This window comes from Runella salmonicolor (assembly GCF_024158025.1).
In the GTDB taxonomy this organism is placed as follows: Bacteria; Bacteroidota; Bacteroidia; order Cytophagales; family Spirosomataceae; genus Runella; species Runella salmonicolor.
In genome coordinates, this window is record NZ_JAMZEL010000004.1 from 1 (window position 1) to 57,671 (window position 57,671).

Annotated in this window: 50 protein-coding genes (1 of these 50 running past the window's edge); 14 read left to right on the forward strand and 36 right to left on the reverse strand. The window is 43.7% G+C overall.

Features of this window, described 5'->3' with window-relative positions:
* Nucleotides 1–152 precede the first annotated feature (152 nt).
* Nucleotides 153–590, forward strand: coding sequence for a tail fiber domain-containing protein (locus NCI00_RS11525; protein WP_253527620.1), 438 nt, complete (start codon nt 153–155; stop codon nt 588–590).
* A 76-nt stretch (nt 591–666) separates the two neighbouring features.
* Here the strand turns inward: NCI00_RS11525 and NCI00_RS11530 are convergent, their stop codons facing one another.
* From NCI00_RS11530 to NCI00_RS11570, 9 genes are all read right to left on the reverse strand, one after another.
* Nucleotides 667–3,066: an ABC transporter permease gene (locus tag NCI00_RS11530; protein WP_253527623.1), complete on the reverse strand. Its 2,400-nt coding sequence runs from the start codon at nt 3,064–3,066 to the stop codon at nt 667–669.
* 100 nt (nt 3,067–3,166) lie between these two features.
* Entirely contained in the window at nt 3,167–5,536 is a 2,370-nt protein-coding gene (locus NCI00_RS11535) for an ABC transporter permease (protein ID WP_253527626.1), read from the reverse strand.
* A 75-nt stretch (nt 5,537–5,611) separates the two neighbouring features.
* Nucleotides 5,612–7,993, reverse strand: coding sequence for an ABC transporter permease (locus NCI00_RS11540; protein ID WP_253527629.1), 2,382 nt, complete (start codon nt 7,991–7,993; stop codon nt 5,612–5,614).
* A gap of 227 nt (nt 7,994–8,220) precedes the next feature.
* The gene (locus tag NCI00_RS11545) at nt 8,221–10,872 is read right to left on the reverse strand and encodes an ABC transporter permease (protein WP_253527631.1); all 2,652 of its coding nucleotides are present in this window, start codon (nt 10,870–10,872) and stop codon (nt 8,221–8,223) included.
* A complete protein-coding gene (locus NCI00_RS11550; RefSeq protein ID WP_253527633.1) occupies nt 10,869–11,207 on the reverse strand; it encodes a PadR family transcriptional regulator in 339 nt (112 codons plus the stop codon). The genes NCI00_RS11545 and NCI00_RS11550 overlap by 4 nt, the downstream gene beginning before the upstream one ends.
* Before the next feature lie 209 nt (nt 11,208–11,416).
* Complete coding sequence (locus NCI00_RS11555) at nt 11,417–13,798, reverse strand: ABC transporter permease (protein WP_253527635.1); 2,382 nt, start codon at nt 13,796–13,798, stop codon at nt 11,417–11,419.
* Nucleotides 13,799–13,899: 101 nt separating this feature from the next.
* The gene (locus tag NCI00_RS11560; protein ID WP_253527637.1) at nt 13,900–16,302 is read right to left on the reverse strand and encodes an ABC transporter permease; all 2,403 of its coding nucleotides are present in this window, start codon (nt 16,300–16,302) and stop codon (nt 13,900–13,902) included.
* A gap of 172 nt (nt 16,303–16,474) precedes the next feature.
* Nucleotides 16,475–18,832 carry an ABC transporter permease gene (locus tag NCI00_RS11565; protein ID WP_253527639.1) on the reverse strand — a complete coding sequence of 786 codons (2,358 nt, stop codon included), beginning with the start codon at nt 18,830–18,832 and terminating at the stop codon, nt 16,475–16,477.
* 86 nt (nt 18,833–18,918) lie between these two features.
* Nucleotides 18,919–19,596: an ABC transporter ATP-binding protein gene (locus tag NCI00_RS11570; RefSeq protein WP_013927702.1), complete on the reverse strand. Its 678-nt coding sequence runs from the start codon at nt 19,594–19,596 to the stop codon at nt 18,919–18,921.
* Between the two features lie 87 nt (nt 19,597–19,683).
* Between NCI00_RS11570 and NCI00_RS11575 the strand changes: the two genes are divergently transcribed.
* Complete coding sequence (locus NCI00_RS11575) at nt 19,684–20,046, forward strand: four helix bundle protein (RefSeq protein WP_253527641.1); 363 nt, start codon at nt 19,684–19,686, stop codon at nt 20,044–20,046.
* A gap of 57 nt (nt 20,047–20,103) precedes the next feature.
* Here the strand turns inward: NCI00_RS11575 and NCI00_RS11580 are convergent, their stop codons facing one another.
* Complete coding sequence (locus NCI00_RS11580) at nt 20,104–21,354, reverse strand: efflux RND transporter periplasmic adaptor subunit (RefSeq protein ID WP_166558810.1); 1,251 nt, start codon at nt 21,352–21,354, stop codon at nt 20,104–20,106.
* 416 nt (nt 21,355–21,770) lie between these two features.
* Here NCI00_RS11580 and NCI00_RS11585 point away from each other — a divergent pair, with 416 nt between their 5' ends.
* Entirely contained in the window at nt 21,771–23,141 is a 1,371-nt protein-coding gene (locus NCI00_RS11585) for a sigma-54-dependent transcriptional regulator (RefSeq protein ID WP_253527644.1), read from the forward strand.
* Nucleotides 23,138–24,466: a sensor histidine kinase gene (locus NCI00_RS11590; protein WP_253527647.1), complete on the forward strand. Its 1,329-nt coding sequence runs from the start codon at nt 23,138–23,140 to the stop codon at nt 24,464–24,466. Before NCI00_RS11585 ends, NCI00_RS11590 begins: the two co-directional genes overlap by 4 nt.
* 17 nt (nt 24,467–24,483) lie before the next feature.
* Here NCI00_RS11590 and NCI00_RS11595 read toward each other — a convergent pair whose 3' ends face one another.
* The 5 genes from NCI00_RS11595 to clpX form a co-directional block, all read right to left on the reverse strand.
* Entirely contained in the window at nt 24,484–24,798 is a 315-nt protein-coding gene (locus NCI00_RS11595) for a DUF952 domain-containing protein (RefSeq protein ID WP_253527649.1), read from the reverse strand.
* The gene (locus NCI00_RS11600; RefSeq protein ID WP_253527650.1) at nt 24,798–25,871 is read right to left on the reverse strand and encodes a TerC/Alx family metal homeostasis membrane protein; all 1,074 of its coding nucleotides are present in this window, start codon (nt 25,869–25,871) and stop codon (nt 24,798–24,800) included. The genes NCI00_RS11595 and NCI00_RS11600 overlap by 1 nt, the downstream gene beginning before the upstream one ends.
* Nucleotides 25,872–25,968: 97 nt before the next feature.
* Complete coding sequence (locus NCI00_RS11605; RefSeq protein ID WP_253527651.1) at nt 25,969–26,496, reverse strand: hypothetical protein; 528 nt, start codon at nt 26,494–26,496, stop codon at nt 25,969–25,971.
* A 156-nt stretch (nt 26,497–26,652) separates the two neighbouring features.
* Nucleotides 26,653–27,369 (reverse strand): alpha/beta fold hydrolase, encoded by a 717-nt coding sequence (locus tag NCI00_RS11610; RefSeq protein WP_253527652.1) that lies wholly within the window; start codon nt 27,367–27,369, stop codon nt 26,653–26,655.
* A gap of 93 nt (nt 27,370–27,462) precedes the next feature.
* Nucleotides 27,463–28,701, reverse strand: a complete 1,239-nt coding sequence (gene clpX / locus NCI00_RS11615) for an ATP-dependent Clp protease ATP-binding subunit ClpX (protein ID WP_114068411.1) — start codon at nt 28,699–28,701, stop codon at nt 27,463–27,465.
* A gap of 298 nt (nt 28,702–28,999) precedes the next feature.
* Here clpX and NCI00_RS11620 point away from each other — a divergent pair, with 298 nt between their 5' ends.
* Entirely contained in the window at nt 29,000–29,692 is a 693-nt protein-coding gene (locus NCI00_RS11620; protein ID WP_253527653.1) for a hypothetical protein, read from the forward strand.
* A 14-nt stretch (nt 29,693–29,706) separates the two neighbouring features.
* Here NCI00_RS11620 and NCI00_RS11625 read toward each other — a convergent pair whose 3' ends face one another.
* The 10 genes from NCI00_RS11625 to NCI00_RS11670 form a co-directional block, all read right to left on the reverse strand.
* Nucleotides 29,707–30,993, reverse strand: a complete 1,287-nt coding sequence (locus NCI00_RS11625) for an HlyD family secretion protein (RefSeq protein WP_253527654.1) — start codon at nt 30,991–30,993, stop codon at nt 29,707–29,709.
* A gap of 2 nt (nt 30,994–30,995) precedes the next feature.
* The gene (locus NCI00_RS11630) at nt 30,996–33,278 is read right to left on the reverse strand and encodes a peptidase domain-containing ABC transporter (protein ID WP_253527656.1); all 2,283 of its coding nucleotides are present in this window, start codon (nt 33,276–33,278) and stop codon (nt 30,996–30,998) included.
* Entirely contained in the window at nt 33,275–34,312 is a 1,038-nt protein-coding gene (gwsS, locus tag NCI00_RS11635; RefSeq protein WP_253527658.1) for a grasp-with-spasm system SPASM domain peptide maturase, read from the reverse strand. Before gwsS ends, NCI00_RS11630 begins: the two co-directional genes overlap by 4 nt.
* Nucleotides 34,302–34,511 (reverse strand): hypothetical protein, encoded by a 210-nt coding sequence (locus tag NCI00_RS11640; protein WP_253527661.1) that lies wholly within the window; start codon nt 34,509–34,511, stop codon nt 34,302–34,304. Before NCI00_RS11640 ends, gwsS begins: the two co-directional genes overlap by 11 nt.
* Nucleotides 34,504–35,505, reverse strand: a complete 1,002-nt coding sequence (gene gwsG / locus NCI00_RS11645; protein ID WP_253527664.1) for a grasp-with-spasm system ATP-grasp peptide maturase — start codon at nt 35,503–35,505, stop codon at nt 34,504–34,506. Before gwsG ends, NCI00_RS11640 begins: the two co-directional genes overlap by 8 nt.
* 78 nt (nt 35,506–35,583) lie before the next feature.
* Entirely contained in the window at nt 35,584–35,778 is a 195-nt protein-coding gene (locus tag NCI00_RS11650; protein WP_253527667.1) for a hypothetical protein, read from the reverse strand.
* A 65-nt stretch (nt 35,779–35,843) separates the two neighbouring features.
* A complete protein-coding gene (locus tag NCI00_RS11655; RefSeq protein ID WP_253527669.1) occupies nt 35,844–36,038 on the reverse strand; it encodes a hypothetical protein in 195 nt (64 codons plus the stop codon).
* A gap of 59 nt (nt 36,039–36,097) precedes the next feature.
* Entirely contained in the window at nt 36,098–37,066 is a 969-nt protein-coding gene (locus tag NCI00_RS11660) for a DUF6624 domain-containing protein (protein WP_253527671.1), read from the reverse strand.
* A 4-nt stretch (nt 37,067–37,070) separates the two neighbouring features.
* Entirely contained in the window at nt 37,071–37,541 is a 471-nt protein-coding gene (locus NCI00_RS11665; RefSeq protein WP_253527673.1) for a cysteine peptidase family C39 domain-containing protein, read from the reverse strand.
* 49 nt (nt 37,542–37,590) lie between these two features.
* Nucleotides 37,591–38,928 carry a glycosyltransferase gene (locus tag NCI00_RS11670; RefSeq protein ID WP_253527675.1) on the reverse strand — a complete coding sequence of 446 codons (1,338 nt, stop codon included), beginning with the start codon at nt 38,926–38,928 and terminating at the stop codon, nt 37,591–37,593.
* Between the two features lie 586 nt (nt 38,929–39,514).
* Here NCI00_RS11670 and NCI00_RS11675 point away from each other — a divergent pair.
* Nucleotides 39,515–39,901, forward strand: a complete 387-nt coding sequence (locus NCI00_RS11675; RefSeq protein ID WP_253527677.1) for a helix-turn-helix transcriptional regulator — start codon at nt 39,515–39,517, stop codon at nt 39,899–39,901.
* A gap of 197 nt (nt 39,902–40,098) precedes the next feature.
* Here NCI00_RS11675 and NCI00_RS11680 read toward each other — a convergent pair whose 3' ends face one another.
* The 4 genes from NCI00_RS11680 to glgB all read right to left on the reverse strand — a co-directional run bounded on the left by NCI00_RS11680 (nt 40,099) and on the right by glgB (nt 43,780).
* Complete coding sequence (locus NCI00_RS11680) at nt 40,099–40,701, reverse strand: superoxide dismutase (protein ID WP_253527679.1); 603 nt, start codon at nt 40,699–40,701, stop codon at nt 40,099–40,101.
* A gap of 58 nt (nt 40,702–40,759) precedes the next feature.
* Nucleotides 40,760–41,206, reverse strand: coding sequence for a nucleoside deaminase (locus NCI00_RS11685; RefSeq protein ID WP_253527681.1), 447 nt, complete (start codon nt 41,204–41,206; stop codon nt 40,760–40,762).
* A gap of 110 nt (nt 41,207–41,316) precedes the next feature.
* Entirely contained in the window at nt 41,317–41,559 is a 243-nt protein-coding gene (locus NCI00_RS11690; protein ID WP_114461692.1) for an acyl carrier protein, read from the reverse strand.
* Nucleotides 41,560–41,746: 187 nt separating this feature from the next.
* Nucleotides 41,747–43,780, reverse strand: a complete 2,034-nt coding sequence (gene glgB, locus NCI00_RS11695; RefSeq protein ID WP_253527684.1) for a 1,4-alpha-glucan branching protein GlgB — start codon at nt 43,778–43,780, stop codon at nt 41,747–41,749.
* A gap of 139 nt (nt 43,781–43,919) precedes the next feature.
* On the opposite strand from glgB, the gene pnuC reads away from it, so the two are divergent.
* The 3 genes from pnuC (at nt 43,920) to NCI00_RS11710 (ending at nt 46,082) form a co-directional block, all read left to right on the forward strand.
* Nucleotides 43,920–44,579: a nicotinamide riboside transporter PnuC gene (gene pnuC, locus NCI00_RS11700; protein ID WP_253527686.1), complete on the forward strand. Its 660-nt coding sequence runs from the start codon at nt 43,920–43,922 to the stop codon at nt 44,577–44,579.
* On the forward strand, nt 44,576–45,547 hold the full coding sequence (locus NCI00_RS11705) for an AAA family ATPase (protein WP_253527688.1): 972 nt from the start codon (nt 44,576–44,578) through the stop codon (nt 45,545–45,547). Before pnuC ends, NCI00_RS11705 begins: the two co-directional genes overlap by 4 nt.
* Nucleotides 45,548–45,659: 112 nt before the next feature.
* A complete protein-coding gene (locus NCI00_RS11710; protein WP_253527690.1) occupies nt 45,660–46,082 on the forward strand; it encodes a hypothetical protein in 423 nt (140 codons plus the stop codon).
* Here NCI00_RS11710 and NCI00_RS11715 read toward each other — a convergent pair.
* From NCI00_RS11715 to thiL, 4 genes are all read right to left on the reverse strand, one after another.
* Nucleotides 46,064–47,272: a M28 family metallopeptidase gene (locus NCI00_RS11715; protein ID WP_253527692.1), complete on the reverse strand. Its 1,209-nt coding sequence runs from the start codon at nt 47,270–47,272 to the stop codon at nt 46,064–46,066. The two genes, NCI00_RS11710 and NCI00_RS11715, sit on opposite strands and share 19 nt — an antisense overlap.
* Nucleotides 47,257–48,003 (reverse strand): hypothetical protein, encoded by a 747-nt coding sequence (locus NCI00_RS11720; protein WP_253527694.1) that lies wholly within the window; start codon nt 48,001–48,003, stop codon nt 47,257–47,259. Before NCI00_RS11720 ends, NCI00_RS11715 begins: the two co-directional genes overlap by 16 nt.
* A 145-nt stretch (nt 48,004–48,148) precedes the next feature.
* Nucleotides 48,149–48,562, reverse strand: a complete 414-nt coding sequence (locus tag NCI00_RS11725; protein WP_114461686.1) for a cytochrome B — start codon at nt 48,560–48,562, stop codon at nt 48,149–48,151.
* 51 nt (nt 48,563–48,613) lie between these two features.
* Complete coding sequence (thiL, locus tag NCI00_RS11730) at nt 48,614–49,654, reverse strand: thiamine-phosphate kinase (protein ID WP_253527696.1); 1,041 nt, start codon at nt 49,652–49,654, stop codon at nt 48,614–48,616.
* 194 nt (nt 49,655–49,848) lie between these two features.
* On the opposite strand from thiL, the gene msrA reads away from it, so the two are divergent.
* From msrA to NCI00_RS11755, 5 genes are all read left to right on the forward strand, one after another.
* Nucleotides 49,849–50,502: a peptide-methionine (S)-S-oxide reductase MsrA gene (gene msrA, locus NCI00_RS11735; RefSeq protein ID WP_205319134.1), complete on the forward strand. Its 654-nt coding sequence runs from the start codon at nt 49,849–49,851 to the stop codon at nt 50,500–50,502.
* Nucleotides 50,503–50,856: 354 nt separating this feature from the next.
* On the forward strand, nt 50,857–51,522 hold the full coding sequence (locus NCI00_RS11740) for an ABC transporter ATP-binding protein (RefSeq protein ID WP_166558440.1): 666 nt from the start codon (nt 50,857–50,859) through the stop codon (nt 51,520–51,522).
* Nucleotides 51,523–51,551: 29 nt separating this feature from the next.
* Nucleotides 51,552–52,877: a TolC family protein gene (locus tag NCI00_RS11745; protein WP_253527698.1), complete on the forward strand. Its 1,326-nt coding sequence runs from the start codon at nt 51,552–51,554 to the stop codon at nt 52,875–52,877.
* A gap of 171 nt (nt 52,878–53,048) precedes the next feature.
* Nucleotides 53,049–53,912: a prolipoprotein diacylglyceryl transferase gene (gene lgt / locus NCI00_RS11750; protein WP_253527700.1), complete on the forward strand. Its 864-nt coding sequence runs from the start codon at nt 53,049–53,051 to the stop codon at nt 53,910–53,912.
* A 108-nt stretch (nt 53,913–54,020) separates the two neighbouring features.
* The gene (locus NCI00_RS11755; protein WP_166558443.1) at nt 54,021–54,629 is read left to right on the forward strand and encodes a transposase; all 609 of its coding nucleotides are present in this window, start codon (nt 54,021–54,023) and stop codon (nt 54,627–54,629) included.
* Between the two features lie 130 nt (nt 54,630–54,759).
* On the opposite strand, the gene kynU is transcribed toward NCI00_RS11755, so the two are convergent.
* The 3 genes from kynU to NCI00_RS11770 form a co-directional block, all read right to left on the reverse strand.
* The gene (gene kynU / locus NCI00_RS11760) at nt 54,760–56,064 is read right to left on the reverse strand and encodes a kynureninase (protein ID WP_253527703.1); all 1,305 of its coding nucleotides are present in this window, start codon (nt 56,062–56,064) and stop codon (nt 54,760–54,762) included.
* Between the two features lie 83 nt (nt 56,065–56,147).
* Nucleotides 56,148–56,594, reverse strand: a complete 447-nt coding sequence (locus NCI00_RS11765; RefSeq protein ID WP_114461646.1) for a thioredoxin family protein — start codon at nt 56,592–56,594, stop codon at nt 56,148–56,150.
* 83 nt (nt 56,595–56,677) lie between these two features.
* On the reverse strand, nt 56,678–57,671 hold the 3' portion of the coding sequence (locus NCI00_RS11770) for a 3-keto-alpha-glucoside-1,2-lyase-like domain-containing protein (RefSeq protein ID WP_253527705.1). 743 nt of this gene lie beyond the right edge of the window; 994 of the gene's 1,737 nt are visible here — the last part of the coding sequence; the start codon falls outside the window, past its right edge — the gene reads right to left on this strand; its stop codon occupies nt 56,678–56,680.

The window sequence follows — 57,671 nt, forward strand, 5'->3', positions numbered from 1 at the left end:
TTATCAAAGCCAGAGGCCACCCGGACCGACTGACTTCTTTACTGGATTACAGCGATTCTATGATCAATATCAAGGTTATTTACTCTCGAAAGAAATCACTAAAGATGTGTTGATACTTTAGGTATAGTACAGATAACGGAACTGACTGTCTGATGGCAAAATACAATGGTGCTACTAAAGGTTGGATGCGGCCTACTGATGGTGGGTGGTCGGATACAAGCGACCGCCGATTGAAAAAGAATATTCAAAATTTAGAAAGCGTGTTGGAGCAAGTCATGCGACTTAGGCCCGCCCGGTACCAGATGATAGACAGCAACCCAAATGCTACCGAATCCATTGGATTTATTGCCCAAGAATTAAAAGAGGTTTTCCCCGAAGTGGTAGATGTAAGATTAATGCCAACGACAAATGGTGCGGCGGGCGAAATTGCTGACCTGCACGGCGTAGATTATTCTCACTTGTCGGTTGTAGCCATTAAGGCCATTCAAGAGCAACAAGAGCTCATCCAAAAACTCCAAAAACAAAATGAAGAATTGGTACAATCCTATACACAATTGATGAAAGATGTGGAGACCTTGAAAAAGAAATGAGCCGACAGAAGAGAAAATAGTATTGAGAATGGGCAAAAGAGAATAAATCAGTTATTCCTTTTTGCCCATTACTTTTTTATTCTACCTTCAAACTCTTCACGGGGTTCATTAGCGCGGCTTTGATGCTTTGGAAACTCACCGTCAGGAGGGTGATAAAGATAGACAAGGTGCCTGCCAGCCCAATCATCCACCACTCAATTTGAATATGATACGCAAAATCCTGCAACCATTGGTTCATAGCATACCAAGCCAAGGGCGACGCAACTACGATGGCAGAGGCTACCAATTTGAGAAAGTCCGTGGAAAGCAGTGAAATAATACCCGCCACCGAAGCACCGAGAACTTTACGAATACCGATTTCTTTGGTGCGTTGTGTCATGGTAAACAACACTAATCCGTACAGGCCAAGGCAACTGATCAAAATGGCGATGCCCGCAAAAACGACGGACACCTGAAAAATCAACGTTTCGGTTTGGTAGAATTTAGCCAATTGCTCATCTAAATATTCGTAGGTAAATACCTCATTCGGATAGCTTTTTTGCCACGATTGCTCAATAAATCGCAGTATTTGTTCGGGATGATGCCCCACAATCTGAACGCCAACCTTTTTGTACCGGGCCGTTTGAGTGGCAATAAAACAGGGCTGAATCGTTTCGTGGAGCGAGCGCAGGTGAAAATCTTTAACCACACCGACAATTGGCAAAGCCACTGGCGACAGATAGGTTTCCATTTTACGGCCCAAAATCTGTTGCGGGTCTTTGATATTTAGCTTTTTGAGTAGTGCTTCATTGACCAAATATTCCCGAATGGTATCGCTCTCGGTGATATTTCGACCCGCAACTAAGTGTAAATCAAAAGTTTTCAGATAATCAGAATCAGCCAATCGTTCCCGAATTGGGAATGTCTCCCAAGTGCTCTTTCCCCCAAATTTGAACGACCCGCCGTTCATGACGGCCGCCGCGGGTGGTCGGTAACATGCGCTTATGGATTGTACATAAGGCGATTGTCGCAGGTCATTTTTGAATGCTGCCAAGGCCGTTTTGGACGGGTCGGGCAAATTGATAACTACAATATTGTTTTTACTAAAACCTAAATCAGAGTCCTGCAAATAACGAACTTGGTGGGTGACGACGAGGGTTCCCACCAAAAGTGCCTGACAAATTCCGAACTGAAACATAATCAGGAGTTTTCGCAACGATAAGTTTTTGCTAGACTTAATCAACTGGCCTTTTAGCGCTGCCCACGGACTAAAACCCGACAAAACAAAAGCAGGATAGCCGCCCGCCAATACCGTAACAAGCCCTACCAGCAACAGTAAAAACCCAATGGCTTGGGGAGTAAATTGAAACATCGGGCCATTGGGTAGCCATTGATTAAATATCGGAATACAAATCAAGACAAGAATCACTGCAAGTATAGCCGAGGTTAGCACAATGAGGGTGGTTTCGAGTAAAAATTGTCCTCTAATCTGACGTTTGGTACTACCGAGCGTTTTACGAATTCCGATTTCTTTGCCACGGCTGAGCGCTTGAGCCGTGGCCAGATTGATAAAATTAATACAGGCAATCAAGACCAAAAACAAGCCAATAGTGCCCAATGACCAAAGCAAAGAAGGCCTGACGGTTGGGTTTCCTCCGATGCGTTGTACATCAAAATGAACATCGGCCAATGGTTGTACATGGAATTGAAAAACGGAGGCATTTTCGCCAAAATGTTTTTTTGAAAGTGCAGGAAGTGCGGCTTCCAGTCTTGCGGCAGAAAGCGGATTTTTGAGGGTAAGATAAACTCGGTCTGTTGAATTCAACGACCACCAATCATTTACGTCAAAATCAGGAATAAGGCGCGGTAACGTAGCTGCGGAAATAAACAGTTGAATATCGGTGTTGGTCGTTTTGGGAGGGTCAGCCAAAACGCCAGTTATTTTGGCTTCGGCCAAATTGTTTAAATTGATGGTCCGACCCAGAGGGTCTAATGCGCCGAAATATTTTTTTGCCAACGATTGCGTAATCACCACTGTGTTGGGTTCGCGAAGCGCGGTTTTTGGGTTGCCTTTGAACCATTGATAATCCAAAATGTCAAACAATTCGCCTTCGACAAGGGCGGTGGTATTGAGTTCCAAAAAGCGTTTTGGGGCCGATTGATTGGGGAGTAGTACGCTGACCGTCAGTTCACGGTTCATTTTTAAGTAGGCGGCCTGCTCTATTTGCGGAAAATCGGCCCGAAAGGCCCTAGCCATAGGCAATGGTGCTTCGGGATAGTATTCTACCGAACCATCTTCCAGATGCAAGTCGGTGACGATTCGGTAGATACGGTCAAATTTTTGATGGTGTCGGTCGGTACTCACATGGTGACTTATAAACAAAAAAATAAGTAAACCACTTGCCATACCAACCGACAGACCAATGATATTCAGCGTTGTATATACCCGCTTGGCGCGGAGATTTCGCAGGGTGATTTTAAGGTAGTTCTTTAGCATTCCTCTGATTTGTAATGAATTGCGGCTACAAGGTACAGAAGAAAGAAAAGAATTGACGGTTAAAAAATGTTAAGATTTATTTAGTGGACGACCAGCGAGTTTATTCTATTTTCAAACTCTTCACGGGATTCATCAAGGCGGCTTTGATGCTTTGAAAACTCACCGTCAGGAGGGCAATTAAGATGGCTAAGGCGCCAGAGAGTGCGTAAACCCACCATTCTACCGTGGTTTTATACGCAAAATTTTGCAGCCACTTATCCATGAGCCATGAAGCCAACGGCGAAGCAATGACGATGGAAATGAGTACTAACTTGAGAAAATCTATGGACAGAAGTGCCGTAACATTCAGCACCGATGCCCCCAATACTTTACGAACCCCGATTTCTTTGGTGCGTTGTTCGGCCGTAAAGGTAGCGAGGCCAAACAGCCCGAGGCAGGAAATAAAAATGGCCAAAAAGGCAAAGTAATTTGTCAATGAGCCGATGGTCATTTCGCTGCGGTATAGATTCTGAAACTGCTGATCGGCAAACTGATACGTAAACGGAAATTTTGGATTCAGTTCACGCCACGTTTTTTCAATGCTTGCCAGCGCTTGTTTGGTCTGGCCCGGCTGAGTTCGAATAATGATATTTTTGTTGGATGCATCACGGCTGAGTTTCACAATCATCGGTTCGATGGCCACGTGCATTGAATTTTGATGAAAATCTTCCAGTACGCCCACGATGGTCCCTGGTTTGTTCCACAACGTTAGTGGCTTCCCGATGGGGTCTTTGTAGCCAATCCGGCGGGCAGCGGCCTCGTTAATCAAATAACTCACGGAATCCATGCCAAAGTCTTTCCCAAAATCGCGCCCTTTCAACTTTACATTCAAGGTTTTGGAAAAATCATAGTCAACGGTAGAAAACTGAAAGCTGACGCTGGAGTTGGGGTCTTTGGTGGGCCATTTTACATTATTAGTACTGCCAAAGGTATTGGTAGGGGTGCCATCCATGAAGGTAATGCTCTGAATACCTTGGCTTTGTAGGAGTTGTTGTTTAAATGTGTCATACTTTTTAGGTAAGTCTCCCTCCGACGATAAATAAATCAAATTCTCCCGGTTGTAGCCTAAATTTTTGGTTTGAATGAAGTCGAGTTGCCGATACACAACAATGGTTCCGATGATGAGCAACATTGATAGCACAAACTGAAACACCACCAACCCTTGACGGAATAACCGGGCCCCCTTCCCGAAGGTGACGGAGCCTTTGAGTACTCGGATGGGGTTTAGTGATGATAAAAACAGCGCGGGGTAGCTTCCTGCCACGATTCCAGTCAGCAAAACCAAACCAAGCAGTGTTCCCCAAAACGAGAGTTGGTGAAAAGGCAACTGAATATTTTTCTCGGTTAATGTATTAAAAGTAGGTAATAGGAGGCCCGATAAAGTGACCCCGACAATCAGCGCCATGGACGTCAGGAGCAATGCTTCGCCCACAAACTGACCAATCAATATCCCCCGTACGGCTCCCACTACTTTGCGTACGCCTACTTCGCGGGCGCGTTTGAGTGACCGGGCCGTGGCAAGGTTCATAAAATTAATACAGGCAATCAACAGGATAAAAACGGCCACAATGCCAAACAGCCGAACGTACTCAATACGCCCTCCATCCTGATACCCATCTTTGAAGTTTGAATAGAGATAGGCGTCTTGGTAAGGTTGAAGAAACAATTGAATATCAACGTTTTGTTTGCCTAAATTAGGGTTGTATTTCTTCAGAAATGACTTCATTTTGGCCTCTACTACCTCGGCTTTGGCATCGGGGCGTAGCTGGATTCGGGTGGCGGTGGCATTGTTGCCCCAGTCTTTCATCCATTCGTTTCGCCTGATAAAATCATCCCAAGAGAGCAGGAAATCATATTTTTCGGAGCTATGTTGGGGCAAATCTTCAAATACGGCCGTGACCAAATAATCGGCTTTGTTATCAATACGAATACTCTTGCCGACGGCTGCTTGCGGGCTTCCGAAATAATTCTGCGCCATTTTTCGCGAAATAGCAATGTTTGTCGGCCCTGTGAGGGCGGTTTGGGCCGAACCTTCAAGCAGGGGTAGACTAAATATCTTAAACCAATCTGCCCCCGCAAAACGCCCCTTTTCTTTGTTGAGTTTTTCACCGACCGAAAAAGTGTGGGTACTTTCCCACGATAACCCCGCTGCGTGGACGATTTCGGGAAACTGTTTCTTGAGTTCGTCGGCCAGTAAGGCGGGAGTACTGGGGGCGGCATCAACTTTGCCGTCGTAGTATTGGCGCTCCATTACGTGGTACAACTGCGGTCCATTGGCGTGGAAGGCATCCATTTTCAGTTCGTCCTGTACCCAAAGCAGTATGAGTAGACTACAGGCCATTCCTAGCGCAAGACCGAGAATGTTGATGGCTGAAAAAGTGCGGTTGTGGGCGATGTTCCGCCAGGCAATTTTAAAATAGTTACGTATCATGGCTGTGTGTTTTGTTGAAATACATTATAACTGAAATGAGAAAGAAAAACGGAGCGTACATTTGTAAACTAAATTTTATTCCGTTTTTAAACTTTCCACGGGATTGTTCAGGGCGGCTTTAATCGCTTGAAAACTGACCGAAAACAGTGCAATCCCCAGCGCCACAATGGCCGCTAATGCCAAATACCACCACTTGATTTCGGTACGATAAGCAAAGGTCTGAAGTAATTTGTGTCCTAGCCAGTACGAAATAGGCAGCCCGATAAGTAGCGCAAGACCGACGAGTTTTAAGAAATCTCCTGAAAGCATGGTGGCAATGCTACTGATGCTCGCCCCCAGTACTTTCCGGACCCCAATTTCTTTGGTACGCTGCTTGGCCACGAGCGAAATCAACCCAAAAATTCCCGCACACGCAATCAAAATGGCAAGAATCGTTACAAAACTGGTCATGCGCCAGATGTTGTCGATGGCTTGGTAAGATTTGGCCACTTCATCGCTGAGGTAAAAATGATTTAATGTTCGCCGTGAAGGAATCTTTTTAAAACGGGCTTCAAGATTGCTTATCAGGTCTTTACCTTTGGATTCGTCGGTGAGGCGTACGCTTAAAAAGCTACTGAGTTGCTGTTTGCCCGCGTACCAATGTAGGAGCGGCTCAACGTCATCTTTGAGACTTTGGTAATGAAAATTTTTGGTCACACCAATCACCGTATAAATCTGGTCGTTGTTGTTTTGACGCAAGCGTTTGCCCACGGCGCTCGTCCAACCGAAGGCTTTCATGGCCGCTTCGTTGATAACGACGGAGTGATTGACGGAATCGGCCGAATTGTCCAAAAATCCACGGCCTTCAATAAACGGAATCTTAAACGTTTCAAAGTAGCCAGCGGTACCGCTCACGTGACGTAAAATGACTTTTTTGGCCTCGTTGCCTTCGGGGAAATAGTTATTGAAGTTTTGCCAATACTGCACGGGCGTAAGTTCGGAAGCCGTAAACGACACCACGTGAGGGTTTTGGCGCAGTGCGTCCAATATCGCCCTCCCTTCCGAAAGCGCGGCATTTTCGTTGCGATAGGCCAAATCGGTGTTAAAAACCAGCACGTTGTTTTTGTCGTAACCAACATCGGCGGTTTTCATAAAATTGATTTGTTGCCGCAGCCCAATGGTTGCCACAATGAGCACGACGGCTAGGGCAAATTGCAAGACAATGAGGCTATTTTGGCGCAGGCGGCCCCGGCGCGGGTCAGCAGAAATTTTTCCTTTTACGGCCTCGGCTGTTTTCAAGGCCATGAGGTAATAAGCCGGATACGTGCCAGCAATGAAGGCAATCAACATGGAAATGCCGAAAACGGTTAAAATGGTGGGGTAATCATTGCCGAACGAAATATCCAATTGCATACGCCCGTCGCGGAGCTGATTGAAAGATGGAATCAGAAAATAAATGGCAAAAAGCATGGCTAAAAACGAGGAAATCAACATCACAATGCCCGATTCGGTCCAGAATTGATTGAAAATGATGCGTTTGCTCGCTCCTGCTACTTGCTTTACGGCCACCTCTTTTATACGGGGCAATGCCGATGCCATCGTGAGATTTATGAGGTTTATGCTGATGATTAACAACAGAAAAATCGCAATGGCAATGGCTCCATAAATCAGCCCTTTGAACGTAGGGTTTTGATCATGAATAAAGTTTTTGAACGCACTTAGTCGTAATACTTGTTTGCGGGATTCGGGCGCAAAATGGGTTTTTACCAATTGGGGCAACTTAGCCTCTAGCGCGTCTTTGTTGGCTCCTTTTCTGAGCAGCACAAACACGGGCGCAAAAGTATTGTACCAGTCGGCATTGCTCTTAAATCCGGGGAGGGAAGTAAGCGTGCTTGCGGGCATCAATACGTCAAACTGCTGCGAAGAATTGGCGGGGAGTTTGGCCAGTACGCCCGAAATTTTGAATTGAACGGTATCGTCGAGGGTAACGGTTTTGCCCACAGGGTCGATGTCGCCAAAAAGATTTTGGGCTATCTTTTCGCTTACTATCAGGGCGTTTGGGTCTTTGAGCGCGGTGGCGGCGTTGCCGTATTTGAGTGGAAAGCTAAACACCTGAAAGAAAGTCGAGTCTACAAAAACGGTGCTCTCTTGCACATCTTTGGTGCCGTAATGAATCCACGGCCGATACCACGTCTGAACGTGCGTGCCTGTTTCGATTTCAGGATAATCCTTCAGCAATTGCTCCAAAATCGGGTAGACGGTTTGTCCGTATTTTTGGCCGTTGGAAGATTCAGTTTGAACGTAATAAATACGGTCACTTTTTTCGTGAAATGTATCAAACGTGAGGCATTTTTGGGCAAAAAGCACCAAAACCACCACACAAGCCATGCCCACCGACATTCCCACGATGTTGATGCCCGTAAAGAGGCGATTTTTCCAAAGTGTGCGTAGCGCGATTTTTAGGTAATTACGTAGCATAAATCGAAAGGTTGATAATACGTACTTTCTTTACTTCACACTTCATGCCACGCAAAAATAGGCTTGATTTTGAGCAGGTTATAATTTTTTTGAGGGAGTCAATGTCCATTTTCGGACATTGACTGTTCGGAGATGAACACTTCCAAAAGCTATCTTACCCATTCCCGATAAATGAATAAGGAGAAAGAAATCCGTGTTCCATTCTCCTTGTACCCCTTTCTCCAATTTTACTCCGTCTTCAACGATTTCACCGGATTACCCAATGCGGCTCGAATGGATTGAAAACTAACGGTGAAAAAAGCAATCAGAATGGATAAGGCGGCAGCGATTGCAAACGTCCATGCGCTGATGTCAATGCGGTAAGGATAATTTTGCAACCATTCTTTGATGGCATAATAAGCCGCAGGAAAAGCGAAAATAAAGGAGAAACTGACGAGTTTCAGAAAGTCGGCCGAAAGCAATGTTGTGATGCTCGCCACCGAAGCGCCCAGTACTTTACGAATCCCGATTTCTTTGGTGCGCCGCTCGGCCGAAAGCGTAGCCAGTCCAAACAGACCGATGCAGGAAATAAAAATGGTCAGAATCGCGCCGAAAAGCATAATTTGCTTCCATTTGGCTTCCGCTTCGTACCGTTTGATGTTTTCTTCATCCATGAATTTATACTCATAAGGGTTGATGGGGAATAGCTTTTTATAGGTTTTTTCTACGTGTCCCAAACTGGCGGTCTCGGTACCAGGTTTAATTTTGATGAATACCTTGCCATATAGATTGCCGGGTTTCATGGTAAACAGCTGCGGTTTGATTTCGTCGTTCAATGACTCAAAATGGTGGTCTTTTACGACACCGATAACGGTATATTTTTCCCCTTCTCTGTACCAAAAATTGACCACTTGTCCTAACGGATTTTTCCAACCGACTTTTTTAGCAAACGTTTCATTAATCAAAATGGATTGGGTAGAGTCTGAAGGAAAATCAGCCGAAAAATTGCGCCCTTTGATGATGGGAATTTGTAAAAGTGAAAAATAGGTAGCATCGACAGTTTCATACGCAAAACTTTGCTGAGTTTCTCCGTTTACTTTCGCCACGGTTCCCCAACTACCGCCATTTTTTGGCGCTACATCCACAATATGCGGGCTTTTCAATAATTCTTCTTTTAACAGTTTTGCCTCGTTGCGACTCATTTGGGATTTTTCAATGGTGATCACGTTTTTGTCGTTATACCCCAAGTCTTTGTTGGTCAGATAGTTAAATTGTGAATAAATCGTCAAAGTGGCAATAATCAAAAACGAAGCCAGTGAAAATTGTAAAACGACCAACCCCTTTTGAAGGTAATTTTTGCCTGAAAGATTAAAGCGGCTGTAGAGGGTTTGCACTGGACTATAATTGGATAAAACCAACGCGGGATAAAAACCAGCCAATAAACCGGTGGCGATAAACAAGCCGATATAACCCAATACCAATTCGAAATCAAACAGATACGAAAACGAAAGTGCCTTGTTGGAAAGCTCGTTGAAGATTGGTAGTACCAGTTGCAGCAAGGCCAGAGCAAAGGCAAAAGCGGCAAAACACAGAATAAACGACTCACCCAAAAATTGCATAATCAACTGTCCTCGGCCGCCGCCCACTACCTTACGCACGCCAATTTCTTTGGCGCGTTTCAGCGAACGTGCCACGGTCAAATTCACGAAATTAATGCAGGCAATGATTAAAATGAAAAGCGCAATGCCGCTCAGGATGTACGAAAACATGGGATTGCTGCTGTCTTGTAAACCGTTTTGGGCTGGCAGGTCTTTGCTCAGGTGCATCTCGGTAAAAGGTTGCAACGCATAAACAACTTTGTTTTTATCCCCATACTTCTCGGCAATCATCTTAATGGCTTCCTTGGCGTCGGCCTGATAAATCCGGTTCATGGTTGCTTCAACCTTTTTTAGGTCGGCATTGGGTTGAAGCACAACAAAGGTGTTCTGGAAAATATTGAACCAGTTTTCGTTGCTCTCTATTTCTTCCTTACTCACCACGTTAGGAAAAAGCACATCAAATTTGATAGAAGAGTTTTGCGGGCAATTTTTTGAAACACCGGTTACGGTATAAGGCACAAATTCATTTCCGTCGCCATAAGAATTCTTTACGAGGAGGGTTTTTCCTAAAGCATCCTTTGTTCCGAAATGTTGCTCGGCCATTTTTTCCGAAATCACCACTGATTTAGGCGCTATGAGCGCCGTGGTGGGATTGCCGCTTAGCAGAGGGAACGAGAAAATGGAGAAGAAACTGCTGTCAGCCACAAAAGATTCATAGCTTTTGATTTCTGTTCCTTTCTTAATATCGCTGCGGTCGCCTTTATAACGTACAAAAGCGCGTATTTCGGGAACACCAGCGCCGAACTTGGGGCCTTGAAAGTGCCCAGTATTGCCAGTAAGACTTTCTACGCCCTCGGGCGTGATGGATTTGCTCGTTACCCGATAAATGTGAGGATTATTGGCGTGAAATTGGTCAAAACTGACCTCATCTTTGGTGTATAGCATAATCAGCATGGCGGCGGCCAAGCCGATACTCAAACCAATGACATTGATGGCTGAATACACCTTGTTGTGCGCCAAGGTGCGCAGGGTGATGGTTAGATAATTACGAAACATAGAGGGCTGAATTAATGATGGCTGATGGTATTCATTTTTGGGTTGACGTTGTTTTACAAAAGGGGGAAGCACCGAGACGACATTGAGCACATAGCGCCAAGTTGCCTGTCGTTTTCCCGCTCGCCGATACCAATAGGCGTATAGTTCATCCAAATCACCTTCGACTTCTTCGAGGGTTTCGGCGGGATGAAACCACCGCAAAACGCGTCGGGGCCAGTGGGGAGGATGGAGTTTATTTGCTTTCATATTCCAGTAAGCCTAAGTTTGGTGGGAGGCATCATTTGCCAGAGTTCGTGGCGGAGTTGTTGAATTTCTTGCAAAGCACGATTGCCTAAAGCGGTTGCCTGAAATATCCGTTTGCGCCTTCCGCCGCGCTCGTTGGTGGCCCCGCCGAGTTGAGAACTCACAAACCCTTTTTCTTCCAGTCGAATAAGCGTATTGTGTACCGTGCCAAAAGTTACAACCCGACCTGTATGCTCCTCCAACGCCTGACTGACTGTAACGCCGTAGGCTTCGCCGTCAAGGATGGCTACCATGAGCAAAACCATTTCTTCAAATTCACCTAAATAAGTGCGGCGCATACCTACAATGATTAGTTTCTATTTTATCGTACAAATAGTTTGCCAAGACATAAAAAACGCCTTCAGGGTCGATTGAAGGCGTTTTTTGTAAATTATATCAAGTATTATCTGTCCGTTTACGGACAAACATTGTCCCGCAGTGGACAAAGAGCAAAAGGTCAGACGATAGATAGTCAGACCCCGTCTAACTATCACCTCTAAACTCTCTTTTACTCCGTTTTTAAACTCTTCACTGGATTCATCAACGCCGCCTTAATGGCCTGAAAACTGACGGTCAGGAGTGTAATGACTAACGCCCCAAAACCTGCCACTGCAAAAATCCATCCTGAAATCTCAGTGCGATAGGTGTATTTTTGTAACCATTCTTGTAAAAAATAATAGGCAATGGGTGCGGAAATAACGCAAGAAATGATGACCAAAATAACAAAATCTTTGGAGAGCATTTGCCACAGATTGGTCACCGATGCACCCAATACTTTGCGAATACCGATTTCTTTGGTACGTTGTTCGGCGATAAACGAGGCCAGTCCAAAGATTCCCAAGCAACTGATAAAAATGGCAAGAATGGCAAAAAAAGTGACTAATTGGCCAATACGTTCTTCATTGTCGAATTTTTTGGCATATTCTTCATCCACAAACTGATATTCAAAGGGTTGGGAAGGATTAAATTTTTTGAAAACCGTTTCTACCTCGCTCAAGGCTTTGCCAGCACTTGACAAGGGGTTGATTTTTGCAATCATAACCCCGCCAGGCTCCGTGGTCAAATGATAAATTGAGGGTTTTACCTGTTGAAAAGGAGATTGTACAATCATGTCTTTCACCACGCCGATTACTTTGTTAGAAGTTCCGTACCACTTAATGGTTTCGCCTACTGGATTCTTCAAACCCATAAATTTTACGGCCGCTTCGTTCAAAATCAACCCCGAGGAGTCGGTAGAAAATTCTTTGGAGAAATCACGCCCTTCTTTGAACGACCAGCCGATGGTTCGGCCATAGTCAAACGAAATGGCTATTGTCTGAAAATCAACAGATAGATTCGGATCTTTGTCTTTCCATTCAATCGTACTGGTGCTTGAGTAATTCTCCGTGGGGGGGCTTCCAGCTTCGGCCATGTCGATAATTGCCCCTGATTTTGTCAATTCTTTTTTTACGGCGTCAAAATGGGTATGAATTTCGGAAGTGTACATGGGCAAAGTCACTAAACCATTGCTGTTGTAACCCATCGGGCGATTTTGGGCAAATTTTACCTGACGAAAAACAATGATGGTACCAATAATCAACGTCACCGAAACCGTAAATTGTATCGTTACTAGCACCTGACGTGGTAAAGCTGCCCAACGGCCTGCGCGGAAGGTGCCCTTTAAGATTTTTAGGGGCTGAAACGAAGACAAATAAAAAGCGGGATAGCTACCCGACACCAGTCCGCAAAGCAAACTGAAACCTAAGCCTACCATCCAGAATGATGGATTGCTCCATGGGAGCGCCATGGTTTTGTCGGCCACATTGTTGAAAAAAGGTAGCATGAGCTGCGCGAAAAGCAAGGCAAACCCAAAGGAAAAGAACACCATGAAGAGGGATTCAAAAAAGAACTGGTAGACAATTTGGGCACGAACCGAGCCTACTGCTTTTCGGATGCCTACTTCTTTGGCACGTTTTTCGGAGCGTGCCGTGCTCAAATTCATGAAATTGATGCAGGCTAACAACAGCACGAATAGCCCGCTGATGCCAAACAACCACACATATTGGATTTTCCCGCCAACGTTGACGCCATTCTTAAAGTCAGAATACAAATGCCATTTGCTCATGGGATGCAGAAAAACCTCTGGTTTCTTCTTGGCCAATTCTTTGCTGACTTTGTTGAGTTTGGCGTCTTTAATTTTGTGAGAAACGGTGGCTAAATCCGCGTTTGGAATGAGTTGAGCATAAATATGAAACGCATTGGGCCGCCATGGGTCGGCCATTGTTCTAACCCACTCATTGTTGTTATAATATAATTGCCACGGAGCTATAAATGTTATGTCATGAAATTCAGAATTATGAGGCAAATCTTCATAAACACCTGTAACTTTTACATCCGTTTGGTTATCCATTTTCATGATTTTATCCAAAGGGTCGGCTTCCCCAAAAAATGCCTTAGCTACAGATTCAGACAGCAGGATAGCGTTGGGGTTTTTGAGGCCGTTTCTCGTCCCTTTCAGCATTTTCAACGTTAGCATTTCGGTGACTTGAGGTTCAAAATAAGCACCTTTCTTACTGAATTTTTTCTCGCCGTATGACAAAATACTGTATGCATCTTTCGCCACCGTCACGTGCTTAAAGTCGCTCCCGTAACTTTTGCGGAGTTCTTCGGCCAAAGGAAGCGGTGTATTGGGCCACGTTTGCACTTCGCCGTTGTTGGTCACGTGTTGCATGACCCGCACAATTTTTTCGTAGTTTTGGTGATATTTGTTGTACGACAATTCATCCCACATCCAAAGCCCGATGAGTATTGCCACGGCCATCCCAGCCGATAATCCCACAATGTTGATGAAAGAATACACCTTGTTTTTAACAAGATTTCGGACAGCGATTTTTAGGTAGTTTCGTAGCATAATTTTTATGTAAGAAAAGAGGAAACACAGAAAAAGAAACCAGAGTAGCGGAACACGGAAAACGTACCTTCTCCGTGTTCCCTTTTCTCCTTGTTCCAATTTTACTCCGACTTCAATGACTTCACTGGATTCATGAGTGCCGCTTTTATGGATTGATAGCTGACCGTCAACAACGTAATTACCAACGCGCCTACGCCCGCCAGCGCAAAAACCCACCACGAGATGTCTGTATGGTATTTATAGTCTTGCAACCAATCGTTCAAATAATAATAGGCGATGGGCGTGGCTATGAAGCAGGAAATGATGACCAAAACCACAAAATCTTTGGAAAGCAATCCCCACAAATTGAACACCGACGCACCCAATACTTTCCGGACGCCGATTTCTTTGGTGCGTTGTTCGGCTGTAAACGAGGCCAAGCCAAAAAGGCCCAAACATGAAATCAGAACGGCCAATACGGCAAAGCCGCCCGCCAATTTGCCGATGCGCTCTTCTGACACAAACTTTTTACCAAATTCCTCATTGACAAATTTGTATTCGAAAGGAGCCGACGGAATGAGTTTTTTGTAGGTTGCTTCAATTTTGGCGATGGATTCACTGGCACTTTTATTGGGATTGAGTTTGAGCGTCATCCAGTTGACGTTTTCGTAATCCATGAGGTAAATAGTCTGCTTGACGGGTTCGTAGGGCGATTCCATGAGCATATCTTTGATGACACCCACGATGGTAAACTTTTCGGCTTCTTTTCCGCTGCCCCACTGCACAACCGTCCCAACAGGATTTTTAAGACCCATAAATTTGACGGCGGCTTCATTGATGACAATCGCTGCCGTATCGGTCGAAAACTGCCTTGAAAAATCGCGTCCTTCCTTGAATTGCCAGCCTACTGTTTTTCCAAAATCGTGCGTGACCCAAATCGTGGCAAACTCCGCTTGCAGACTCGGGTCTTTGCCTTTCCAGTCGAACCCGCCGTTGTTGGACCAAACGCCCGTTAATGGACTGGAAGATTCGGTCATTTCAACAATGGCACCCGCATTTTTCAGCTCAGTTCGCAGCACATCATATTTTCCGTAAAAATCAGGCGACATCATCTGCATCATGATTAGCCCGTCGTTATCATACCCCATGGGGCGGTTTTTGGTGTGTTGAATCTGGCGATAGACGATGATAGTACCCGTAATCAATGTGACAGAAACCGTAAACTGAACCACCACTAACACTTTGCGCGGCACGGCCGCAAAACGGCCCGCTTTGAAGGTGCCTTTCAGCACTCGGATAGGTTGGAAAGAAGATAAATATAATGCGGGATAGCTTCCTGCCAGCAGACCCGTGATAAAAATAAAGCCAAGGCTGATGAACCAAAAGATAGGCTCTGTCCAGGGAAAAACCATTTTCTTGTCACTGACTTCGTTGAACCAAGGCAACAGGGCCAATATGAACGCCACGGCTCCGATAAACGCAAACGTAACTACTAAAAAGGATTCACTGAAAAACTGATTGATCAACTGAGCGCGAACTGAGCCTACGGCTTTCCGGATACCTACTTCCTTAGCGCGTTTTTCGGAGCGGGCCGTGCTCAAATTCATAAAATTGATACACGCAAGCAGCAATACAAACCCTCCGACAATGGCAAACAGCCACACGTATTGGATAAAACCGCCCGTTTTGATGCCTTCATCAAAGTTGGAGCGTAGGTGCCAATCGCTCATGGGATGCAGGAAGATTTCGGCTTTAAATTTTTTCTCCTCGGCATCCACTTTGTCCCATTTGACATTTTTGATTTTGGCGCTCAATTTGTCCATGTCAGCATTGTCCGTGATTTGGGCATAAAGCTGAAACGAATTGTTGCCCCATTGATTTTCGTCGAGCGCTCGCTGCACCCATTTTTGGGAAGAAACGTAAAGTTTCCAGGGTGCAATGAAGTTCAGCTCCCGAAACTGCGTATTAAATGGTAAGTCCTCATAGATTCCCGTCACTTTTACGTCGAGCTTGTTGTCAATTTTGATAAATTTACCCATAGGGTCGATGCTCCCGAAAAGCGCCTTGGCCGTGGATGCCGAGAGCAAAACGGAGTTGAGCTCTTTTAAACCATCATAGGTTCCTTTCTGCATTTTCAACGAGAGCATTTTAGGAATATCCACATCCATGTAATTGCCCGAACGAGTGATTTTGGTCTCACCAAAAGTTAAAATTCGGCCGCCTTCCCAAGTGGCCATGGCTAGATGCTTAAAATCGCTGCCGTATTTGGTGCGGAGTTCGGTTACCAAAGGCATCGGAATAGAGCGCTCTGTTCCTTTGTGTCCGTTGAAAGTTTGGTGCTGCATTACCTGCGCCAAACGGTCGTAGTTTTGATGATACTTGTCGTAAGACAATTCATCATAAATCCACAAACCGATGAGCATCGCTACGGCCATCCCTACCGCCAAACCGCCGATATTGATGAAAGAATAGACCTTATTTTTAGCAAGGTTTCGAAGGGCAATTTTAAGGTAGTTTCGGATCATGGTCGGGCTGTATAGAGGGTTGCAGAAGGGAATTAAGCTTTAGTAGGACAAATTGCTTGCCAGCCCCAAAAAAGCCTGGTAGAACTCAAAAAAGCTGTTTTTTGTAAATTGATTTGTCCGAAATCGTACACTTATTGTACGAAACTGAACAGCATAGAGCTGACGCTTACTTTTATTCCGTTTTTAGCGATTTTACGGGGTTCATCAACGACGCTCGAACGGCTTGGTAACTGACGGTCAGCAGGGCAATCGCTATCGCCGAAAGCGCCGCAATGGCAAAATACCACCATTCTATGTCGATGCGATAAGCGTATTTTTCGAGCCAATTTTTGAGGAAGTACCACGCCACTGGAAACGCGATGAGCGTAGCCAGCAGCACTAATTTGATAAAATCCAGCGACAACATTCCTACCAGATTGGATACACTTGCGCCCAGCACTTTACGTACGCCTATTTCTTTGGTGCGTTGCTCCGCCGTAAAAGAAGCCAAACCAAATAACCCCAGACACGAAATAAAAATGGCCAAAAACGCAAAGTAATTGGATAGCTTATTGACCACATTTTCGCTTTTGTACTGATTGGCGTATTCTTGGTCGGCAAAAAAGTATTTGAATGGAAAATTAGGGTTAAACTTCTTGAACACTTTTTCGGTATTGGCAATAGCATCAGGAGTTTTGCCGCCTTCGGCGCGGATGATGACGACGCCCCAATTCTCGGTTTTGGGCTGCAAGCGCAAAATCAACGGCTCGATGGCTGAGTGAAGCGTGTTGTAATGAAAATCTTTCATCAGTCCGACGATGGTTCCTTTGCGGTTCCACATGGTCATTTCTTTGCCGACGGGGTCTTTGTAGCCCATTTTCTTGGCGCTGGCTTCGTTGATGATATAGTTGGTGGTGTCGGTTCCGTATTGGTCGCTGAAATCCCGCCCGCCAATCAGTTGAATACCCATCGTTTTGATGTAGTCGTACGAAATGGCGTTGTTGGCAAAAAGCAATAACTGGGTTGTGTCTTTTCCGGGCCATTTTACGCCTTGTGTCGAAGAGCCAACTTCCAGCGGGTCTGATTGGGAGCAGGTGACTGATTTAATACCAGGCTGATGTTGAAGTTCTTGTTTGAACGAGGCGAAGTTTTTCTGCAAATCCCCTTCCAATGGCATATAAAGAAGGTTTTCGCGGTCATAACCAGCGTTTTTGGTTCGTAAATAATTGATTTGTTCGTGAACGATAATCATGCCCAGAATGAGCGTAATCGACAAGGCAAACTGAAAAACCACCAGCCCTTTTCGAAAATACGTGGCGCTCGGCTTAAATTTCAGGGAGCCTTTCAACACCACAACGGGATTGAGCGATGACATAAACAACGCAGGGTAGCTGCCCGCCACTAAGCCCGTTATCAACGTTAGACTCACCAAAACCACTAGAAAACTTGGGTCGGTAAAGTTGAGCGACAGCTCTTTTTCGGTCAGAAGGTTAAAAGTGGGCAGGAGTAAAAAAACCAACAAAATAGAAAAGAGTAGCGCACAAAATGCAATCAGTATGGCTTCGCCCATAAATTGCCCAATCAGAATGCCCTTGACCGCGCCAATCACCTTGCGAACGCCCACTTCTTTGGCGCGTTTGACGGAGCGGGCCGTGGCCAAATTCATGAAATTGATGCACGCAATCAATAAAATTACGATGGCAACGATGGAAAAAATACGCACATAATCAATCCGTCCGCCGTTTTGTTTGCCCGAATCCCAGTTGGAATAAAGGTACGATTCCTGATACGATTGCAAGAATATTTCGACGTTGCTGTCTTTGTTTTTGGTCTTGATGTAGCCCTTGATTTTGGCATTTACTTTGTCTAATGATGCGTTTTTGGTCAACATCACGTAACAGCGCGGCCCGTTATTGCCCCATTCTTTGGCCCATGGATTGTTTTTGAGCCAGCGGTCGAAGCTCATCAAAAAGTCAAATTTTAGTGATGAGTTTTTAGGAATGTCTTTCAAAATCCCCGTAACCATCACGTCTTCTTTGCCGTCAATACGGATAGATTTGCCCAGAGGGTTTTGATTAGGAAAATACTTTTGGGCGAGTTTTTTGGATATAACTACTCCATCGGGGCGTTTTAGGGCGGTTCGGGCATCGCCTTGCTCCAGTTTAAAACTGAACATCGTCAGAAAATCCCCTTGTACATAGCGGCCCTTTTCTTTGTCGAAAGTAGTGCCTACGGTAAAAAGCGGCTGCTCTTCCCACAGCATTTGGCTGGCCTTTTCGATTTCGGGAATGTCTTTTACAATGTTTTCGGCCAGAAGCCCCGGCGTTGAAGGGTAGGTTTCGATTTTGCCCGAATAATACTGGTTTTCCATTACCCGATAAAGACGCGTGCCGTTTTCATGAAAGGCATCCATAGCCGTTTCGTCTTGTACCCACAACATAATCATCAGGCTGCAGGCCATGCCTAGCGCCAGCCCCATGATGTTGATAAAACTATAAACTTTGTTTTTCCACAAATTGCGGAAGGCGATGGTGAGGTAATTGCTTAACATGGCTGTATGGATTTTGGGCATAGCGGAAAAGGCAGAGGACCATTGCCCAATGCCTTCACGCACTACTTATATGGGTGAATATGTGTTTATACGCGCATTTTCTCAGTCACCACTTTACCATCAAAAAGATTGACGATTCGGTGGGCAAAACCTGCGTCATACGGCGAGTGAGTTACCATGATGATACTCGTGCCTTCGTCGTTGAGTTGGGAGAGCAGCTTCATTACTTCTTCGCCGTTGGCGGAGTCTAAGTTTCCCGTGGGCTCATCCGCAAGGATTAATTTGGGCTTGGCTACCACCGCACGGGCAATAGCGGTACGTTGTTGCTGCCCCCCCGAGAGTTGTTGTGGAAAGTGATTGCGGCGGTGCATGATGTTCATGCGGGTCAATACCGTTTCAACCATTTCTTTGCGTTGGTCGGCGGGTACTTTGAGGTAAAGCAGCGGAAGCTCCACGTTTTCATACACGGTCAGCTCGTCGATGAGGTTAAAGCTCTGGAACACAAACCCGATGTTTCCTTTACGCAATTGTGCCCGTTGACGTTCCGACAGTTTTGCCACCTCGGTCCCGTGGAAGTCATAGCTGCCTTCGCTGGGGTTGTCTAAGAGGCCCAGGATGTTGAGCAACGTAGATTTGCCGCAACCAGAAGGACCCATGATGGCGACAAATTCGCCGTCTTTTACTTCCAAATCAATTCCGTTCAAGGCTGTTGTTTCCACTTCTTCGGTGGTGAAGATTTTCTGGAGGTTAGCTGTTTTTATCATTGTGTTATTTTGGAAAATGGAAAATCGGAAAAAGGAACACGGATTTCACTATTTTGCGTTACTTTTTCACATTATCAATTAATTAAAATGGCCGCTATTCAAAAATTTGAAGATTTAACAGTTTGGAAAATGGGATTTGCTTTAGCAATAGATGTTTACAAGACCCTTGCAGACTGTAAAGATTATGGACTTCGTGACCAAATGCAACGTTCATCTGTATCTATTCCCTCCAATATTGCAGAAGGTTTTGAAAGAGAATATAATAAAGAATTCATACGTTTTTTAAGGGTTTCCAAAGGTTCTGCTGGTGAATTGAGAACTCAAATCTATATAGCAATAGGCATTGGTATCATTGATAACGAACTAGGGGAAGTTTTGCTGGACAAAAGCCGACATATATCGTCTATGCTTAGGAACTTGATTAAAGTCAGAGAAACCCAATTTTCTTAACCGATAATTCTGTGTTCTTGCTTTTCGTGTTCCGTTCTTCCTTAACTCCGTTTTCCGTTATTTCAATTCAAGCACTTCTTTGTCGCCAAAGTTTGCGTAGCTGCTGGTGATTACTTTTTCACCCGTTTGCAGCCCTTCTAGTACTTCATAATATTCAGGGTTTTTGCGTCCCAGCGTGATGTTGCGCTTGATGGCGCGTTTGCCGCTGTTGTCTAGCACATACACCCAGTTGCCGCCCGTATCGGAGAAAAACCCGCCTACTGGCAATAGTACCGCTTTTTCGGCTTTGCCTAATTCTAGGCGAATCGGTGTGGATTGTCCGCGTTTGATGCCTTCGGGTGTGCCTTTCGGAAAACTCATATCTACTTCAAAACGTCCGTTTTTTACTTCGGGATAGATGCGCGTAATGGTCAGCGGGTTTTCTTTTCCATTAAATTCAAAACTTCCGCCCAATCCGACAAAAATCCGCGATACATAGTGTTCATCAATTGCAACGCGCATTTTGAAACCGTTGAGGTCGTCAATCTGCCCGATGTTTTGGCCTTGGCTGATGTTTGAACCTACTTCTACATCTATTGAAGAAAGCAATCCACCAACGGGCGCTTTCACCACGAGGTTATCGAGGGTTTGGCGCCACAGGTCTACGTTGCGTTGGGTCCGCAAAAGCGTTCCTTCCAATTGGCCAATCTGCATTTTGGCGTTTTCTTCCTGATAGATTTGCGATTCAGTTTCGATTTCTTTTTGTTTTACCAACAGTTCGTAATCACGTTTTGAACGCAGAAAATCAGATTCAGGAATCACCTTGTCTTTGAATAATTTCTGATTACGTTCGTAAATATCTTTGGCTTGGTCAATTTTAAATTCTAGTTCGTTTAACGTCCGACGGATATTAAAACGTGCTACTTTCAATTGTTGACGGGTATTTTGGAGGTCATTCACCAATCGGCTGGCCTCTGTTTCTGATTGTAGGAAGTTGAGTTTGAGGTTTTGGTTTTCTAGTTTTAAGAGCACTTGGCCTTGGGTCACCATGCTGCCGCCTTCCACGATTTTTTCCCGAACATACCCGCCCACGATGGCGTCCAAACGAATGATTTTGAGGGGCTGCACTACGCCAGTCACTACAATAAACTCATCAAAAGAGCCCGTCGAAACACTGGATACGGTGAGTTTTTCAGCTTCTACATTGAGTTTGGAGCGTTTATCGGAGAAAAATAATTGATACACAATAAAGGCAATCAAAGCACTGCTCCCTGCAAAAATGGCAATGCGCTGGGTATTCCAAAATTTCTTTTTACGTACGCGGTCCATGGTGCCCTGAGGGTTGTTGTTTTGGCCGATGATCGGATTCTTAACTTCCATTGTTACTATGCTGATTGATGAATGAGTACTTTCTTAAAATGCAGTAAGGAGTTGATTTCTTTTCGACTCCTTACTGCTTCATTTTTTAATGGCTGTATGTGTCTGTTTAGTATTCTGCCAATACCCGTGCCGGAAACATAAGTTATTGGTTATGAATGAATTGGTGTTGCCTGTGAATTTTAAAATTGTCCGAAAACGGACATGGGTTGTACGCCATTGGACAAGAATAAAAAGTGTACTTTATCTTAATGGTTGATAATGAGGTATTTTGTATTTTGGCACTCTTATTGGGTAAATTTATACATACCGTCAAAAGAGTTGTATTTTACCAAAATTACCAATTAGCTCATTTACAAATATTTCAAATGCTCACCGCCAAAGTATTAATTGTTGACGATGATGTCGACGTTTTGAGTGCTGCCAAATTGCTCCTCAAACGGCATTTCAGTCAAGTGGATATTGAAAAAAATCCCCAGCGTATTCCCTTCTTAGTCACCAACGGCAATTACGACGCTATTTTGTTGGATATGAACTTCACCCGTGACGTTATCAGCGGCAAAGAAGGTTTTGATTGGTTGGACCGTATTTTAGACATTGACCCGCTGGCGGTTGTGGTCCTTTTTACTGCGTTTGGTGACGTAGAAATGGCCGTGCGGGCCATGAAAGCGGGGGCCATGGACTTTGTTTTGAAACCATGGGAAAACGATAAGCTGCTGGCTACTATGCAGGCGGCGGTGCGCAAAAGGGAGGAAAATAAAGCCAAAGTGGGCGGTAGTCCAGTGGCGTCGGCCAATAAACCGACGTCTGGGAAGCCGATGTCGCAGCCAACTTTTGTGGCTTCCAGCGCCATTATGCAGCAGCTGTATGCCACTGCCGAGCGTGTTGCGGTGACGGATGCGACGGTACTGGTGTTGGGAGAAAACGGAACTGGAAAAAGCGACTTGGCCCAACTTATTCACCAAAAATCCAATCGCGCCGATAAACCTTTCGTTATCGTAGATTTAGGGGCAATTCCCGAAAGTTTGTTTGAAAGTGAGCTATTTGGTCACGTCAAAGGGGCTTTTACCGATGCCAAAGAAGACCGCGCGGGGCGGTTTGAAGAGGCCCACGGAGGAACGTTGTTCTTAGATGAAATCGGCAATTTATCCCTGCCCATGCAGGCCAAACTCCTGACCGTGTTGCAAAACCGAACGGTAACGCGGGTGGGTTCCAACAAAACCAAACAAATAGACGTCCGGATCATTTGTGCCACCAATCAACCCATCGGCCAAATGGTGGCTGACCGGACTTTTCGTCAGGATTTGCTTTACCGCATCAATACCATTGAGTTGCGTATTCCGCCATTGCGGGAGCGTCCTGAAGACATTGTGCCGTTGACGGAGCTTTTCCTCAAACAGTACCGTCATCAATACAAACGCGTGGTGACGGCCCTAAGTGCGGCTCTGATTAAGCAATTGCAACGTTATCATTGGCCGGGCAACGTGCGCGAACTCCGCAGTGCGGTGGAGCGAGCCGTTATTTTGACCCAACAAAACACGTTGCAACCCGAAGATTTTTTCCAGAATGCGTTTACCGAAACCTCACAGTTTACCGAAACTTACCAGTTGGAAGAAATGGAAAAACAGTTGATTGTAAAAGCAATGAAAAAATACAACGGCAACATCACCGAAGTGGCCAAGGAGTTGGGTCTTTCGCGGCAGGCATTGTACCGTAGAATGGAAAAATACGGGCTATGAAACACTTCTCAATCGGCATTTTGTGGAGGGTGTTTTGGCTGACGCTTAGTTTGGGAGGGTTGTTTTACTTTGTTCCTGATGAGCAGTGGATATTGTCGGCATTGATGGCGTTTATGAGTGCCATTGCGGTATTTCAGTTGTATTATTATGCCACAAGTACAAACCGGAAACTGGCGCGCTTTTTTGAGTCCGTTCGGTATTCAGATTTTGCCGTAAAGTTTCGCTCAGATGATAAAATGGGTGAAAGTTTTCGAGAAATCAATCAGCAGTTCAATGAAGTTTTGGAGGCATTTCGTGTGGCCCGGGCCGAAAAAGAAGCCAATCTTCAGTACTTGAATACCATCGTTCAGCACATCAGTACGGGCCTGATTAGCTTTGGCAGCGATGGCCGGGTGGAGCTGGTCAACAGCGCCGCACTCAAGATGTTGGGAATTTATCGGCTGCGTCAGCTGGAAGATTTACAGGAACCGCACCCGCAGCTTTTTACGTTGATAGCCACGCTTCGTACGGGTGTACGCCAACTTTATCAGACCTCCGACGATGAGTCTTTGTCGGTGCAGGCTACGCAGATTCAGCTGAGAGGTAAGGTGTTACGGATTTTGGTTTTGCAAAATATTCAGTCAGAATTGCAACAGAAGGAGATTGAAGCTTGGCAAAATCTAACGCGGGTGTTGCGTCACGAAATCATGAATTCGCTCACACCGATACTGTCGCTGGTAGGAACGATGAAGGAAATTGTGCAACTCGACATCGCGCCCGTTGCGCCCGACAATGAAGGGGTGCAGGACTTGACGGAGGCGCTGCAAACGCTGGAAAAACGCAGCGCAGGAATCATCCAGTTTGTGAATGCCTACCGTGATTTTACTACCTTACCAAAACCTACCTTTGTAGAAATACCCGCCCGTGAGCTACTCAGCGGGGTGCTGCAATTGTTTCAAAAAAGTTTGCAGGAAGCATTTATCAAAACTACCTTAACGATTGTGCCTGAGAGCCTTGTCATCACGGCCGATGTTGACCAAATCGAACAGGTGTTGATTAATCTCATCAAAAATGCTATCGAAGCTTTACAGGGACATGCTAATGCGCTGTTGACGATACGTGCCTATTCTGACATGAATCAGCGCGTGTACATTGAGGTGGCCGACAACGGCCTTGGCATTGAGCCAGAAGCCTTGGAGCGGATTTTTATTCCTTTTTATACCACCAAAAAAACGGGCTCAGGTATTGGTCTCAGCCTTTCTCGTCAAATTATGCAACAGCACGGCGGTCAGCTCAGTGTGACCTCGGAAGTAGGTAAAGGTACCACGTTTGTGATTGTTTTGTAGAGACGCATACGGCATCTCTACAAAATATTTCCGTCTTTTTTGAGCCAACCTATCTCTACAATAGCCTCAGAATTAATGGGGCCATACACGTGCGGAAAGAGTTCGGTGCCGTTGGGTGCGGGTTCGTACAACAGCGGCGAAGTAAGCTTGTTCTCGTCAATGTGCATCAAAAACAGGTTGTCTACTCCGCTGTAATATCTTTCCAAGACCCCCGCTATTTGGGTTTGCGTGCTGCAATGAATGAATGTTTCGGCATCCAGCGTCTCGCTTTTGTAGGCGGGGGCATACTCAAATTGTGCCCAATATTCTGGCGTAACAATGTGATAAATCATCAGCTTGGAGAAGTAACAGGTTCTTCTTTTTTGGGGAATAACAGGGAAGCGATAACGGCAACGGCCAAAATTCCCACAATGATATAAAGTGAATAAACGGTCTTAAAGCCCCATTCTTCCAGTGGATGATGCCCCAACATTTTGAGTCCAATGAAAGAAAGCAAAATTCCCAAACCGGGTTTGAGGTAATGGAATTTGTCCATGATGCTCGATAAAAAGAAGAACATCGAACGCAGCCCCATGATGGCAAACACATTGGAGAAAAAGACAATGTAAGGGTCTTTGGTGATGGAGAAAATGGCGGGGATGGAATCAACCGCAAAAATCAAATCCGTAAAAGCAATCACAATAACGACCACAAAAATGGGCGTAATGTACCATTTGTTGTAACGTCGGTGGAAGATGAAAAAATGGTCAACAACGTTACGGTTATATACGTTAAAATACTTAGAAGCAAATTTTACAGCGATGTGCTCACTCGGATTGATTTCTTCGTCTTCTTCCTTCTGAAAGAGGATTTTGGCACCAGTATATACCAAAAATGCTCCGAAGATATAGATAATCCATTCAAACTTTTGTAAGAGTGCCGCGCCGACAAATATAAATACGAAGCGAAGCACTACCGCCCCCGAAATTCCCCAAATCAATACCTTTTTGTAAAACTTTTCGTGAACACCGAAAGAACTGAAAATCAAGATAAATACAAAAATATTGTCGGCAGAAAGGGAGTATTCAACCAAATAACCCGTGATGTACTCAAGGGCCATGTTGTTCTGAAAAATCTGTAAACTGGCCTCAAAATCGCCTGGAACAAGTACTAGATGGTTGGCATATTTGCTTACAATCTCCTGTAAATGACCCATATCGGAGACATCGTGAATAAGGTAGCCGAAGTTTTTGATGAAGAAATAAAATCCAACGGACAGTACCACCCAAACGGCACTCCAGATACCCGCTTCTTTAAAACTGACAATGTGGCTTTTTTGCTTAGTAAATACACCGAGGTCGATGAGCATGACGAAAATGACAAATACCGTAAATGCTCCAAAAAATAGAAGTTCGTTAGAAATCATCGCTTACGCGTGGGTTAATTAGTGAAATCGTTCTTGGCTAATAAGCCTCAAACAGCTATCAAAGTTCCGCAGATTCTTTCACATTGACAAACGGTTTCTATCGGGCCCAAGCGGGCGTAGGCGTGGTTTCGTCAAACAGCTCATCAATATAGTACTGCCGGCGGGCGCGTTTGTCGCAGTCATTGCCGTTGTCGATGGGGTACAAACAGATAGAATAAACTTCGGTATTGTCAGGGTTCATCAGGCTAGCGTAGGTGCCGTCGGCGAATGCTTTGGAGGTATGCAGGCGCGCCAAATAGCAGTGGGCGAGTTCATGAAAAACCAACCCTTCGCGGGTTTGGGTAGTGGCTTCTTTCCAGCAAAATTCCTGAATACCAAGGACAATGTGCTTTTGACGGGTTTGTGGACCTTTACACATTCCGCAGATATAGTTGGCGTCGGGTTGGGCAAATTCAACAATAAGGTTATCTATTTTCAACTCCAATCCGCGTAGTTTAGCTTCTTTGACAAACGCTTGCACGTAAGGTTCAACTTCGGGTGGGACACGGTATTCAGGGTCGGCTTCTTTTTTACAACTTCCGAAACAAATCGTCAGAAACAAAAACAAAAGGGTGTGCTTTGCCATCGTTTTATTTATTAAAGCAGGAATCAACTTTGATTTTACTTTATTCTAAAAGCAGATGGGGTGCTGATTATAAGTGTTTTACCTTAAAACATCAGCGTCATCTATGCGCAGTTGGTCGTAATTTAAAAGGCAGACGACGCTGATGCTGGCTTATTTCTAAAGCGTTTCCATAAACTCCCTGATGGCTTCCGCCGAAGCTTTTGGGTCTTCGACCATTCCCATGTGGCCTGCTTCTTTAAGGACCAAAGTGTGGGTGTTGGGAGAAAGTTTAGACAACTCAATGTTCTTTTCAAACGAAATCAGCTTATCTTCTTCCCCAAAAACAAACAAAACTGGAAGGTTGGAATCCCGAAGTATCGACGTACGGTCGGGGCGAGTCATGATGGCCTTAAATCCCGCAATAACGGCTTCTGTTGGCAATTGAGCGTATTTCTCTACGTGATTTTTGATGACTTCTGGATGGTTTTTAGCATACGCCTCGGCGTACATGTTGGGCCCCGACTGGCGGATAAAAGCGGCCGCTCCGTGGGTTTTCATAAAGGTCAACGTTTTTTTTCGCTGTTCGGTTTTGGCTTCATCGTCGGCATAGGCGGTGGAATGAAACAAGCCAAATCCCTGAAGAAGCTGTGGGTATTTTTCGGCAAATGCCAAAGTGAGGTAGCCGCCCATTGAGTGCCCAATAAGCACACATTTTTTTATGCCTATTTCTTCCAACCAAGCTTGCAGCCCATCGGCATATTCTTCAATACTTTTAAATTTGGTCTCGGTCGAGAAATCAGGAGTCAGTACTTGATATTCTTGAAGCAGTGGCTTTATGTCTTCCCAAATGGAGGCATCAACGCCGTGGCCGTGAATCAAAACGAGTGTTTTCATGCTGTGTTGGAGTGGTTATGTAACGGTAAAAAAAACAATGGCCCAACAGGAGAATTTCTGCGGGCCATTGTCAAAGATACTCAATAATTAGATTTATGCCACTGATTTCAGGACATATAATGAGGAGCGTTCAAATTTCTCGCGGGCATAATCCAGCGTGAGCGTAAACTCCGTCACGTCTTTCATGGATGGTAAATCAAACATGGCGTCGGTCATGATGGCTTCGCAAATGGAGCGTAAACCCCGCGCGCCTAGTTTGTAAGACAACGCCTGCTCCACGATGTATTCGAGTACATCATCATCAAAGGTCAATTTGATGCCTTCCATGGTAAACAATTTCTGGTATTGTTTGGCCAATGCATTCTTGGGCTCGGTCAAGATTTGGCGCAACGCATCTCCGTCCAAAGGATTGAGGTAAGTCAATGCTGGCAAACGCCCGATGAGCTCAGGAATCAAACCAAATGATTTCAAATCCTGCGCGGCTACATAGCGCAGTAGGTTGCCTTTGTCGAAAATCTCGCCCAAACGACGGTCATTGGTAAAACCAATCGGACGTGAGTTGATGCGCTTAGCAATGTGTCGGTCAATGCCGTCAAACGCGCCGCCGCAGATGAAAAGAATGTTTTCGGTATTGATTGGAATGAGCTTTTGGTCGGGGTGCTTGCGTCCGCCTTGCGGGGGAACGTTTACGACCGAGCCTTCCAAAAGTTTTAGAAGTGCTTGCTGTACCCCTTCGCCGCTCACGTCGCGGGTGATGGAGGGATTATCGCTTTTTCGGGCAATTTTATCAATTTCATCAATGAACACGATGCCTCGCTCGGCGGCTTCGGCGTTGTAGTCGGCTGCCTGAAGCAAGCGTGTCAGAATGGTTTCCACGTCTTCTCCCACGTAGCCAGCTTCGGTCACCACGGTTGCATCGGCAATGCAAAACGGTACTTGTAGCATCTTGGCAATGGTCCGCGCGAGGTAGGTTTTTCCCGTTCCGGTTTCGCCTACCATGATGATGTTGGTTTTCTCGATATGCACCTCATCGTTCGATTTTGGCTGCATGAGGCGTTTGTAGTGGTTGTAAACCGCCACCGAAAGCGTCTTTTTGGCTTCGTCCTGACCAATGACGTATTGGTCGAGGTAGCGCTTCATTTCGAGCGGTTTGATGAGATTAAACTTGGGGGTGGATGGTTTTTCCTTTTTCTTTTTAGGATACAATTCTTCCTGAACTACGCCGTAGCCTTGCTCAATGCAAAAATTACAAATATGGGCATCAATACCCGAGAGCAGTAGCTGGACCTCATTTTTCCGTCTGCCACAAAAAGAACAATTTATTGCTGCCATGAAAGGAGTCAAAATGACCTAATGTTTAAAATTTACGTTGCAAAGTTAAGTTTTAACAATAACAAACCCCAATTAGTTTATCTAACGGACTACGCAGGCTGGGCGGAGTTTGTTGCGCGGGTGTTTTTCTTCTCTGTTGACAATGAGCATTTTCGAAGCGTTATGATTTTTTTTGTGGGATAAGAATACAATTTATGAAAAATGGGCAAGGCATAAAAAAGAAAAGTTTTACCTTCCTTTGTCCGTTACTTTAAAATCCAATTTCAAAGCGTTGATAGAATTCCTGATCTAAACCTCTATGAACAATAACTCCTTTTTTGTCCTTACCCTGCTCGCCCTGACCGCCTGCCAAGGCACTACCGACCAAAGAGCTAACGCCCCTGACAGCGCCGCAACGGTCGCAGTTGGTCAGCCAGAAGGCTCACCCGACAATTTTTACTGTATTCCTGGGGTTCAGGCGGGCAATGTAAAAGCCAACAGCAGCGAAACTAGCCTCATTGCGCTGCTGGGAGCGGAAAATGTGGTTCGGGATTCGGTCTACATCGGAGAGGGTTATTACGAAAAAGGAACGACGCTGTTTAAAGGTACGCCCGACGAAGCCCAGCTCTTATGGAAAGATACCGTCAACTACGCCAATCCTAGGAATGTGATGATTCGTTCGGCTGAAGGCAAACCCAATCAGTGGTTGGTAGACAGCGGCGTCAGGATGGGAATGACCCTGAAAGAAGTGGAAAAGATAAACAGAAAGCCGTTCAAAATTGCGGGCTTTGGGTGGGACTACGGCGGCTTTGTGACCGACTGGCAGCGCGGAAAACTCGCTGGTAAAAATGAAGTGGAGAATCTCGTAATTCGATTTTACTACAACATCGAAGATGATAAACTCGGCACTATTGCCGACAAAGTACAGGGCGAAGGACCGTTTTTATCCTCCCATCCAGCCATGCAGCAACTGAATCCGAAAGTAGTGGAGATTACGATTGGGTTTGATTGAGAAACGAAGCTTCTTTATCGTTTCAGTATTCGCCGAAAATCGTAGAAAAGCCGTTCAATCAGCCGTAAATCTTCGGTTATGATTTCTCCGGTGGCGTTCATGCCATTGCGAAAGGGAAGCCTGCGTTTGGACGAGGTAACAAGTCCTTGCGGGAAAGTAACTTTGAGTAAATAAAGGCTGTCTTGGGGTAGTTCAGAAATGGCCGTTATTTCACCTCGAACTGATCCAAATTCCTGAAAAGGATAGCCCGGTAGTTTTACAATGACTTCCTGACCTCGCTGTACTTTCCCAAAATTGTACTGTCCCAAATACATTTCACCGTGGAAACCCGAATTTTGGGGCAATACATAAAACAGTTCCTGCCCTGTTTTTACAGTTTGCCCCTCCTGCAAGGGAGCTAAAAAGGCGACTTTCCCACTTACGGGGGCAATCACTACAAACCGTTGTTTCCAGGCTTCAATGTCGCTTTTGAGGGTGTTGATAGCTTGAAAAAGGCTGTTTTTCTGCTCAATACGCGTTTTTTCTAACTCCAATAGTTCCTGTCGTTTTTGGTTTTGCGCCATTCCGTTATTGTTGAAGGCTGTTTGAGCTTGATCAACCACCTGTTTTTTGGCAATAAAAATACTTTGGGAACGACGCACCTCTACATCAGCCACCACTTTCTCCTTCTGTAAACTCCGATTCATTCGAAGATCGGCTTCTGCCAGCTCTAAGTCGCTTTTGTGGTTGATAATTTGCGTATGAAGGTTGTCTTCAAGGAGTTTAAGTTGGGCTAGGTCGTTTTGTAAAGCGGCTTGTTTTTGGTCAAAAGCACCTCCTTTCAGCAATGATTTGGAACGGATATAAATATCCTGAAACGTTTGAAATGATTTTTGTAATTCTCCCAATTGGAAATAGAAAGGAATCTGCCATTGATATAGGTTAGCCAAATCGTCGCGCTGAATGCATTTTACTAAAGAATCTGCCATTACTGCTGCCGCCAATGCTTCGTCTGGATTGGCGGTACTTTCCAAATAAGCTAAGGGCTGTGCTTTTTGGACTTGATCTCCCTCTTTTGTAAATAGTTTTACCAATTTTCCGTCAGATTTGGCGTTGGCTGATTTAGGAAAATCATCTCCTACAATGCGTATAGAGCCTCTGACCAAATCAGGGTATTTTACAAACCAGCCCACAAAGATTAACATCAGAAATACAAAGAAAAACACGGTAATGCCCCAACGTACCAACCAACGGGGCGGCTGACTCAAAATCTCATCCACTTCACTGCTGCGCAGATGAATCGTTTCGTTATGATTTGGCATGATTAATTTCCTAATTCCAACTGATTCTTAACCAATTCGTAATATTTGCCTTGCTGCCTTGTGAGTTCAAAATGTGTTCCTGTTTCTACAATTTCTCCCTTTTCCATTACCACAATCTGATCGGCGTTTTTGACGGTACTTAATCGGTGGGCTACGACTACCACCGTTCTTCTGCCCGCTGAACCACTCTTAAAAAACTCTTCTAAGTTTTCCATAATAACGCGCTCATTATTAGCGTCAAGAGCGTTGGTGGCTTCGTCAAAAAACAAAAAATCAGGGTCTTTATACACCGCTCGGGCTATCAGCAGGCGCTGTCGTTGCCCTTGGCTGATGCCATTGCCTTCGGTGCCTATCTTGGTATTGTAGCCCAAAGGCAGTGCTTCAATAAACTCCTGAATATTAGCCACTTTTACGGCATGAAGGAGTTTCTGAAGATTGGGCACTTCGTCGCCTACGGCAATATTGTTGGCGATAGTATCCGAAAAAATAAAACCGTCCTGCAATACGGTACCGCATTGGCTGCGCCACTGGCGATGGGGAATAGTGTTTAACCCTGTCCCCTGCCTCTCCATGCGACAGTCTGGGCTTGTGAAGGAGGAAAGCCGAATTTCTCCTTTCTGAACTGGATAAAATCGAAGCAATAACTTCAAAAGCGTCGTTTTGCCGCTGCCGCTTGTTCCTACAATCGCCGTAATTTTCCCTGCGGGAATATGCAGATTGATATTTTTCAACACAGGCTCATTCCCCGCGCCGGGGTAGGTGAAGGACAAATTCTGTACAAACAGCCCCCTAGCCCCCAAAGGGGGAACAATATCTATTCCCCCTTTGGGGGCTAGGGACGGTACGCCGCGCAGATTACTCTCATCCTCCATCTCATGTATTTCATTCAATCGCTCTAAGCTTATCTTGGCGTCCTGCCAGTGCTGCACAAATTGAATCAATTGCTCTACGGGGCTGTTCATCTGACCTACAATGTATTGCAAAGCCATCATTGCCCCCAAAGTAAGCTGCCCGTTGACCACCGCCGTAGCGGCCAAAAAAGTAATGACGATATTTTTACCTTCATTCAGAAACATCGCTCCTGCCTGCTGATACTGCCCAATTTCCAGCCCTTTCATGCTGAGTTTGAATTGGCGCACCTGTAAGTTTTCCCATTGCCAGCGTTTGAGGTGCTCGGCATTGTTCATTTTAATTTCCTGTATGCCCGTAATCAACTGAATCAAACTGCTTTGGTTTTGGGAGGCCAACGCAAAGCGTTTGTGGTCCAGTTGCCGACGATAGCGCAGAAAAAACACAATCCAACCCGTGTATAAGGCACTGAACAAGGCAAATACCCCAAAAATAGTGAGATGATAGGTAGCCAAAACAACGCCTAATACCAACAGATTGATCATGGAGAAAAGGGTGTTGAGCGACGTACCCGTCAAAAAACTCTCTATACGGCTATGGTCGCCGATGCGTTGGAGAATATCGCCCGTGAGTTTGGTATCAAAAAATGAGATAGGAAGCCGCAAGAGTTTGGCCAGAAAATCAGATAAAATGCTGAGGTTAATACGCGTGCTGATGTGCAGCAATATCCACGACCTGATGAAATCCACCGACATTCGCCCTACAAACAGCATGAGTTGGGCTACTAAGACCAGATAAATAAAATGCAGATTGTGGGTTTGAATGCCCGTATCTACCACCGATTGCGTCAAAAAAGGCAATACTAACTGTAAAACACTGCCTACCAACAGCCCCAAACCCAACTGCAGCCACAAATTTCGATACCGCCATACATAGCTATAAAGATACGAGAAGCCCATCTTACTGCTTTCCCCACCAAGAGAAAGGGTATCTTTATCTTCAAAGAATTTTGGCGTAGGTTCTAAAAGCAGAGCAATTCCTGCCCTTTCTCCCTCCTCTACGGTTGTGGCCCAAGCAGATTCAAATTCGGTGGCAGTGTATTTTAGTAAGCCTTTGGCGGGGTCAGCAACGTAAATTTGATTTTTTTTGATACGATACACCACCACGAAATGCACTTGATTCCAATGCACTATGCAGGGAAGCGGAGCATCGGCCGCCATTTTTTTTAGGGGTGCTTTTACGGCTAACGTGCGAAACCCCATTTGCTCAGCAGCTTGTGCAATTCCCAACAGATTGACGCCGTCTTTGCCGATCTCTGACTGCTGCCGCAAGGCTTGGATACTGTGATTTACCCCATAATGCTTCGCTACCATGCGCAGGCATGTGGGTCCACAGTCCATGGCATCGTGTTGTTTGTAAAAGGGGAATTTACTCATTGACCGTGCAACGGGTTGTTGGTAGGATTGGCTTCGCCCCAGGTAGCCGTATAGGGGTCATAGCTACACTTAGCGGGTTTGGAGTAGATGTTGTTGGGGTCTTGGATATACGCTCGACAATCGGTGCAAATGTGCCGAAACTCGCAATCTTTACAGACCTCTATTTGGTCTTTATGAATGTACCATAGGTCTTTGAAGCCTTCTTTTTCAATGGCTTCGCGTAGGGTGGTATCGCGAATGTTACCATAGCTTTTCGTCATCGAAGGGCAGTTCTTGATATTGCCTTCGGCATCTATCGAAATCTTGCGATTTAGGCAAGTGTTAAAACGAATACTTTCTGTAAAATGTGTTATATTAACAACAAAATGATTATAACTCACAAAACCACAAAAAGAGTGGTTGATAATTTTAGTATTAATATATAGTATCGGAGTTTTGCAATGTCGTGCTTTCCTTTTCTTGTTGTATTTGTTTGAGTGTACTATTATTATTGATAACCGTGGATTAATTAGACATAATTTTTCAATATCTCGAATAGATTGGCTTTGACTATTCTTTATTAGAAGTTGAATGTCGTGGATACGACTAAGGTCAAATACTTCTAACGTTTTTTGAATACTTTCTAATGGTACTACGTCAAAAAATCTAAACTGAATAGCTAAACAGCCCAATATTTCTAATTCTTTAGCAATATTAACAATGTCGTGATTAGATTGTAGGTTAAAGTCAATTATTGCATTAGTGATTGTAAAGGGCATTTTCCAAACCATATCTATATCTGGAAACTGATTTGGATTGTCGCATAAAAAACCGTACTCTTTCTTTAATAAAAAATCATAATACTCGTCTATTTGCTTGTCATATTTGTTTTCAAAATATTTTTTTATAAAATTTATATCTTTGTCTTTACAATCTATCAGTAATTCATATAGCTTATTTGGTATAAAGCTAAAAGTCCTTCTTTGTAAATCACAAATTGTACTTCGTAAAGCTCCTTTTACAGGAACACAGCATGCAAATAATTTAAAAATCATACTTATCTATTACACGGGTAATATGTTTATAAAAATTAAAACAAAGCACCTCTCTTGAATTATAAAACAAAGATTCTGTAAGCCCAATAACTCTATTTTCTGAATCAATTTCTTCAAAATTAATTTCTTTAATTTTAGATAAATTAAGAGATTCATGAAGGTTTATTTTTTCAAGAATGTTGAACAAATCCTTATCCATTATTTGCTGTTAATTTAAGTAAATAGTTAGCAATTTTTTCTTCCAAAAAATAATTACAAGGGTACGAGACCATGCCAAATTGACCCACTGGATTTACTTCTAAAAATACATAATTACCATGAATGGTTTTTATTAAATCGAAAGACCCAGAATTCAATCCAATTTTTTTACTAAATATTAATAGCAATTTCTCAATGTAACTGGGTAATAGATATGGGACGTTTCTATTAGGTATTTCTTCATCGTATTCTCTAAAATCTATTTTTGTTTTATCACTATTTTGAGAAAATATTGCCATTGAATAAAATTTTTCTTCTAACATGAACACGCGAATTTCATATTTTTTCTCAATGTATTCTTGGAAAAGTGTAGGTACGAAAAAATCAGGTATGTTTTCAATATCTGACTCATTTATTAAAGAAGTGTATAAGCCATATGTCTTTTTCTTGTTGTAAAAGAACTGGGTATCGCCTATAGTTTTTGTTATTATTTTCTCTGCTTTCTTTTTAAATTTTATTAACTCACTTTTACTTGTAGTTACAATAGTTCTAGGTGTATTTAATCCAACGCCCGCAGCTTTAGATAATAAATCTAATTTCTTTAAATTTATTACATTTATACTATTTAGCCACTTTGATTTTTTGAAACTTGAAAAAAATATTTTTTGATAATCTTCAATTTGGTCTTCTACAAACTGGCCAATTTGGTACTCTAAAGAATCAGTTTTGTAATGTTCATTTAAAACTGCTGGGCGACTCCATTTTCTAAACCAAAATACAGCCTCTTTATTGTTTTTTAAGAGTTTAATTCCATAGGAAGAGTTTTTCTCTGATAAGTAAATCTTTTTTTTGCCATTTCTTAATAAAGTAAACGTTGTTTCTTTATTAAGAAAATCCTCTATGTTTATCCGGTAAAAACTCGCTCCTTTTACATACAACCAACTAATTACTTCATTAACTGTTTGGTCTGAATGATGTGTTAAAATGATAATCATTGATGGGAGAATCTTAGAAAAAATAAATGAGTAAATGGTGAAGTTTTAGGTAAATCCAAAACTTCACCATTTACTCATTTAAGCTATATTGGTTTTTTTCTTTTTAGCTGGATCCTGCGTTGTATATCCATCATCAATCGTACATTTACATTTTGTATTGTACGTTGGCATTGGAGTATGAGTAGTATCTCCGCCACGAATTTGTTTGAGGATAGAATGGCTTAGAGGCTCAAACAATTTACAGTCTAATGATTCAAACTCTGTTTTTTTCATTGTTATAGAGGTTGGAAAGTTTTATTAAGCTATACAAATGAACACGCTATTATATTAGCAATAATCTATGCTATAGGTTTTTTCTTCTTTTTAGTAGAATCTTCCCTGCTAGTAGCATCAGTTGTAGAACATTGACAATTAACATTGTAAGTTGGCATAGAACTTGTCGTTTGGTCCCCACCACGGATTTGTTTGAGAATAGAATGGTTTAAAGGCTCAAACAATTTACAGTCTAATCTTTCAAATTCTGTTTTTTTCATTGTTACAAAGTAATTTAGGTTTAAAAATAATACTGAAATTGTGAATATTAAAAAAGTTTTTATTTAATTTTTTTTTGATTTTTAATATAAGCTTCACTATCCCAAATTATATTCCAATGTTTTACATATTCTGCAATTGGGCCTAATCCTACTTCTTCTCGCCTTTTATCTACATTCATAGCATCACATAAAGAAGGGATATAATATGTCTGAGTTTTGGAATCATATTCTATTTGAGTTCCATAGATTTGACACTTCTCTTGTTGTAAAGCTATTCTATCCTCAAGCAAAGCCAATGCGCTATTTTCGGCTTTCCCTTTTTTAACAGCCTCTTTCAAAATGGGTAAGTACTTTATTTGAGTTGATAAGTCAGCATGTTGAATTACTAAAAATAAAGTTGTACTACCTTTTTCTTTTATTATATCTGGGCCAAGCCAACCATATTTATCTAAAATATTTTGCACCTTTAGAAGATTGATAGAGTCTTTTAGTTCTATAATTCTAAAAATTTCATTCATTTGATCAGAATCTGCCCCATACTTTTCTTTAATGCTTTTTATCTGTAGCCTATATTTTTGATCTTCTTCAAATATAGTATCTAAAGCAGCTATTAACATTCTATTGTAATTTTTTTCTTTTTCTTCTTTATTTTTATGAATGATAGCTAATAATTTACTCCACTGTTCATGCTTGTGTAAAGTTTCAAAATTTGGTTCGTTAATTATTTTTTCATATTCATCATACTTACCTTTAGTAGCTATTCTAAAAAGTTGATAAAAGGAGCTATCTGGCTCATTGATTAAAGCCCAAGAACATGCAGCTTTATACCTATCATCTACATATCCTAAACCGCCATTTTCTTGAAAAATTATCGAGTATTTTGTGGCAGCATTTCTGTAATCTTTTAAATTATAAAGCGAATCTGCTACCTTAGTTTTTGATTCATAATCCTCTCTTAGATTTTGGCAGTAAGTAATTTTTTCAATACCAATACCAATGATAAGAAAAAAAATAACATATATTTTCATGTTATTAAATGAGTTTTTTAAAAACAAATTTATTTTTTAGATTAATTGCAGTTTGAAAAATTTTTTTATAGTAACCGGCTTCTCCTAATTCATCATTTATGAAAATTATACAAATAATTCCGTGCCATTTTTTTAAGAAGTCATAAAACAACTCTGTGACACACTCTTTATTTATATAATAAGTTACAATTCCACCACTGATTTTTGTTATAACTATAAAGTAAGCCCCATCAAAATCTTCTATGTGAGCCAATAAAGGTAAGTCTAATTTAGTTATTGTATTAATGTTTATTTTGGTTGGTAAAATCTCTACATTAAACGTATTAAAAACATCCTTAAAACAAGCTAAAGTAGGAAAATCTGGATGATTTATAAGAACTTCTTTTAAAGTTTTATTACTAACCTTTACTTTGGAAAATTTTAAAGCATTTTTAATCGCAAAATATGCATTTTCTTCTGAACTACTGAAGCCCATATTTATGTATTGAAGGGTGATTTTATTTACTTTTTAATAGAATATTTTTCTACTGAAAAAAAGATTTTATTAACTCTCTATTTTTGTTTTCACTATAGCTTATATCAATTTGTTTCTTTAATTCTTTAATTTTTCGACTGTATTTATTGTTATTTAGTAATTCTTTTATCTTTTCAAGAATATCGTGTTCGTTATCAAAAATAAAGTCACCTCTTAATCCAATCTCATGGTAAAAAATTTTTAAACCATTACCACATTGGTCATAATTAAGGTCTAATGGGTAAGCAAGTAATGGAACACCATAAAATATACTTTCTTTAATAGACCCCATTCCTCCATGACAAATGTAAATAGATGCCCTCTTTAGAACTTGAAGTTGTGGTACACTATTATAAACATAAAAACCATTTATAGCTTTCTTTTTGATTCTGTTTTTTAGGTTCATGCTATTAGTAGATATAATAAATACCAAGTTTAATTCTTTTTTTACATATATCAATTTTTCAATAAAATTAAAAAGTTTATCTTCCGAGCCAGAATAGTAGGTTCCAAAACTACAATAAATGATAGGTTTTCTAAATTGTGTAATTTCTATCCAATCTTCATAATACTCAGCATCTAAATCATCATAAACACGCTTTTCGTTTATTGCTAAACCTAAATAATTTTGCCATGGCAATTTAATTTTTTCGGAAAATTCGAACTCAATTGGAAGAAGTAAAAATTCTGGAACGCCTATAAATCCTATAGTATACTCATTATTGTCGGCTATGATTTTTTCAGATAAACCATTGTCTTTTAATGTTTTTCTTGCAAAGAAAAATTGCAATAATAATAATAAAGTATTTCTTGGCTTCCTTATCAAATTTTTTAAGGAAATTTTGGTGCTTTTTAAAGGATTTCGGCTTACATCATAATATTTATTTAAAAAATCTGGTTCTGAAACAACAGGAAATCCATGTATTCTATATGTCGATGGCATAGGATTAAAGAAAAACAAATTTTTCTTTCCCAACCCATATAATAAAATATAATCTGTTGACGAGAACATATCAATAAATACTGCTTTTGGATTAAATTTTTTGTAAATTTCTTTCAATTCTCTCTGTCGGAACTTATCGACATCCTGATTGATTATTGATAATAAATGATTAAGTGTTCCCTTTTTTCCATTTTTATAAGCAAATGTTTTTTCCATCCCCAACAAGGGTCTATATCCACTGCTTAATATTACCTTATAATTATTTTTTTCTACCAAAGAAGCTAAATTTTCATCTGTAACTATATAGTATATATTAAATTCAATACTTAAGAGATTAGCTATGTAAAAAGAAGGTATAATATGGCTTTTTATAGGAGCTGATATGAATATTATATTGTCTTTCATTGCCACAAGATATAGTTTTCGAATACAGGGCTTTCTAATAAAAATCAACTATCTGCAAATCAGCATTTTAACATTATGCTTAAAATGTTTGCTTGTCATAAAAAAAACTAAATTATTTCCAAAATATAGGGTTTGACTATAAAAAATCTTAAAAAACTCGTGTTATCTGGAGAGGAGCAAACACTTTGTCATTTTTATGAGAAAGCCCTGTCTGATTGGAAGGTAACACAAATATAGGGGTCGCATCCTGCCCCAGTATTAATTGCTGCGCTACCATTAATCTTGCTAAGATTATTAATGTGACATCCTTCAAACTTTCCAAATTTACCTTCAGTTATTTTTTCCATTATTGGGTTTTCACCGAAAGGGTTTAAGTCTCGTACTATTGCGAGTGGCTGCTCTCGGATGCCTCAAAGATGAAGTTAATTTTTGCAGAAGTAGGTACGAAAATTTGACAAAAAATATCAAAAAAACGGTTTTTTATTGTAAAATACACCTACTACATTTGCTGTTTCTGCTGTTTCTGCTGTTTCTGCTGTTTCTGCTGTTTTTCAATAATTCTGTCGGTAAACTATTACAGTCATACATGAGTACAATCGGAACGAAACTGTGCCAACACCGTTTGGCAGCTAAACTTACCCAACAGGCAATAGCCGAGCGGCTCGGCGTCAAAACCAATACCTACGGCTCTTGGGAAGCTGACCATACGTCTCCTTCTGGCAGATACTTCCCTGAGTTAGCAATAATTTTTGGCGTAACCATCGACAAACTTTTCCCTGACAACAACGGAAATCTACCCGGCAAAACCAATGCTACGGCCCAAAAAATGGATGAGAATGAAGCCCTAAAGCTTGTTTTACAAAGGAAAGAGGAGGTAATAGCGGCCAAAGAGGAAATCATTACGGCTCAATTGGCTCAAATAGAAAAACTACAGGAAGAGTTGGAAAATTATAAAGCAGCGCAAGGCATATAGGGATAATTTTACCAATTTTTTTATCCCTTTTTCTTGAACGTATATAGGTAAGAGTTGTAAAAAAAATCCCTCATTTGTCTCCCTATCGGTATGTTTAAAAGTGAATATATACCACAATGAGTTAATCCTTCCCCCGAAAATAAATAACCCGAAAGCCTCTCAGCTTTCGGGTTAAAAAGAATTGAATTTCCTATTTCTTAGGCGCCTTTAAAAGTAGCTTCTGCTTTGTTCCAATCTACTACATTCCAGAATGCATCCACGTAGTCGGGGCGTTTGTTTTGGTACTTAAGGTAATAGGCATGTTCCCATACGTCAAGACCAATGATTGGCGTACCTTTTACGTCGGCGATGTCCATCAGTGGATTGTCTTGATTGGGAGTAGACGTAATGGCTACGCCGTCGGCGGTTTTGATCAGCCACGCCCAGCCCGAACCGAAACGACCCAAAGCGGCCTTTTTGAATTCGTCTTTGAAAGCATCGAATGAGCCAAACTTAGCATCGATAGCTGCTGCCAACTCACCTACTGGCGCACCTCCACCGTTGGGAGAAAGAATGTTCCAAAAGAAAGTATGATTCCAGTGACCGCCGCCGTTGTTGCGAACCGCTGGAGAAATGGCACCCGCATTGGCCACCAATTCTTCAATGCTCTTGCCTTCGTTGGGAGTGCCTGCAATGGCGTTGTTGAGGTTGGTCACGTAGGTATTATGGTGACGACCGTGGTGGATTTCCATGGTAGTTTGGTCAAAATGGGGCTCCAACGCATTTGAAGCGTAGGGCAGAGGGGCTAATGTAAAGGACATGACAGTTATAATTTAAGTTTTAACGTGTTACTCGACTGCAAAACACCGTGCCAGCGTTTTATGTTCGCAGCCTGAGAAAAAATTTCTTCAGGAGTTGGGTAATTTCTTGCTCCAATATGCCCCTTTTAACGGTTGTTTTGGGATGAAGGATGTTTTGAGTCAACAAAGAATAGCCTCGTTTGTCGTCGGAAGCCCCGTAGACAATGCGCCCAATTTGGGACCAATACAGCGCCCCTCCGCACATTACACACGGCTCCAAGGTGACATATAACGTGCAATCTTTGAGGTATTTGCTGCCCAGATAGTCGGCGGCGGCGGTGATGGCCAAAATTTCGGCGTGGGCCGTGACGTCGGTCAACTGCTCGGTTTGGTTGCGGGTTTTGGCGATGATGCGGTGTTGGCACACAATGACCGCCCCCACGGGAATTTCTCCCGCTTCGGCGGCCGCTTCGGCTTCATAGAGAGCGAGTTGCATGTAGTACTCGTCCGAAAAAAGAGGGTGCATATTTCCGACTTTAGGCATCGTCCGTTGAAATAAACCAAGGTATAAAAATAACAAAAGAGGATACAACTGTCGCAGTTATATCCTCTTGTTGGGTTCTGTGGTGAGTGGCTTTAGGCCGCGGCATACATCACGCTCTGCTCTTCTTCGAGATAAACCATCAACTTGTTTAAGGTGGATAATTTGTGATAATCTTCGTCGGGGATTCGCAGGCCGAATTCTTTCTCGAGTTTCATCATCAAATCTACCGTGTCCAAGCTATCAAAGCCCAAATCTTTTACAAAATGAACATTGTCGGTGACCGCTCGGCGTTCTACACCAAAGTCTTCTAAAATAGTTAAAATACGTTCTTTCATGGCATTGTATGTTAATGTTGATGTATTAATCTACATTTATCTTAACGCCAAAAAAGAGGCAAAAATTTCACAAAATAAGATGAAACCAATAACTATTTCAGAGGGTTTGTTTCAATGTTCTTTAAATCAATAAGATATAAAAAAAGATTTTTGTAAAAAAAACAGAACTAAACTGTTGAAATAGCGATTATTTTACACTTTTCTTTAAAATAATCCCAGCCAACGGCGGCAAAGTCAAGACCACTGATTGAGGCTGATTATGCCATTTTTCGGGTTGGGTTTCTATCACTTGAGTATTGCTCACGCCGCTACCGTAAAAAGAAGGGTCATCGCTGTTAAACACTTCTTCCCATCTTCCAACCGACGGAACGCCAATTCTGTAGCCCTGTTGCGGAACGGGGGTCATATTGAGCACCACCACAATGGTATCGCTCGGATTAAGCCCTTTGCGCGAATAAGCCACAATACAATTGTCGCGGTCTTGTGAATCAATCCACTCAAAGCCCTCGGGCGAAAAGTTATAGTCATGCAGGGCGGGCTGATTGCGCAGGGCCGAGTTGAGGGCTTTAACGCATTCCTGAATGCCTTTGTGAGGTGCTTGGTTGAGCAGGTGCCAATCCAACGATTGCTGAAAATTCCACTCACGGGCTTGGGCAAACTCCCCACCCATGAAGAGCAGTTTGGTGCCAGGGTGGGTGTACATATAGGTAAACAGCAACCTTAAATTTGCGAAACGTTGCCATTCATCGCCTGGCATTTTGCCAATCAGAGAACCTTTTCCATACACCACTTCATCGTGAGAGAGCGGCAACATAAAGTTTTCAGAAAAAGCGTATACCAAGCTGAACGTAATCTGGTCTTGGTGCCAACGACGGAACATCGGGTCTTTTTCGAAATACTTGAGGGTATCGTTCATCCAGCCCATCATCCATTTCATGCCAAATCCCAGTCCGCCTAGATAAGTAGGGCGCGACACACCTGGAAAAGCGGTGGATTCTTCCGCAATCGTTTGGGCATCGGGGAAATCTTTGAAAATGGCTTCGTTCATTTCTTTCATCAACGAAATCGCCTCCAAGTTTTCGCGTCCGCCAAACTCATTGGGAATCCATTCGCCGTGTTTGCGCGAATAGTCCAAATAGAGCATCGAAGCTACGGCGTCTACGCGCAGACCGTCGGTATGGTAGCGGTCCATCCAAAAAACGGCGTTGGAAATGAGGAACGACCGCACCTCGTTACGGCCATAATTAAAAATATAGCTTTTCCAGTCGGGGTGGTAGCCCTTGCGGGGGTCGGCGTGCTCGTATAAATGCGTACCGTCAAAGTTATATAATCCGTGGGCGTCGCCGGGAAAGTGCGATGGAACCCAGTCCATGTACACACCGATGTCTTCCAAGTGAAGCCGTTCAATGAGGTACATTAAGTCTTGCGGATTTCCCATCCGGGAAGCGCACGAGAAATACCCCGTGATTTGATAGCCCCAAGAAGGTGGATAGGGCGCTTCCATGATGGGCATCAACTCTACGTGGGTAAAGCCCATTTCTTTGACGTAGGGAACCAAACTATCGGCAATTTCGCGGTAATTCAAAAAACGCTCTGGGTTGTCGGGGTCGCGCATCCATGAAGCCAAATGCACTTCATACACTGAGATGGGAGAGGTCAATGAGTTGTGCTTGCGGCGGTTGCGCATCCATCCTTCATCCTGCCATTCGTACCAGGTGTCCCACACCACCGAGGCGGTTTTGGGAGCCACTTCGCACCAAAGGGCAAATGGGTCGGATTTTTCTAATTCCAAGCCATTATTCATTGACTTGATGAAGTATTTATAGACTTCACCGCGCCCGATGTTTGGCACAAAGCCTTCCCAAATACCCGAGCCGTCCCAACGAGAGCTGAGTGGATGACTGCCGCGCTCCCAGCCATTAAAATTTCCAATGACCGAAACGTAGTGAGCGTTGGGTGCCCAAACGGCAAAATAAGTACCGATGACTCCTTTGTACTCGGCTACGTGAGAGCCCAACTTTTCGTATAATTTAAAGTGCTTGCCAGATTTGAACAAATAAATATCAAATTCCGAAAAGCGCGAATAATTTTCAACAGCTTGCAACTGGACAGGGGCTTCGGCGATGGTGAGGTCTTCCACCGGTTCGGTTTTTTTACGGGTTTTCTTCGGAACGGGCGTTTCGGCTACAACTTCAGTTTTAGTTTTTGCTGATTTTGCCATAATATTGAGTTTAGGGATGGTTCATTATAGGTTGTATGGTGCAAAATAGATTTTTTCGAGCCAAAATTGCACTATAAGTACTAAAAAATCTTTTTCTTTTTCTTTAAGCCTCTTTTCCAAAACCGAGAACCACTTGAATATGAATTTTTTCGACATCAACTCCGTCCTTTTTGAGGCTTGGGGATACAAAATGAGCCACCTTGAGTTTTGGGCTACCGTTACGGGTGCAGTGGCCGTTTGGCTATCAGCGCGTGAAAATGTGTGGAGTTGGATTATTGGTTTGTTGAATGTGGTGCTGGCGTTTGCGCTTTTTTACCAAATTCAGCTTTACCCCGATATGTTTTTGCAGGTTTTTTTCTTTATCACTAATCTCATCGGCTGGTGGCAATGGAAATACCCCAAAGCCAATGAGGCCAACTTAAAAAATGAGTTAAAAATCAGTAAGTTAACCTTGCAACAATGGCTGGTGCTGGGCGTAGGTGGGCTGGTGTGTACGTTTGCGATGGGGAGTTTTGCTAAAAATCTACACGAATTTTTCCCCGTATTGTTTAGTCAACCCAGTGCCTTTCCTTACATGGACTCGTTCACGACGGTCATGAGTATCGTGGCGACGTTTATGTTGATTCGTAAAAAAATTGAGGCGTGGTACGTGTGGTTAGTGATTGATGCCATTGCTACTTACATGTATTACCTCAAAGAAGTGAAGCTGTACGCGCTGCTGTATTTTCTGTTTTGCTTCATTGCGGCGTTTGGGGCGTATCATTGGACCAAAGAATACCGCAGCTACGATAAACGATGAAAAAAGGGTTGGTTTTTGGGAAATTCATGCCTTTGCACAAAGGGCATTTGGCATTGATTGAGTTTGCGTTGTCGTACTGCGATAAAGTCATGGTTTCAATGAGTTTTACCCCCGACGACCCTATTTCTGCCGAAACACGCTTTGGGTGGCTACACCAAATCTTTGACCAAAATCCGCGTATTGAGCTATTTCGAGCACTAGACGATTTTCCCGATGAGGGGTTGCCTCTCACAGAAGCTACCAAAATGTGGGCGGATTTTATTCACCAAACTTTTCCTGATGTAGAGGGCGTTTTCTGCTCAGAAGCCTACGGAGTTCCTTTGGCCCGTCATTTGAATTGTCCTGTGGTGTTTTTTGATTTAGACCGCGTTCAAGTTCCTATTTCTGCCACGGTCATTCGCTCCAATCCGTATCAACATTGGGATTTTATACCGCAGCTGGTAAGGCCGTATTTTACGAAAAAAGTCTGCCTTTATGGCCCCGAAAGCGTTGGAAAAACAACGCTGGCGCAGCAGTTAGCAGAATGTTTTCAAACAACTTTTGCGCACGAAGTCGCTCGGGAGGTGCTCACCTCCAATGAGTTTGAAATAGAAAAAATCATCGAAATTGGCGAATTACAAACTGAGTTGGTCAAAAAAAAAATAGGAGAAGCCAATCAAGTGCTTTTCTGCGATACAGACTTGATTACGACGCAAATTTACTGCCAACAGTATTTTGGGTACGTGCCCGATGAGTTGAAAAAATGCGAAGCAGAGATTACGTACGACCTGTATTTGCTACTAAACATTGATACGCCTTGGGTACTCGATTCACTGCGCTACTTTGGTGATCGGCGGGCAGAAATGTTCAACCTTTTTAAGAATGAATTAGAAAAACGAGAGCTACCGTATGTGTTGATTGAAGGAAATTGGGAAGAACGCTTCACTGCCGCACGAAAAGAAGTGGAAAGGATGTTGCGGGGCAATTAACCATTTTGTGGGCTTACTTGGGGCTATAAAACTTTCTTTTGCTGACAAGAGCACTAAAAGGCATATAATTGGGCGTTAATAAACTATAAACAGTTACAAAAATTCTTTGTATATGAAAATTTATAGATGTGTAATGCTATTTTTTATGGTTTTTATTTTCACAAAAAGCACAAGCCAAAACAAAATAGATACAAGTAAAGCTAGTATTGTTCTAAAACTTTCTTACGCACCATTTGTAGGTGAAACAGTTGTTTTTGGTAAGATAATAACTACTAGCGATAGCTTATTTTTTAATACAACCCCTTGTAATGAATTGGCAAAGAAACTATCCCCCGTTTTTCCTTGCAATGCGCATCTCATTAAGCCAATTGGGGTATCATTCAAGGAAATAAAGAAAATGAAGCGGAGGGCTTTCTTATTTTTATTTCCTAACCGGCTGTTCATTCAGACAAAAAGCAATGATACTTATCTTTTCATCACTTACAAAAGGCGATTAATTAAAAGAAAATACCAAGCTTATTTGGATAGTGTGTAGCTTTTTTTGTCAAGTGCAAGGGCCACGGCCTTGGCCAAATCAATCGCCAAAAGCATGGGTTGGGTATCTACGTGGTCTAGGGTGTCTTCGGGGCGGTGAATGTGGGGCATAAGCCCGTTTTCATCCAATGCCGACAGCGTGACGCAGGGAATGCCCGCGCGCACAAACCAAGCGCTGTCAAAATCGGCCGTGTGCCAGCTGCCCGTGCTTACTTGGCCGAAATGACGATTGTTTTGAATAATGTTAATTGCCGATTGAGTGACGATATTGTCGTATTCAATCAAGGTCATGCTGCCCGTTTGGGTAATGACTTTTAATTGCCCGCTGCCCAACGTGTCAAAATTGATGAGGTATAAAGAACCATCAGTTAGCTGTGATTGTCGCTGAAGGGACTTCCAATAGTAATAGGCACCCACCATTCCTACTTCTTCGGCGTTGGTGAGTACGATTTCAATCTCGGTGTTTTTGAGCTGGGTTTTGAGGTGTTCGGCCGTTTTCAACGCCGCTACTACGCCCGTGGCGTTGTCGCTTGCACCATTGGTATAGCCTTTTTGCCAAAAAACCGCCGTTCCCAAAATCGCCTGCCCGACAAAATACATCGAAAGCAGTATTCGAATCACCAGCAGGTAATTATTTTGGGGTAAATGATAACTCAGACCCACAATCGGGACGGCCAGTGCCATCAGTACCATAGAAGCCCGAATGGAATTGCGAAACCCATCTTTGGACTGACGACTGTACAACGACGACACGGGTGCCGAGTCGTAATGTGCCATCAAAATGAGTTTACGTTTGGCAGTTGGGAGCGAATGCCTTCCAATGATATTTTTGGCTTGGACCAAAGGCGGCAGAAAAAGAAAGATAGAAGGACGCCAGTCAAAATAAAGCAGCCCGTTGATGGCAAATAAAGCGACCAAAATAACCGAAGCCCACCCAAGCCATTGGATGGTTAGTAACCCAGTAATAAGCCCACCAATGAGCCAATAAATAACGGGAAGATAGGTCGGAGGGGTTCGGAATGACTGAAAATCAACCGAAAATTCTGCTTTTTTTAGTTCATTGACAATGATTTCGGCCGCTTTTGCATTGGACTTGCTCGCGGCTCCCCGGTGAGGAAAAGCCGTCAGTTGTTCTAGCAAAAGGAGAGGGTCGGTTGGCATAGATTCACCGAGGGCTATTTGATGCGCCACTTGGGAGAGATATTGTATCGTATTCCAATCCCTGCGGTAAAACCAGCCCCGCGCGTCACAAATTCGGCATTTTCAATGGGCTCCTGATTATTTTTAATCGATACTTTCACGTTGGCAATACTCGTAAGGCCCATGACCTGACGGGCATATACGCTCAAGGTCCACCGTCTCGACATGGCCCAGTTGAAACTAGCCGCCAACTCAGCGTTGATGGAGTGTTGTCGAAGTACACCTACCGAGCCTGAATAAACGAGGGAGTCGGTCCACGTATGCCCACGGGTAGTGATTACGCCGTTGAATGTTTTTTGGCTTATTTCGCCATTGGCCCATACGTATTGCAAGCCGCCGCCCAAATGGGCTTCAAGTTTGTCATAAAATACCCGAGCGCGCCAATTGGCCCGCAACGGAAACGACATAAATTGCATGGGATTGGTGCCAATCGCGCGGTTGGTCTGATAGAGATAAACGAGGTTGAGCGGTAAAGAATAGATGCCCGTTTCGACCGACATATAAGGGTTAACCACTCGGCCTACTTTCATGCCGTACATGGGCATAATTCCCGACCCGCCAGGGTTATATTTGCTGAGCTCTCCCGCAATCATGCGCGTTTGATTACTGAAAATCCCGACGTCTGTTCCGACATACCAATGTCCTCGGAATAGCTTGCTCTGACCAAATCCCGACAATGCAAACAGACATACCAATCCAACTATCGCGTAGCAGTGTTTCATGGGTAGGCAGGGTTAATGACCTGAATGTGTGGCTAATATACGAAGTTTTGAAATTCGGGTTGCAAAAAAACACGGTATTATTTAGCAAAAAGCATTAAAAATAATGAAGGGCCGCTTTTCAGCAACCCTTCGTTGTTTTTAATATTTAAAACCAACCGCCACCTAGGTTGCGGAAAGGCCACGGGATAGAGATCAAAATAAGGAGTAATGCCACCAGATAAAAGGTGAAAACTTTGCCGTGGTTCAACTTTTTTGCTTGCGCGTGGCCGATGGTAATCAGCACGATGGCAACCAACATTCCGACGATGTGCTCGACGGTGTAAAAACGATAAACTTTATCGCTCATCATGTCAAAGCGCACTTTTACTCCCCAGTCCAACGCGTAGAGAACCAGCCCGATGAGCAATTGGGTATGCGTGGCAATCATGGCAAACAGATATACTTTAGAATAGGGCGCATTGGGTTGGCTGCGTTTGGTAAAAGCGGTGTAAATCGCGGCAATCAGAAGCGCAAGAACTACGTAGCGAAGGCCCGAATGGGCGCGGACAAGAATTTCCATAGTTGGTTGTTTATGTATAAATGAATAAAATGCAGTGTTTAAAAAAAAGATTTAGGATTGTTGATTGGTCAGGTGTTGCCAGCCTTGGGCTTTTATTGGAAAACGACTGCCGCCTTTGGTTACCAGTTCTACGTTTTTCGGGTCGTTGGTCATGAATCCAGCAAAGCTGATGTGGGGCGAATTCTTGATTTTCTCGTAATCTGACTGCTTAATGGTAAACAGCAATTCGTAGTCCTCGCCACCGTTGAGGGCAATGGTCAACGGACTGATTTTAAACTCATCGGCGGTCAAGAACGTATCGTCGGCAATGGGCACATTTTCTTCAAAAACCTGCGCTCCCGTTCCCGATTGGTTACAGAGGTGCAGAATCTCAGAAGCCAATCCATCCGAAATGTCAATCATCGACGTAGGCACCACCCCCGCTTCCAAAAGTTCATACACAATGTCCGTCCGCGCTTCGGGCTTGAGTTGACGACCTACCAGATACGATTTATCTTCCAATTGTGGCTGCATTTCAGGGTTTTCTAAAAATTCCCGTTTTTCTCGTTCCAACAGTTGAAGCCCCATGTAGGCCGCGCCTAAATCGCCCGTGATACAAATGATGTCGTTGGGCTTGGCTCCGTTTCGGTACGAGATTTTGGTTTTATCGACGACTCCAACGGCCGTCACAGAAATCAACAAACCCGAGCGCGAAGACGTAGTGTCGCCGCCGACCAAATCCACTTTGTAGGCTTCACAAGCGGCCTGAATACCTGCGTATAGTTCGTCGATGGCTTCCACAGAAAAGCGATTGCTCAGGCCAATGCTCACCGTCACTTGACGAGGAATACCGTTCATGGCCGCGATGTCGGAGACGTTGACCGCAATGGCCTTGTAGCCCAAGTGCTTGAGTGGTACGTAACTAAGGTCAAAGTGGACACCTTCTACGAGCATATCGGTCGAGACCAACAAATACTCATCGGTGGCGGTATCAATGACAGCGGCGTCGTCGCCGATGCCTTTTATGGTTTGGGGAAGCACAGGCGTAAATTGCTGATTTATACGCTCAATCAGCCCAAATTCACCTAGTGTTGCAAGTTCAGTTCTAATCATTTTGAGGAAGATGTCGGATGCCCGACATTTGGTGTAAAGTAATAAGTGAAAGTTTGCATTACAAAACTTTTCGGTGCAAAGTTCGTTAAAAGAATGGCTTTTCCCGTATATCCAATGAATCGTTTTTAAACCCATTAACAACGGCAAAGCTCCGTAATCAGAACTTAATACTTACTTTTTTGTTAGAAATAAATATGAAGACAATCATCAAAAAACTCATTTTCGGCACGTTGACGTTGTCATCACTTAGCTCGTGCGGACAGTCAGCCAAAAAGATTGAACAAATGGAAGAAAAATCAAAAACCCTCACGGGGCTGGCCACGGCCACGTTTGGTACGGGCTGTTTCTGGTGTACCGAAGCGGTGTATCAGGAAATGGAAGGCGTTGAGTCGGTAGTGTCGGGGTATTCGGGTGGATTTGTGGAAAACCCGACCTACGAACAAGTCTGTGGAAAAGCTACGGGCCATGCCGAGTGCGTAGAAATCAAATACGACCCCAAAAAAGTGACCTATGCCGAACTTTTGGAGGTGTTTTTCCGGGTGCATGACCCAACCACCAAAGACCGTCAGGGCAACGACGTAGGGCCGCAGTATCGTTCGGTGATTTTTTACCACGATGCGGAGCAAAAAGCCTTGGCCGAAAAAGCCATCAAAGAGCTCAATGCCTCAGGTGCTTTTAGCAAGCCGATTGTGACGGAAGTATCCAAAGCCGAGAAGTTTTACGTAGCCGAAGCCTATCACCAAAACTTTTTTGCCAACAACCCCAACCAAGGCTACTGCGCATTTGTCGTAGCGCCCAAAGTGGATAAGTTTAAGAAAGTGTTTAAGGAGAAGTTGAAAGCGCATTAATTAGCCTCTCTTAACGTGATTTCACAAGAAGCCCGATTCGTCGGGCTTTTTTGTGTAAATAATGCACCTCTTTTGATCGGTATATCTCCCACTACCGCCTAAATAATGGCATAGAAGAGCAAAATATCGCAATAGCTCTCAACCAAAAAAACCAAAATAAGTAACTTTACGGCTTAAAAAATCGCACAGATGCGGGGTTTTGGCTTCGTCCGCAGGCGTACAAATATTGTCCGTTTTCGGACGATTTTGTGAAGATAAAATAAATCAATGTGCTGATTTTCAGTAATATGATAAGTTGGCACAACTCGTGCAAAATACATTACATTATCCTTAATATTACTTACCAACAGGTCCATGATTCAGTTAAAAGGCATTTCAAAGCATTATCCGGCAGGTTTTGGAAAAACGTACGTATTGCGTAATATCAATTTGGGAATAAATGAGGGGGAATTTGTCTCCATTATGGGGCCGTCTGGCTCGGGAAAATCCACATTGCTCCATATTTTGGGGTTGCTGGAAGAGCCTTCGGAAGGAGAATACCTGTTTTTGGACGAAAAAGTAGACAAACTCAGCGAAAAGAAGCGCACTGAATTGCACCGCCACCGCATTGGGTTTGTGTTTCAGGCCTACCATTTGATTGACGAACTGACGGTGTACGAAAACATCGAAACGCCACTGTTGTACAAAGGAACCTCGTCGTCGGAGCGCAAGAGTCGGGTGGCCGAATTGTTGGATCGTTTTAACATGGTTGCCAAAAAAGACTTGTTTCCCAGCCAGTTGTCGGGTGGGCAACAGCAATTGGTGGGCATCGCGCGGGCCATTGTGCATGAGCCTAAAATCATTTTTGCCGATGAGCCAACGGGGAATCTGCACTCCGAGCAAGCCAAAGAAATCATGGAATTGTTTAGAGAACTCAATCAAAAAGACAAAGTTTCCATCGTTCAGGTGACGCACTCAGAGGCCAACGCCGAATACGGAAACCGGGTTATTCGACTGAAAGACGGTTGGGTTTCAGAATAGTCATTTGTTTATTGTTAAAAGAAATTTTCATGTTACAGGTATCTAAAATACGGTTTGCAATCATTGGGATGCTGTTTTTTGCCTTGAATGCAAGTGCCCAAAAAACGTTGACCTTGCGGGAGTGCGTTGAATTATTGACAAAAAACAACCTCACCTACCGTGAAAGCCAGTTGCAGGCGCAGAATGCAGGGGCTCAATTGCAACAAACGAGGTCGCAGCAATTGCCGCAAATCGGATTCAGCGCTGGACAAAACCTAAACTTCGGTCGTAGTATCGACCGTTTTACCAATGCTTACATCGACCAGTTGTACAATACCAACGGGATTGGTTTAGGCTTTCAGGTTCCGTTGTTTCAAGGATTTCAAATTCAGCATCAAGTGCAGCAAGGTATTGCGCTGCGCGACGCTGCCCTGAAAAACCAAGAGGCCATCCTTAATCAGCAAATCATTCGGGTGCTTCAGGCATACGTGCAGGTGCTGGCCACCAAAGCTCTATACGATGCCGCGCAGCAGCAGGTGGCGTCGTCGCAGCAACAGGTCGATCGGGTAGAAAAGCAAGTAGCTGCAGGAACCGTGGGTCAAAATACGTTGTACGAAATAAAGGCGCAGTTGGCCAATGATAAATTTGACGAAGTAACTGCGCGCAACAACGAGCAGTTGGCAAAATTGACGTTGTTTCAGTTGATGAACATTCAACCCGAAAAAGACGTAGTGCTCGAACCCATCGCCGACGCAGCCACCGCCTTGAGTGTAACTCCCGCCGCCGACGCTATCTATGAGGAAGCGTTGAAGTTGTTTCCAGAAGTGAAAAGCAGTGAGCTGCGTTTGAGCAGCTTTGCGAGTCAGATTCGAGCGGTGAAAGCAAACAGCCTGCCTTCGTTGAATCTTTCGGGAAATTTTGCCGCTTTTTACGCGTCGTCCAACTCCGAGCGTAGTTACTTCAAACAATTGGATGCTACCCGCAATGGCTCACTAAGTTTGGGTCTAAATATTCCCATCATGGGGCGTTGGCAGGTTCGTCCTCGCGTGGACGTGGTTAAGGCGCAGCAAGAGCTGGCCCGCAATCAGGTAGATGGGGTGAAACAACTTTTGCGTCAGTCTATCGAACTGGCGGTGCAGCAGCTAGATGCCACCACCGACCGCTACGCTGCCGCGCAGAGTCAGGTGGAATCTTTACAGGCCAACTTTTCGGCGGCCGAAAGCCGCCTGAATGCGGGTACCATCAACGTGTTTGAATATACCCTTGCCAAAGCAAATCTGGCACGGGCGCAGGCAAATGCCATTCGCTCACGCTACGAATACGCTCTTCAGCGTCAGATAATTGAATTTTATCGGAAAGGTAAATGGGAGTTTTAGGGATAAACGGTAAATTAGTAAATAGTTAAAAGCTAGCTAATGGTTGATTATCAGTGGTTTGTAATTAACTTTTAACTTTTCGTTCCTCATAATTATGTACTTCTAATAATCTTTCTTGATTTTTGTGAAGGTTTTAATATCATTGATACCTTCATTCAAAATCGGTCACTTATGTTTGGCTATATTATCTGGGATGTAAATCCTGAAATTTTCAGTATCGGCAGTTTTTCCATTCGTTGGTATGGTTTGTTGTTTGCCTCTGGTTTTTTGGTGGGGCAACGCATCATGACGCATGTTTTTCGCAAGGAAGGAATCAAAGAAACGTTGTTGGATTCGCTTTTGCTCACCATGGTTATTGCCACCGTTTTAGGGGCGCGTTTCGGGCATTTTTTGTTTTATGAACCCGAAGTATTACTCAAAAATCCACTGCAAGTCATTACGCCTCCTTTTGCTGGTTTGGCCAGTCACGGAGCAGCTATCGGTATTTTGTTGGGGTTGTTTATTTACGCCCGCAACAAGAAAATGAGTTTTCTATGGGTGTGTGACCGCATCGTGATTGTGGTGGCCCTTGCAGGTTGTTTTATTCGCCTCGGCAACCTGATGAATTCGGAGATTGTAGGGAAAGTGACGGACGTTCCTTGGGCGTTTGTGTTTACCCGCAACTATGAATTTACCCAGTACCCGCGTCACCCGGCGCAGTTGTATGAGGCCATTGCTTGCTTGGTGCTTTGTTTTATATTATTTCGGTTGTGGAGCCAACGTAAATCGCAGACACCTCAGGGAATGTTGGTCGGAATCTTCCTGATTTGGGTGTTTGGGCTGCGCTTCGTGATTGAATTCTTCAAAGAAAATCAAGTGGCTTTTGAAAATGAACTTGCCTACAACATGGGACAGATTTTGAGTATTCCGGTCGTATTGTTAGGCGTTATATTTTTAATCTATGCGTTGAGAAACAAAGATAAAAAGCAGGTGACTTTTACCGACAGCGCCGCCGAGGAGGCAAACCGCGCAGAGTCGCAGGTGGCCAAATCATAACCGCTCAATAAATTTAACTTATTGGGCGTAAAGCAGGTGCATAAAAAATGTAATTTCGGGGGAACATGTGTTCCCCTTTTTTTATTCATAAACCTAAAATAGTAGCAAATGAAAACGATTAAACTCCTCGCGATTTTCCTGTCTTTGGCAGTTCTGACTTGGAATTGTGCCAGCAAAGATGCCGAAGAAGAGGCGAAAGAAGAACCTAAAAATGGCCTAGAAGCCCTCCAAAAACTGGGTGAAGAAGCCGAAAGAATGTCGAAAGAAGGCCCTAAAGAGACGGTTGACCCTAAGTTGTTGAAGGAGTTGCTACCCGCAGATGCCGATGGCCTGAAACGCAAGGAGGCATCGAGCGAAAAAAGTGCTGCGATGGGTTTTGGGGTTTCGACCGCCAAAGCTTCTTACCGCGATGACAACGGACAGGATATTGACGTAAATATCACCGACGTGGCGGGAATGGGCGTGGCGCTGATGGGCATGGCAGCGTGGTCGATGGCTTCGATTGACAAAGAAACCGAAACGGGCTACGAAAAAACCACCGAATACAAAGGCCACAAAGCGTTTGAGAAATACAATACACAATCCAAAAATGGTGAAATATCGGTCATTGTCGCCAATCGATACATTGTTCAGGTAGAAGGCCGCGATGTGGATATGGATAAAATCAAGTCTGTTTTGGATGACATTGACTTGGACAAACTGGCGGATATTAAGTAAGCCCGCAGAAGTAAGGAGTGAGAATAAATGTACATTTGGAAAAAGGCTTTGAAAGGTAAATCCTCTCAAAGCCTTTTTTGTAATCAATGTTTAGACTTTAGTCAGACCATTGATTACAAAACCAATTCAATTAAGCCTGAAACTTCCCATAATTTTCCAGTGCTTCACCAACTTTCCACACATCTTCAAAACGATTATATAAAGGAATCGGGCTAAGACGGATGCAGTTGGGCTCGCGCCAATCACCAATGATTCCCTGCGCGGTTAAGTAATCAAAAACTTTTTTGCCTTCATTGTCAATCAATAACGAAAGCTGACAGCCGCGTTGGGCAGGATTGGAGGGAGTCATCAGGCGGATTTTTTCCGTTCCTGCTTTTTGATTGATGCGTTGAATGATGACTTCTAAAAAGCCCGTTAGCTCCACACTTTTTGTCCGTAAATTTTCAATTCCAGCTTCTTCAAAGAGTGCCAACGACGCCCGATGAACCGCCAACGCCATAATGTTGGGCGTGCTTAATTGCCAGCCTGCCGCTCCTTGCATGGGCACAAAACCTTTGGTCATTTCAAACCGTCGAGCTTCATCGTAGCCCCACCAACCAGCCAGTCGTAGCACCGAAGCATCGTGGTGCTTTTCGTGAACAAATACGCCCGATACTCCTCCCGGGCCTGAATTGAGGTATTTGTACGAACACCACACCGCAAAATCTACCCCCCAGTCGTGCAATCGGAGCGGGACATTTCCCGCCGCGTGCGCCAAGTCAAAACCCACCATGATGCCGTATTGGTGCGCCAAAGCGGTAATGGCTTCCATGTCGTAGACCTGACCCGTATAATAATGCAGACCGCTCATGCAGACCAACGCTAGCTCATCGGCATTTTGGCGAATAGCGTCCAACAAATCTTCAGTACGAACGGTGTATTCCCCTTCTCGCGGCGCTACCTCAACCAGGGCTGTGGCTGGGTCATAGCCCCTAAATTTCAGGTGGGTTTCAATGGCATATTGGTCAGATGGAAAGTCACCCGCTACCGTCAAGACTTTATAGCGTTGTGCCGTCGGTTGATAAAATGACGCCCACATCAAATGTAAGTTGACCGTCAGGTGGTTCATCGGACAAACCTCTTCGGGAAGAGCTCCCACTATTTTGGCCAATGATTGTTGACAATAGCGGTGGTAGCTGAGCCACGATTCTTCCCCCTCAAACCATCCTTCCACTCCGTAGTTTTGCCACGTGGTAAGTTCTCGGTCAATGGCTTCCCGGGCAGATTTGGGTTGCAGTCCTAAGGAGTTGCCGCACAGATAAATCAACGGTTTTTCATTGTGTTGGGGATGGTAAAACCGTTCGCGAAAGTTGCGTAAGGTATCCTGCTGGTCTTTTTCCAACGCCCAATCGTGCAGTTCTTGAGAAGAGAGCGGAAGTAAATGTTGAAGGTTCACGTGGTTTTTGGTTTACCATTAAACAAAATAAAACCCCTTTGGTTGAGGCCAAAGGGGAAGAACGCACAGAATGTTGCAGGAAATTATTTTTTACTGGCTACCATTTTGGCAAACTTAATGAGCTCAGGCCCATCCATAGCGCCCAAATGCATGGTAACGACTTTTCCGTTTCCATTGATAAAAAACAACGAAGGATAACCCTCAATGGGGTACATCGTGGCCAATCGGGGGCCTTCGCCCTCTTCCATATCTTTTTTGATATTGATAAAATTAGCGTTGAAGTATTCGCCTACGTCGCTGCGGGTAAAGACGTTTTTCTGGAGCATTTTACAAGGGCCGCACCAACTGGTATAAGCATCAAAAAAGATTAATTTCTTCTCTTTTTTGGCTTTTTCAAGTGCTTTTGCCCAAGGTAACTCAACAAACTGAATGCCAGAAGCGGCGGGAGCTTTTGTAACCTTTGGGGTGGTAGCGGCAATGCCTGACAGCATCAGGAGGGCTATTGCTAAAGCAGAGATGAAGCGTTGCATTGGTATAACTGTTTTTGTTTTAAAGTATGTTTTGAATTTACAACGCAAATTTCGTGCAAAATGGTTTATTGCTTCAAGAAAACTTACCAAATCAAGGAATAATGCAATGAGCCAGTAAGCGGCAACAGCAGTTCTTGTTGTCCTTTGACGGTACGAACTACGGGCTTGTTTTTAGGGTCAATGCGCACATAATACCTTTGACCGTCAATTTCATACAGGCCTTTTTCTAACAATGAAATGCTCTTGCCCGCTACTAACCGAATGTATGTATTCGGCAAATTGCCAGTGATGGTACGGGTAAGCCCACCGTTTTCGGGGGCTATTTCGTCGGTAATGTCGCCATTGCTGGTATGGTAAGTCAGTGTGGGGATTCCTGCGGGGTTGAGGCGATAGCCTTTGAAAGATAAATCAACCGACGAATCGGGCCACGCAGCGTTTAGGTCATTCAACACGGCAAAGTCGGTTTGACCAGCGGTGAGGATGGCCGAGCCCATCGGGTGTAGAATCTGCGGTTCGCCGCGCTCGTACCACATCTCGGTTACGTTGGCAAATCCACCCTTCCAAAATTGCAGAATAGAACCGCGATTAAGGTCTAAGCTGTAATGAATGCCTTCGGGTGTGCCTACCGAAAGGCAATGGGTTCGCTTGCTTTTTTCGCCTTCGCGTTGAATGAACGAGCGCACCAATTCAGCTTTGCCATTAGCGGTTACTTCAATGGTAGGAATGGGCGTGGGCTCGGGTAAAGACGAAGTTACATGCAAAGGATACTGACGTACACCCTGCGTTGCCACAAACATTCCCAACCCAGGCCGACGCCACGTAAACTTATGGTGGTGAAGACGGAAGGGATGCAAACCTTTGGTTAAATGCACCGTAACGGGTACGTAGTTTTGGAGGAAGTCATTCCATTGGTACGGCAATACTGTTTTGCCATCAATCTCAAGGGCGGCGTTGGACATGTAGGCCAGTTGGAAGGTATAATCAGCTTCCTGCGCCACGTCTAGTTGGCCATCGTAGAGTAAATAATAACTGTTGTTTCCCATTCCCCATTCGCGGGTCAGAATAGACGTTGTGTCT

What these genes read in the sequence shown, in the direction of transcription:
- NCI00_RS11650 (WP_253527667.1), bottom strand. Translation starts at nt 35,778, where the DNA reads ATGAAAAAAACAGAGTTTGAATCATTAGACTGTAAATTGTTTGAGCCT.
- NCI00_RS11585 (WP_253527644.1), top strand. Translation starts at nt 21,771, where the DNA reads ATGCTCACCGCCAAAGTATTAATTGTTGACGATGATGTCGACGTTTTG.
- NCI00_RS11765 (WP_114461646.1), bottom strand. Translation starts at nt 56,594, where the DNA reads ATGCAACGCTTCATCTCTGCTTTAGCAATAGCCCTCCTGATGCTGTCA.
- NCI00_RS11540 (WP_253527629.1), bottom strand. Translation starts at nt 7,993, where the DNA reads ATGCTACGTAATTACCTAAAAATCGCGCTACGCACACTTTGGAAAAAT.
- NCI00_RS11535 (WP_253527626.1), bottom strand. Translation starts at nt 5,536, where the DNA reads ATGATACGTAACTATTTTAAAATTGCCTGGCGGAACATCGCCCACAAC.
- NCI00_RS11575 (WP_253527641.1), top strand. Translation starts at nt 19,684, where the DNA reads ATGGCCGCTATTCAAAAATTTGAAGATTTAACAGTTTGGAAAATGGGA.
- NCI00_RS11665 (WP_253527673.1), bottom strand. Translation starts at nt 37,541, where the DNA reads ATGGGCTTCAGTAGTTCAGAAGAAAATGCATATTTTGCGATTAAAAAT.
- NCI00_RS11720 (WP_253527694.1), bottom strand. Translation starts at nt 48,003, where the DNA reads ATGAAACACTGCTACGCGATAGTTGGATTGGTATGTCTGTTTGCATTG.
- NCI00_RS11625 (WP_253527654.1), bottom strand. Translation starts at nt 30,993, where the DNA reads ATGCCAAATCATAACGAAACGATTCATCTGCGCAGCAGTGAAGTGGAT.
- NCI00_RS11545 (WP_253527631.1), bottom strand. Translation starts at nt 10,872, where the DNA reads ATGAAAGCAAATAAACTCCATCCTCCCCACTGGCCCCGACGCGTTTTG.
- NCI00_RS11745 (WP_253527698.1), top strand. Translation starts at nt 51,552, where the DNA reads ATGTTACAGGTATCTAAAATACGGTTTGCAATCATTGGGATGCTGTTT.
- NCI00_RS11560 (WP_253527637.1), bottom strand. Translation starts at nt 16,302, where the DNA reads ATGATCCGAAACTACCTTAAAATTGCCCTTCGAAACCTTGCTAAAAAT.
- NCI00_RS11660 (WP_253527671.1), bottom strand. Translation starts at nt 37,066, where the DNA reads ATGAAAATATATGTTATTTTTTTTCTTATCATTGGTATTGGTATTGAA.
- NCI00_RS11605 (WP_253527651.1), bottom strand. Translation starts at nt 26,496, where the DNA reads ATGGCAAAGCACACCCTTTTGTTTTTGTTTCTGACGATTTGTTTCGGA.
- NCI00_RS11690 (WP_114461692.1), bottom strand. Translation starts at nt 41,559, where the DNA reads ATGAAAGAACGTATTTTAACTATTTTAGAAGACTTTGGTGTAGAACGC.
- NCI00_RS11675 (WP_253527677.1), top strand. Translation starts at nt 39,515, where the DNA reads ATGAGTACAATCGGAACGAAACTGTGCCAACACCGTTTGGCAGCTAAA.
- NCI00_RS11685 (WP_253527681.1), bottom strand. Translation starts at nt 41,206, where the DNA reads ATGCACCCTCTTTTTTCGGACGAGTACTACATGCAACTCGCTCTCTAT.
- NCI00_RS11590 (WP_253527647.1), top strand. Translation starts at nt 23,138, where the DNA reads ATGAAACACTTCTCAATCGGCATTTTGTGGAGGGTGTTTTGGCTGACG.
- gwsG (WP_253527664.1), bottom strand. Translation starts at nt 35,505, where the DNA reads ATGATTATCATTTTAACACATCATTCAGACCAAACAGTTAATGAAGTA.
- NCI00_RS11530 (WP_253527623.1), bottom strand. Translation starts at nt 3,066, where the DNA reads ATGCTAAAGAACTACCTTAAAATCACCCTGCGAAATCTCCGCGCCAAG.
- thiL (WP_253527696.1), bottom strand. Translation starts at nt 49,654, where the DNA reads ATGATTAGAACTGAACTTGCAACACTAGGTGAATTTGGGCTGATTGAG.
- NCI00_RS11670 (WP_253527675.1), bottom strand. Translation starts at nt 38,928, where the DNA reads ATGAAAGACAATATAATATTCATATCAGCTCCTATAAAAAGCCATATT.
- lgt (WP_253527700.1), top strand. Translation starts at nt 53,049, where the DNA reads ATGTTTGGCTATATTATCTGGGATGTAAATCCTGAAATTTTCAGTATC.
- NCI00_RS11525 (WP_253527620.1), top strand. Translation starts at nt 153, where the DNA reads ATGGCAAAATACAATGGTGCTACTAAAGGTTGGATGCGGCCTACTGAT.
- NCI00_RS11580 (WP_166558810.1), bottom strand. Translation starts at nt 21,354, where the DNA reads ATGGACCGCGTACGTAAAAAGAAATTTTGGAATACCCAGCGCATTGCC.
- NCI00_RS11610 (WP_253527652.1), bottom strand. Translation starts at nt 27,369, where the DNA reads ATGAAAACACTCGTTTTGATTCACGGCCACGGCGTTGATGCCTCCATT.
- NCI00_RS11620 (WP_253527653.1), top strand. Translation starts at nt 29,000, where the DNA reads ATGAACAATAACTCCTTTTTTGTCCTTACCCTGCTCGCCCTGACCGCC.
- NCI00_RS11630 (WP_253527656.1), bottom strand. Translation starts at nt 33,278, where the DNA reads ATGAGTAAATTCCCCTTTTACAAACAACACGATGCCATGGACTGTGGA.
- NCI00_RS11680 (WP_253527679.1), bottom strand. Translation starts at nt 40,701, where the DNA reads ATGTCCTTTACATTAGCCCCTCTGCCCTACGCTTCAAATGCGTTGGAG.
- clpX (WP_114068411.1), bottom strand. Translation starts at nt 28,701, where the DNA reads ATGGCAGCAATAAATTGTTCTTTTTGTGGCAGACGGAAAAATGAGGTC.
- NCI00_RS11570 (WP_013927702.1), bottom strand. Translation starts at nt 19,596, where the DNA reads ATGATAAAAACAGCTAACCTCCAGAAAATCTTCACCACCGAAGAAGTG.
- NCI00_RS11705 (WP_253527688.1), top strand. Translation starts at nt 44,576, where the DNA reads ATGAAAAAAGGGTTGGTTTTTGGGAAATTCATGCCTTTGCACAAAGGG.
- NCI00_RS11565 (WP_253527639.1), bottom strand. Translation starts at nt 18,832, where the DNA reads ATGTTAAGCAATTACCTCACCATCGCCTTCCGCAATTTGTGGAAAAAC.
- glgB (WP_253527684.1), bottom strand. Translation starts at nt 43,780, where the DNA reads ATGGCAAAATCAGCAAAAACTAAAACTGAAGTTGTAGCCGAAACGCCC.
- msrA (WP_205319134.1), top strand. Translation starts at nt 49,849, where the DNA reads ATGAAGACAATCATCAAAAAACTCATTTTCGGCACGTTGACGTTGTCA.
- NCI00_RS11600 (WP_253527650.1), bottom strand. Translation starts at nt 25,871, where the DNA reads ATGATTTCTAACGAACTTCTATTTTTTGGAGCATTTACGGTATTTGTC.
- NCI00_RS11755 (WP_166558443.1), top strand. Translation starts at nt 54,021, where the DNA reads ATGAAAACGATTAAACTCCTCGCGATTTTCCTGTCTTTGGCAGTTCTG.
- NCI00_RS11655 (WP_253527669.1), bottom strand. Translation starts at nt 36,038, where the DNA reads ATGAAAAAAACAGAATTTGAAAGATTAGACTGTAAATTGTTTGAGCCT.
- pnuC (WP_253527686.1), top strand. Translation starts at nt 43,920, where the DNA reads ATGAATTTTTTCGACATCAACTCCGTCCTTTTTGAGGCTTGGGGATAC.
- NCI00_RS11740 (WP_166558440.1), top strand. Translation starts at nt 50,857, where the DNA reads ATGATTCAGTTAAAAGGCATTTCAAAGCATTATCCGGCAGGTTTTGGA.
- NCI00_RS11595 (WP_253527649.1), bottom strand. Translation starts at nt 24,798, where the DNA reads ATGATTTATCACATTGTTACGCCAGAATATTGGGCACAATTTGAGTAT.
- NCI00_RS11640 (WP_253527661.1), bottom strand. Translation starts at nt 34,511, where the DNA reads ATGGATAAGGATTTGTTCAACATTCTTGAAAAAATAAACCTTCATGAA.
- NCI00_RS11710 (WP_253527690.1), top strand. Translation starts at nt 45,660, where the DNA reads ATGAAAATTTATAGATGTGTAATGCTATTTTTTATGGTTTTTATTTTC.
- gwsS (WP_253527658.1), bottom strand. Translation starts at nt 34,312, where the DNA reads ATGATTTTTAAATTATTTGCATGCTGTGTTCCTGTAAAAGGAGCTTTA.
- NCI00_RS11725 (WP_114461686.1), bottom strand. Translation starts at nt 48,562, where the DNA reads ATGGAAATTCTTGTCCGCGCCCATTCGGGCCTTCGCTACGTAGTTCTT.
- NCI00_RS11555 (WP_253527635.1), bottom strand. Translation starts at nt 13,798, where the DNA reads ATGCTACGAAACTACCTAAAAATCGCTGTCCGAAATCTTGTTAAAAAC.
- NCI00_RS11550 (WP_253527633.1), bottom strand. Translation starts at nt 11,207, where the DNA reads ATGCGCCGCACTTATTTAGGTGAATTTGAAGAAATGGTTTTGCTCATG.